The sequence below is a fragment of the Bacillus sp. AFS029533 genome (assembly GCF_002585125.1).
Classification (GTDB): Bacteria; Bacillota; Bacilli; order Bacillales; family Bacillaceae_G; genus Gottfriedia; species Gottfriedia luciferensis_B.
Map to the genome: position 1 here is coordinate 115,344 of NZ_NUQC01000015.1, position 57,671 is coordinate 173,014.

Consider the following 57,671-nt stretch of genomic DNA (forward strand, 5'->3'; position numbering starts at 1 on the left):
TGGTAGGCAGCAATCATTTGCACAATTGGACTAATTACGCCTACTGTATCGCAAGTCATATTTAAAGTTGGTATATGATTTAATAAACAGTTAAGGCATGGAGTTTTTCCTGGAATAATTGGAAACGACAGGCCATAGCTTCCAACACACGCACCAAAAATAAAAGGAATGCCATGCTTAATTGCTGCGTCATTCACTACCATTCTAGTTTCAAAATTATCTGTTGCATCTAGTATGATTGTTTGACCTTTAATCAGCTCTTCAATATTAAGACTAGTAATATCTTTTATTAAACTAGTTATCGCTACTTCACTATTAATTTGTTGAAGTCGATTTTTAGCTGCAATTACTTTAGGTAGTTTATTTTTAGCATCTTCTTCCGTATAAAGAGATTGCCTTTGTAAATTAGTCCATTCAACGTAATCACGGTCAACAATTGTTATCTTTCCAATTCCGGCTCTTACAAGCATTTCTGCTATTGATGAGCCTAGTGCACCAACACCAATTATAATAGCACTGGCTTTTTGTAAGTGTGATTGACGATCTCTTCCTAAAAATAATTCTTGCTTTGCATAACGGTTTGTCAAGAATTCACCAACCCTGTGATTGGGCTACTAGCTTCACCATATTTTTTTTCTTCAATTCTTCCTGCCTCATAACCAAGCCTTCCCGCTTCAATAGCAAGTTTCATCGCAACTGCCATTTTTACAGGATCTTTTGCGTTAGAAACCGCAGTATTTAAAAGGACTCCATCAGCACCTAGTTCCATTGCAAAAGCTGCATCTTTTGGAGATCCGATTCCGGCATCTACTATAACAGGTACATTGGATTGCTCGATGATAAATTTAAGATTTAATGGATTAATAATTCCTTTTCCGGAACCGATTGGAGATGCACCTGGCATAATCGCATGGACACCAAGTTCTTCTAGTCTTCTTGCAAGCACAACATCATCGGAAGTATAAGGTAATACAATAAATCCTTCGTTTAATAACATTTCTGATGCCTTCAATGTTTCGATTGGATCAGGTAATAATGATTTATCACACCCAATTACTTCTACCTTGATCATATCGCATAAGCCTGACGCTTTTGCCAATCTTGCAATTCTAACTGCCTCTTCAGCAGTTTTTGCACCAGCTGTATTTGGCAATAATTTATATTTCGTTAGATCTAATTGTTCAAGAAAATTTGGTTGAGATTCCTCAAAAATATTCATTCTTCTAACAGCAAAAGTTAGTATCTCGGCTTTCGATACTTCAACAGCTTCTTTCTGGACTTCAAATGAAGGGTATTTTCCTGTTCCTAATAATAATCTTGAATGAAACGTATGATTTCCTACTTTTAACATGATTAGCCACCACCTACAAAATGTATTAATTCTACAGAATCTCCGTTAGAGAGATGAGTTAATGAATACTGTTCCTTATAAATAATTTCTTTATTAACCTCGACAATAACAATTCGGTTTTCTAATTGATATTCATTAAGCAGATCCTGAATTGTATAGGTATTGCTCGAAATATCGATATTCTTTCCATTTAATCTTATTTCCAAATGCATACACCTCCAAAGAGTTAAAATTAACGATTGATTTTAAATGCTTCGATCCAATTACGATTGACTTTCCGCTTAAGAATCAAATCTCGAATTAACTTTCCAGTTGCAGGTGCAAGCAATATTCCATTTCGAAAATGGCCAGTAGCAAATAAGATTTGATCTTCTTCTGGATGAGTTCCAATAAAGGGATTATAATCGAGAGTTCGCGGACGTAATCCTGCCCAAAATGAATCAATTTTCATGTCTTGAATTTCAGGAAGCATTTTTTTAGCGCTTTGTATTAATGACTCAATCCCCCCTAAGCTAGGTTTCTCATTCCATTCGTTGTCGACCATCGTAGCTCCGATGACAAGGCGACCGTCATTCCTTGGAACAATATATTTTTGTTCATGGAAAAGAGTATGTTTTAATGCAACCTTTTCACTTCTAACCGAGATGCATTCACCTTTAACGGGAATAATTTCGTGATGTAATCCAAGCTGTCCAAACAATGGATTACTCCAAACTCCACTTGCAACTACAATGGTTTTTGCTTCAAGATTGCCATTTGTTGTTTTAATTAAATAATGTGAATCATTTTTTTGAATCTGAAATACATGTGTATATTCAAAAATAGATGCACCTAAAATTTGAGCACCTTTGCAAAATGCGTTACAGACAGAAACAGGCAATACATTCACATCGTCTTCAATATACGCTGCTCCAATTATGTTTGGATGAATGCCAGGTATTTGTTCTTTTAACTCTTCCTCGTTATACCAACGTGCCGAAGTTTGAGTGAGTAGGGGAGTTAATTGTTTTTTTTCTAAATCTGTATAAGCTAGTTTGAAAATACCACCTTTTTTAAGTTCAATATCAATTCCACATAATTCCTTTAATTCTTCTTGAAGGTGAAAATAAGTTAATTGACTGTTTCTAGCAAAAGTAAAAAATGACTCAGAGTGATCCCACTCGGAATGGGCACCAAGCATTCCAGCAGCTGCCTTAGTTGTTTTCTGCCCAACTTGCTGTCCTTCAAGAACTGCGACATTAATGTTTTCTTTGGCTAGATAATAAGCAATGGAACAACCTATTATTCCACCACCAATTACGACAACATCAAATTTCTTGTTCATAAGTAAATTTACACCTTTCAAAATATTGCAAAGCAGCTTCTAGGGGATTTCGGGCAGAAAATATACCAGACATTACAGCAATACCGTCAATGTCGTTCCTTTTTAGAACTTGTATATGTTCAGGTAATATTCCTCCGACCGCATAGATTGGTATAGTTAACGTTTTTTTCATTTCTGGAATTAGTTCAATTCCATTAGGGGTTAATCCATTTTTACACTCTGTTTCAAAACAATGACCGTACATAATATAGTCAGCTTGATCATTTTCTGCCTGTATTGCTTCAGTAAGTGTGTGAACTGATTTTCCTACTCGTAAATTAGGAAAATATTCTTTTACATCAACAAGTGGAAGACCATGTCCTGGCAAGTGAATATTTGTTAGGTTAGAGAAAATAGCTATATCTAATCGATCATTTAAAACAATTTTTTTCATATCTACTTTGTTCATTTTTAGTAGATTTAAGAGTGATATTAGCTCGATTGCCTTTTTCGATTTTTCGCGAATATGTACATAATCAACTGCATCGATTATTTGAATTATTTTTGTAGCAAGTACTTCCACTGTGTGCTGATCATCTGTAATTGCAATAAGTTCCATGTCCCAGCCACTTTCATTATCAAAATTTTTTCAACAAAAAAACCACTTCCCTAAAAAAAGAAAGTGGTTACATTGCACGCGAAAAAAGTATAAAATGCGCCACTTTCCTACGCAGGTACTAGCCTGTTCAGGTTTTGAGGGTTTAAAAGTAACTACTTTATTCTCAGCCCTTATCAAGGGATCCCCTAGTGATGAATATGTATGAAAATTAATCTTAGCATAGCATATAAAAAATAATATTCAATACTAAATTTATTTTTACTAGTCCAATTTATTACCAGAAATTGGGCTTGAAGTATAGTGAAATCAAGTGTTTTTAGTGGAATATAAAAACTAATAATTTTTTTAATTTGGAATTTCTGTAAAAATTTAGGGAAATAAAAACATTTACATTTTAAATTTGTGGGTTTATATTTAGGTGGAACAATTTAATCGATTGACTAGGGGTGTCCAATTAGTTGGGCTGAGAGAGAAACGCGATTTTAGTTTCTTAACCCTCAGGACCTGATCTGGTTCATACCAGCGTGGGGAAGTTAGAAATTTCTCATTAATGATTACATAATTGTTAATGTAGTTTTACTAACATTTTGCCGGGTCTTAAATATAAGATTCCGGCTTTTTTCATGCTTTAAATGGATTGGATTTCGTCCTTTTTAAACTAATTAAAAAGGGGAATGAAATCAAATGAACAATTCTGTAAATGAAATGAATTTTTCCATCATGTCTAGTTTTTCAGGGAGTAAGAAGGTGTATGTTGAAGGATCTAGACCTGACATTAAGGTGCCAATGCGTGAGATTCAATTAAGTCCTACAACTGGCACTTTTGGCGAAGAAGAAAATGCTCCAGTTAGAGTATACGACACTAGCGGACCTTACACAGATTCAGCTAGCTCAGTTGATATTCGAATGGGACTTAAGGCGATTAGACAAAACTGGGTAATCGAACGAAATGATGTTGAAGAGTATGAAGGGCGTGAAATTAAGCCTGAAGATAATGGATATAGAAAAGAGTCAGATCAACATAATGTTGAGGTATTTAAAGGGTTAAAAAGAAAACCATTACGTGCAAAAGATAATGGAAATATTACTCAAATGCATTATGCTCGTAAAGGGATTATTACACCTGAAATGGAATTTATTGCGATTCGAGAGAATGTTTCAGCTGAATTTGTTCGCGATGAAGTTGCAAAAGGAAGGGCTGTCATTCCATCGAATATTAATCACCCTGAAAGTGAACCAATGATCATCGGTCGTAATTTTCATGTAAAAATAAACGCCAATATAGGTAATTCAGCGGTTACGTCTTCAATCGAAGAAGAAGTAGAAAAAATGACATGGGCTACTCGCTGGGGTGCGGATACGATGATGGATCTTTCAACTGGTAAGAATATTCATACAACACGTGAATGGATTATCCGAAATTCTCCAGTACCAGTAGGGACAGTTCCGATTTATCAGGCGCTTGAAAAGGTTAATGGAATTGCGGAAGACTTAAGCTGGGAAGTGTTTCGAGATACTCTAATTGAGCAAGCGGAACAAGGGGTAGACTATTTTACAATTCACGCTGGTGTATTATTACGTTATATCCCATTAACGGCAAAACGAGTGACAGGAATTGTATCTCGTGGTGGCTCTATTTTGGCTCAGTGGTGTTTAGCTCATCATAAAGAGAATTTTTTATATACTCATTTTGAAGAAATTTGTGAAATTATGAAGCGTTATGACGTAACATTCTCTTTAGGAGATGGACTGAGACCAGGTTCAATCGCCGATGCAAATGACGAAGCACAGTTTGCTGAGTTAGAAACTCTAGGTGAGTTAACGAAAATTGCATGGAAACACGATGTTCAAGTTATGATTGAAGGACCGGGACATGTACCAATGCACTTAATTAAAGAGAATATGGATAAACAATTAGAAATTTGTCAGGAAGCGCCATTTTATACATTAGGACCGTTAACGACTGATATTGCGCCTGGATACGATCACATTACATCAGCGATCGGTGCAGCAATGATTGGTTGGTTTGGTACTGCAATGCTTTGTTATGTAACTCCGAAAGAGCATTTAGGTCTTCCGAATAAAGAAGATGTAAGAGTAGGTGTTATTACATACAAAATAGCAGCGCATGCAGCTGACTTAGCAAAAGGCCACCCTGGTGCACAAAAAAGAGATGATGCACTTTCAAAAGCAAGATTTGAATTTAGATGGCGTGATCAGTTTAATCTTTCACTTGATCCGGAAAGAGCAATTGAATATCACGACGAAACATTACCTGCTGAAGGAGCTAAAACAGCGCATTTTTGTTCAATGTGTGGTCCAAAATTCTGTAGTATGAGAATCTCTCAAGATATTCGAGATATAGTAAAACAAGAAGAACTTCAGAATGATTCAATCATTGAAGAAGGAATGCAAGAAAAAGCACTTGAATTTAGAAAACAAGGCGGAGAAATCTATCAATAAGGGTGTGAGCCTTATATGAATAGGGTAGAAGAAATCATAAAAGAAATAAAGAATTTGGAAAGAAATATGAATCAGTTGAAAATTGAACTGAGCACAATTCAAAAAAACTGTGTACACGATTTCCAGAAGAAAGATACGATACAAGAATGCCTTAAATGCAATTTAATTGAAAGTTTAAGCTGGTAATAGGAATTAACAATGAAAAAACAAACCTCAAAACAAAGAGGTTTGTTTTTTTACTCGAGAATTAATGTTCCGACAAACTATTGATTGAAACTTCTTCCTCCCGATCTGGTTGACCAAGCGGATAGATTCTAGCAGTTTCATTTGTTTCATCAACATGTTGAATGTAAATTGGTACTCCATTATACGTCACATTTGCCATTTCAGGTGAAGAAGCAATCTCTTGAGCGCGTTGTTTATTCATAGTGAACCTCCTCTTAATTAAAAATAGAAACCTAACATATTATTAACCGTGGGGTGATTTGGTATTCATTTAAAATTTTTCTTAAAAAGCATGCCGCATTATAAAGACTTACGCTCTTAAATTTGAGAGAAGGTCTTTTTTTTATTGTTTTTTAAGAGAAATGCTGAAGGTAAAGAAATGAAGTAAAAGGGAATAGGAAGAATCAAGCAAAGAGGCCTTATATACAAATATTACCATTGAAAATGATTATCATTACTGCTACGATTGTAAACGGTAATTGATAATGATAACTATTTTCAATAAAATGCAAAGGAGGTGGAATTTATCGAGGATAATCAATTTTGAGAATTAAATATCAATTTTAAAAAAACACATGATATTAGTGAGAATTTAGAATTTCTTACTATAAAGAATTGGAGAACTTATTTAAATGGAATTATTCATTCAGCAACTAAAAAATAATGCTTTTCAATGTTTATTTACTTTAATGCGAATTCTATTTGGAATTGGTTGGTTATTTGCTGGGGTTACGAAAATTACTGAGAAGCGTTGGTATAGTGAACCTGGGACTTTTATTAAAACCTATTTTATTTTGGCCATTGAAAAGCCAAATGTCCCTGAGTTTTATAAATATTTCATTCAACATTTTGCAATGAAGCATTACTTATTTTTTAATTACACGATTCCTGTAGTTCAAATTTTAATTGGCATTCTATTAATAATGGGTTTATTCATTCTTCCTTCTGTATTATTTTGTCTATTTATGCATATTAATTTCATTCTTTCAGGTAATATGAACTTAATAAGTTTAACCTTATATACAAGCGCTTTTGGAATTTTACTTTCTTTAAATCGAGTTTACGTGTTAAGTTTAGATCGTTACCTTGGAATAGAAAAACTGTTCGTCTTAAAAAGTTCAGTACATATCAATACAATTCATTCAAAGCAAGCTCAGGCTTCTTAATATATAATAAAAAAACTCCTGTTAAAATTTAACAGGAGTTTTATAGTTTTTAAAGATTACCAGTGATGTCCATATCCATATCCGTCATATCCAGACCAGCAAGCTGCTCCAACAATGATTAATAAAATAAATAGAACAACGATTAAAGCAAAACCGTTAAGATGGTGACCGTGATGTCCAGTACTCATACATGTGACCTCCTTCATACGATATTTAAGGGAAACTCCCTTAGGGTCATGTAACTAATTGAAAATTACAATTAGGAGAGGTGGATAATGTATCGTATGTTTTTTTGCCAACTATGAAACTAGTCTATAATGTAATTAGGCTTATACCTAGACGTAAGTTTTAATAAATGAATTATTTTTCCTTAGGAAGTGAAATTGCAGTTTCAACTACATAACCATTTTGAAACTTCACAGCAATTGTACCTAAATAAGTGTCAGTAGGCTGAAGTGTTTCGGTACAAGTAAAATAACGAATATGTACAACTTCTTTCGTATCTTTACTAATCTTTTGACAAGCAAGTAAATTACTTAGTCGTTTTAATGCAATCTCTCTTTTCACTCCAATAAGATCTTTTTTAATAAATGATTCATAATAATTTTTTAATGGGAACATTTTAACAGCTCCTGTTCTTCGAAAATAAAATTTCCTAAGTCGTATCATATCATAAAGTAAATCTGTTTTTGTAAAGTTTGTTGTTGTGGATATTTATCATTATTCTAGATTGTTGTGGAAAATATGTAACTAACAAAAAAATCCCACTATAGGTTACTATAGTGGGATTTGCTTACTTATGCAGTTCGATTTGAATCCTTATCAAACTTATTTTTACCGTTTAGTTTAGAATTTTTATATCCGTATGTGCTATAAATTACTAAACCGATTACTAACCAAACTACGAAACCTTTCCAAGTAAATGATGAAAGTTGTAGCATTAAATATACACAGAATACAACAGCTAATACTGGTACTACAGGTACCCAAGGAGTTTTGAATCCACGCTTTAAGTCTGGACGAGTTTTTCTTAATACTAGAACACCAAGAGAAACAGCAGAGAAAGCGAATAGCGTACCAATATTTGTTAATTCAGCTAATTTGTTTAATGGAATTAAGCCAGCGAATAAAGCAACTAGTCCGCCAGTTACCCAAGTGCTTGTTACAGGAACTGCAGTTTTCTTGTTAACTTTTGATAATTTACCTGGTAATAAACCGTCTTTACTGATTGCATAGAATAGACGAGTTTGTCCAAACATCATTACGATTAATACAGTTGTAATACCGATGATTGCGCCAAGTGAAATGAAACCAGCAGCCCAATCTTGGTGAATAAATGCTAGTGCAAAAGCAACAGGGTCTTTAACACCTAATTGATCAAACGGAACGATACCAGTAAGAATTAATGAAACGACAATATATAAGATTGTACAAATTGTTAAAGCTGAGATAATACCGATTGGTAAGTTACGTTGAGGGTTTTTAACTTCCTCAGCTGCAGTTGATACTGCATCAAATCCAAAGTAAGCAAATACTACTACTGCAGCACCAGCTGTTACCCCATGGAATCCCATTGGCATAAATGGAGTCCAGTTATGCGGTTGAACGTACCAAACACCAACAACGATGAAAAGTGCTACTACTGCTAATTTTACAATTACCATGATCGTGTTAAGTTTTGCAGATTCTCTAACACCTCTAGTAAGAATGAACGTTACAAGTAAAACAATAATTACTGCTGGTAAATCAATAAAAGTATGTTTAGATGGATCAAATGCACTTGTTAAAGCTGTTGGAAGGTTTACTCCAAAACCATGTAATAAACTTTGGAAATATCCAGACCATCCACTTGCTACTGCTGAAGATGCAAGTCCATACTCTAGTACCATATCCCAACCTAATATCCAAGCAATAACTTCACCAAAAGCAACATAACTATAAGTGTAAGCACTACCAGCCTCTGGAATCATAGAAGCAAATTCAGAGTAACAAAGTGCGGCGAATGTACAAGCTAAACCTGCGATAATAAATGAAAGAACAAGTGCTGGACCTGCATAATCAGCTGCTGCTACACCAGTTAAAACGAATATACCTGTACCGATGATGGCACCGATACCTAACATTGTAAGATCAAACGCCCCTAGAACTTGTTTAAGTGAACTAGGTGAACTACCTGAAACGGATTTTTTTCGAAATAAATTCATATGAGCCTCCTCTAATCCTATTTTATTAGTTTTTTAATCTTCTATTTAGAAAGTTTATTATTTTCTAATTTTACCTTAAAAAATAGAAAATTCTGACAATTAGCTGCGAAGTAATTTAATATATTGTCTTGTTTAAGTGATTTTTATAATATCATACTTATAAAAATATTCAAAGAATTTTTCGACTTTTTTTTCAGTTTTTTTTAAAATGTGTAGTAAATTCGACATATTACTGAGTACCTATTTATTCAGTTAAAATGAACTAAATGGCGCTTGTACCATAAGTAACAACGATTCTCTAGAAACTTCATATTTCTTATGGTTGAAATTGTAATCAAACTAAATAATTAAATTTTTATGTTTTTTCTTCAAAAATAAAATAAACCTCCTTAATAGAGGTTTATTTTTGGGTCTTTTTTATCATTTAATGTTCTTTTAAGTGACTTAATGATACTTCTTTATCATTTTGTGGCTGATCAAGAGGATAAATTCTTGCTGTACCCTCATTTTTATTAACATGCTGAATATAAACTGGTACTCCATCGCAAGTTACATTTATCATACCAGGTGCAGCTACGATTTCTAATGCTCTTTCAGTGTCCATCATAATACCTCCTTAATTTATTAACCTATTTTATTATTTACATAGTAAAGTTACAGTATTCATGGAAAATAAGAGCTTTTTTAAAGGATTATGTAACATAGGACAGGGAGGAAAATTGTTTTTAGTTTTGCCTGCATTACTTAACTCGTTTCTTTTCTTGTTGTATGATGGCAATGAAAGCGAAAAATAAAATTGAACTACACATAAATAGTAAACAAAGTAAACCAAAAAGTATTTGCATATTCGTACCTCCTTTTTATTATGAGAAAAGCGTAAAGTATGGAACTAGTTTCAGAGCAAGAAAAAGTTTAGAAAAGGTGAGAAAATGTCTAATATTAAAGAAATTGCGAGGATTGCCGGCGTTTCAGTTACAACAGTCTCACGAGTTTTAAATGATGAACCATATGTTAGTGAGGAAAAAAGAAAAGCAGTCTTAAATGCAATTGAGCTAACCAATTATCAACGAAATCAAAATGCAGTCAATTTAAGTAAAGGAAAAACGAATCTAATTGGAGTCGTCATTCCGTTCTCGCAACATCCGTACTTTGGATTGCTAATTGATGGAATTGCTAACGAAGCGATAAAAAATAATTATAAGTTAGTACTATTTCAATCAAATTATGAGGAGAAGAGAGAAATTGAGGCTTTAAAGATGCTGCAGCATAAACAAATAGATTCGCTCATTATTTGTTCTAGAATTTGTTCGATTGAAATGATCGAGCATTATAAGCAATTTGGACAAATAGTATTATTTGAAGATACGAGAAATACGGGGGTTTCCTCAACATTTATCGATCAATACAATTGCTTCATGATTGCATTAGAATATTTATATCAAAAAGGACATCGGAAAATCGGTTATAGTATTGGCCGTAGAACAGGCAAGAATAGTAAACAAAGAGAATCTGCCTATATTGATTTTCATAATAAATATAATGAATCTCTAAATAACGATTTCGTATTCGATAATTGTTACTATTTTGAAGATGGTGAAAGAATCGTCCAATCTTTATTAAATTTAAAAGAGAGACCAACAGCCTTGTTAGTAACAAGTGACCAAGTGGCAGCGGGTGTGCAGACTTGCTGTAATGATCGTGGAATAGCTATTCCTCATGATCTAGCGATAATTGGGTTCGATAATCAACCAATTGCAAAAGTAATGAAGTTAACAACAGTCGAAATTCCATTACGAGAAATAGGGAAGAAACTTTTTATACAAGCGATTGATTCTGTAATTAATCAAGAGGAGATAGCGATTAAATTAATTGAGCGGCAGACGGTATAATAAAAAAGCTAGTCAGGGGCTAGCTTTTTTTCGTGACGTTGTATGGGGAAGTGCAAAAAAAGCTGAAACTGCAAATAAATCTGGGGAAGTGCAAATAAAAAATTGGTATCTGCAATAAAAATCAGCATAACTGCAAATAAAGTCTTGAAACATGATTGTATAGAGTAAATGCATTAAAAAAATAGAAGAAATAACATTAAAAATGGACTGAGAAACAGCTAAAATTAAATAAAATCCAGTAAAACCAATATTATTACACAATAAATTTTCAAGGATTATGCCGAATTATTTCAATAAAATTTAATCAATAAAGTTAAACTATAAGTCCGGACTATAACTCCAAAGTAAAAACTAATATAAAACTAGCTTTTGATAGACTGATCCCATAAAGGTGACTGTTCTCTAACAACTTCCATAAATTTTCTAGCAGCACGGGATTGCCATCTGTTTTTATGCCAAGACATGATCGTAGATACACTTCCTAAATTTGTATCCCATTTTATGACTTTTAGTTTTTGTTGCTGCATTTCATTTTGAACTGCTACGAGTGGGAGTATGGATATACCAAGTCCACACATAACACATTGTTTAATTGCCTCAACACTCCAAAATTCCATTCCAGTCTCAGTTGCGATTCCTTTACTTCTTAAAAATGCTTCAAAATAATCACGATAACTACCTTGTTCTGTGAGAATTATATTTTCATTCGCATTTAGTGTAAACGATGAAAGTGTTCTAGTATCAGAAGATGGAGGTAGCAAAATGACAAGTGGTTCTTCAATTAGTGTTTCCGTATATAAATCAGAATCCGGTAATGGAGCCTGCAGGAAGAAGCCAATATCTAGATCGCCTCGACGTAATTCATCTTGTAATTCCCAACATGAACCAGATTTCATCATAATATTTACTTTCGGGTTTTGTGATCGAAATGCTTGGATAATTTGTGGAAGACGATAGATTGTTAAAGATTCTGGAGCGCCAATTTTTAATGTAGATACCTCTTCATTTTCCATTTGGAATACATCTTTTGCTTTTGTATAGAGCTGAATCATTTCGATTGCGTGAACTAAAAAGTTCTCACCGACCTCAGTCAGATGTACCTTTTTACCTAATCGGTCAAATAAAGGTACTCCTAGCTCTTGCTCAAGTGCTTGTATATGTGCAGTAACTGTAGATTGTGCATATCCGAGATGGATCGCAGCTCTAGAGAACCCGCCCATATCCACAATTGACTTAAATGTAATTAAATGTCGGATTTCCATAATTGCCTCCTAACTATCGGATTTTCCGATAGTTTATATCATAACTATTCATTTTACCGATGTTAGATTGGTTCATATAATTAAATTATACGAAATTACAATTTGTTTCAATAACTATTGGAGGGATATGAATGAGGAATCGAAAAATTGGTTTTCTTTTGCTCAGCGGGTTAATGATTGGACCTATTTTAGGTTCAGGAATTATTATTTTACCACCTGCAGTGTATGTAACTACTGGAAATTATGCTATTTTTGCTTGGGTTCTTATGCTTGGTTTAAGTTTAATATTTGCACTAATGTTCGGTAAGCTAAGTTTGTTGATTCCAGGAGATTCTGGAGTGCCATTGGCAGTTGAGCGTGCTTTTGGTACACAAATAAAAAACCTTTCAGCTATTTTCTTTTTACTTGCAGTTTGTTTTGGACCAATTGCAGTTACAGGAACGGCAGGGCATTACTTACAACTACTGACGAATCAAAGCTTCTTCAATGAAAAGTGGCTAGCTTTAGGAATACTATGTTTTGTTTATATCATTTTAACTAGAAGCATTGCCGATGTTGGAAAATTTGCCTTTTTCATGTCTAGTTTCATTGTAGTGACACTTATAGTTGGCAGTATTCATACATTATTTACAGTTGATGGGAGCTTTACTTTATCGAAGCCAATTACTGTTTCTGATTTTGGAGAAAGTTTACTTTTATTATTTTGGGCATTAATCGGGTGGGAGGTCATCGGTAGCTATTCTTTAGAAGTAAAAACTCCAGAACGAACAATTCCTAAAGCAGTAGTCTTAAGTTTCTCGATTATAGCAATAGTAAGTTTAACAGTTGCATTTGCTTTCCAGTGGATTCATTCTAAAAATGGAAGTATGATGGATCAATCATTAGCACCGTTACTTCAGAGTTTATTTGGAAGTTGGTCAACTCCAATTATTTCAACAATTACAATTGCTCTTTGTATTAGTACGGTTCTGCTAGTAATAGGAGCAGTATCAAGGCTAATTGCCGATCAAGCCAAAAACGGTTTATTACCTTCATGGCTTTCTTTTAAAAATAAAAATAATGTTGCAACTCGATCATTATTTAGTTTGTTTGGCATTCACATAATTGTATTTATTCTCTATTTTAATGACTTCCTAAACATTCAAACACTTGTAGCGATTGCAAATGCATTCTTCCTATGCAACGCCTTACTAGGAGTATTGGCATGTTTGCGATTATTTGATTCCATATTTTTTAAAATGGGTTCATGTATTCTAGCAATTTGCTTTTTAGGAATACTTTTATTCTCTTCACCAGTCATATTAATATTGATCATATTAGTTTCAGTGTACTTTATTTGGCTACAAAAAAGAGATTTAAAACAACATGAAAAAATTTTACAAGTTGGAAATGAATAATGGATAAGAGAGGGAACTTCTATTAAAAGAAGTTTCTTTTTTTGAAATGTAAATTTTTATAATAATAATAATTCTACTTATTGTATATTTATTATTATTTTTATATGGATATTTACTCAAGTTTTACACGTTTTTTTCAGATTGGTATACGATGAAGCTATTACTTTTTTAGTGCAGATGAAAGGCCTTTTGTTATTTTAGAATTAAATCTTTTTTTGTAGTTATCAGGTTTACATCTTTCTATTTCTGATATAAAGAGAAACGCTTAATAAAATGTTTTCCTAATGATTCTAGGAGCATTGTTAAGTGGAGTTTATTACTTCTTGCTATAAATAAACATAATGAAAAATCTGATTTTATCCAAATGAAAAAACTATTCAATTGTATTATTAATTAATCTAAATTAATGTAATTCTGGAATTTGTAAGTCTTAATGTCTACATTAATTGCATGAATTAATATTTTCTGAAGTTACTTTAATATTAATATTTATACACTTTTGTATTGGTTGCAAAAAAATATATATAGCAAGGTGATTAAATTTGGTAGAAAAAAATAATAAATTTTTTAACTAAATAGAGTGTGGAATTTTCCATATTTTATAAGGTTTTTTCGCTTAAATTATCTTTTCTATTAGATCGTTTTAAAAGAAATAGAATCTTAAAATCTTTACAATCAAATAATTGCTAGTTATAATGAAACCAAATTTGATAATTAGTGTCCTTCGGGGTCGGGTGAAATTCCCAACCGGCGGTGTTGTATATTTTTATACTAAGCCCGTGAGCTTCATATAGATTTTTTATATGTTGCTGATCTAGTTAGAATCTAGAGCCGACAGTATAGTCTGGATGGGAGAAGGATGGAGTGCATATATGGTATGGTTATTTTTTTCAAAAATACTATCTGTATGGGCTTAATTCGTTGTGCATATTTTGTATCCACAACAATAGACGCGCTATAGTACTGTCTTTTAATAGACTCAAATTGTACATGCGTTTATTTAAGTATGCTTCCTTTCTTAAACATCTATTGCCCCTTAGGAGTTTCCTAAGGGGCTTTTCACTTTTTCAAATTAATTTGAATTAGAGGGTGTGATAAGGTGGATCAACTATTTATGAAATTAGAGATGGATATTACAAAGTCATTTATCGGGCTTGGGTGTAATATGCTTTTTCGAAATGAGGTGAAAAAAACTTGTTTACTGGAATCGTTGAGGAAATAGGAACAGTAAAAAATATCATAAAAAAAGGTAAAACTTTATTGCTAACAATTGAGGCACCAGTCATTTTAGAGGATGTTCATTTAGGAGATAGTATCTCTGTAAATGGAGTGTGTTTAACCGTTACAGATTTTACTAAAAATGAATTTTCTGTTGATGTCATGCCTGAAACGTTTCAAGCGTCGAATCTAAGTACTTTGGTTTCAAACCAAAAAGTAAATTTAGAGCGGGCAATGGCTGCAAATGGAAGGTTTGGTGGACATATTGTATCGGGTCATATTGATGGCACAGGTAAAATACTATCTGTTAAAACAATGGAAAACGCAGTAATGTATAAAATTAATATTCCAAGTCAGTTTGCTAGGTATTGCCTACAAAAAGGCAGTATAACGATTGATGGTACAAGTTTAACAATATTTGAAGTTGAAAATGATATTGTAACAATCTCTTTAATTCCTCATACCCGCTCACATACGATCTTAGGCAGTAAAAAAACGGGAGACGTTGTTAATATTGAGTTTGATTTATTAGGTAAGTATGTTGAAAAAATGCTTGGTATGAATGAGACGAAAAAGAGTTCTGCAATAACAACTTCATTTTTATCTCAAAATGGCTATATATAAAGGAGTAAGATCATGTTCTCTAAAATAGAAGAAGCAATTGAAGACTTAAAAAATGGAAAAATTATTATTGTTTGTGATGATGAAGATAGAGAAAATGAAGGAGATTTTGTTGTTATCGGTGAATTTGCAACTCCTGAAAATATAAATTTTATGGCAACACATGGCCGCGGTTTAATTTGTGCACCTGTTTCTGAAGAGATAGCTAAAAAACTAGATTTATATGACATGGTAACAAACAATACAGATTCACATGGAACTGCCTTTACTGTAAGTATTGATCATATCGATTCTACTACTGGTATCTCAGCATTTGAGCGTTCACATACTGTTTTACAAATGTTAAATGATAAATCAACTGGAGCAGATTTTAGAAGACCTGGTCATATGTTTCCTTTAGTCGCTAAAAACGGAGGCGTTATTGAGAGACCGGGACATACTGAAGCTGCAGTAGATTTAGCTCGAATGGCTGGATCGAAAGAAGTTGGTGTCATTTGTGAAATTATGAATGACGATGGAACAATGGCAAGAGTACCAGATTTAATTCAAATCGCAAACAAGTTTAATTTAAAAATGATAACAATTAAAGATTTAATTCATTATAGAAGTAAAACTGAACAACTTGTTCAAAGAGAAGTTGAAATCAAATTACCAACTGATTTTGGTGATTTTAAGATGATTGGTTATACAAATGAGATCGACGGTAAAGAGCATATTGCGATTGTAAAAGGTAAAGTTGACGATGGTGAACCAGTGCTTGTACGTATTCATTCGGAATGTTTAACAGGTGATGTATTTGGCTCATGTCGTTGTGATTGTGGACCTCAGTTACAATCAACATTATCGATGATTGAAGAAGCAGGCAAAGGCGTAATTGTTTATATGCGACAAGAAGGCAGAGGGATTGGCTTACTTAATAAGTTAAGAGCATATAAGTTACAGGAAGAAGGCTTTGATACTGTTGAAGCAAATTTAAATTTAGGATTTGATTCAGATTTAAGAGATTATGCGATAAGTGCTCAAATTATAAAAGATTTAGGCATTGAGAGTATAGATTTAATAACTAATAATCCAGTTAAAATTGATGCGTTAAAATCTCACGGAATACAGATTAATAATCGAGTGCCAATTCAAACCGAAATGAAAACAGAAAACGAAAAATATTTAATTACTAAAATCGAAAAAATGGGACATTTATTACACTATTAATAGGGAGAGATAATTATGAAATTCGAAGGAAATTTAGTAGGATCAGGACTTAAAGTTGCAGTAATCGTAGGACGTTTTAATGAATTTATTACATCAAAACTACTTGGTGGTGCAGAAGATGCTCTATATCGTCATGGTGTAGAAGAATCAGACGTTGATGTTATTTGGGTACCAGGAGCATTTGAAATTCCATTAGTTGCAAAAAAACTAGCAGATTCAAAAAAATACGATGCGGTCATTACGCTAGGAACAGTTATTCGTGGGTCAACTACTCATTATGATTACGTATGTAACGAGGTAGCAAAAGGTGTCGCTGCTATTACTCTACAAACTGGGATTCCTGTTATTTTTGGTGTATTAACAACAGAAAATATTGAACAAGCGATTGAAAGAGCGGGCACAAAAGCTGGTAATAAAGGCTGGGATGCTGGTATTTCGGCAATTGAAATGGCTAATTTATTAAGAACTTTAAACTAAGTGTATATATAATAGAAGAAACTGGTTAAGGAGAGGTGAATTTTACCTCTCTTTTTTTTATTTTTTTATCAAGTGAAAGTTATTTTTTATGTAGAAAAGCAATCTGAAGATTTGTTTAATCTCATAAAATTGTGGTAGTGTAAAATTTAGTAAAGCTTTATTTGGAGGTAGAAATTAAATGTTATTTTTACTAATTTTAGTATTGTTAGTTATCTTTATCATAACTTTTTTAAATACATATCCTCATTTTGGGAAGAAATATTCAAAGGATCAAATGGAGTCATTTTATGCTTTGGATCATTATAAAAATGGTAAGTTTATAAACCAAGTTCCTACGAGTATGAGTATGGATTTCAAAACAAATATTTCTATGATTAGAGACTTTGTTAAGAAAAATCCGAACCGTACGCCTAAAGATGGGATCCCAATGGAGAAAATCGATGTTTCATTATTGCATTCGAAAAATAACGACACAAAAATTACTTGGTTTGGACATTCAGCTTTATTAATTCAAATCGATGGAAAAAATATTTTAATTGATCCAATGTTTGGGAACGCACCCACCCCGTTTCCGCAATTTGGTGGTAAAAGATATAGTGGAGGTTTACCAATTGAGATCAATGAATTACCAAAAATAGATGCTGTCGTATTATCACATGATCATTATGACCATTTAGATTACGGTACTATAAAAAAAATAAAACAAAAGGTTAATCGATTTATTGTTCCTCTTGGTGTAGGGAGTCACTTGGTGAGCTGGGGAGTACCGAAAGAGAGTATTTCTGAACATAACTGGTGGGATGAATTTAAATTTGATCAATTAACATTAGCTTGTACACCAGCAAGACATTTTTCAGGGAGAAGCTTAACTGATCGTAACAGTACATTATGGTGTTCATGGGTCATCATTGGTGAGACAAAGAAAATTTATTTTAGTGGAGATAGCGGTTATGCACCTCATTTTAAGGAAATAGGGGAAAAATATGGACCGTTTGATCTTGCGCTAATGGAATGTGGTCAATTTGATAAACGATGGTCTGCAATCCATATGCTGCCAGAAGAAACAGTTCAGGCTTTTGTTGATGTAAAAGGTGAAGTTCTTGTTCCAATTCATTTTGGTGCTTTTACATTAGCATTTCATGACTGGAATGACCCAATTGAACGAGCTGTTAAGGCTGCTAAAGAAAATGGGGTAAAGTATGCCACACCCAAAATTGGAGAAACAATTAATATAAGTACAGGTGAATATCCTAATTCAATTTGGTGGGAATAGTTTTTTTATTTTAAAAACAGCAGGATTGTACCTTTTAATATTGAATAAATAAAAAATCAATTTTTTAGGGAAGTGATGTAAATGGAAGCATTAAAAGAAAGTGCAAAAATAGTACAAGATTTAATTTTTGAGTTAGGTTATTCAAATAAAGTGATTGAATTACCAAATAGTGCAAGAACTGCTAAGGAAGCGGCGGATGAATTAAATTGTGAAGTGGCTCAAATAGCAAAGTCGATTATATTTAAATTAGAAAGTTCAAATAGCGCTGTACTAGTAGTAGCAAGTGGAATAAACCGAGTAGATGAGAAAAAAATCGAGAAAATACTAAATGATAAATTAGGAAAAGCAGATGCTGATTTTGTACGTGAACAAACAGGGTTCGTAATTGGAGGAGTTTCACCAATCGGGCATAAAAACCAAGTAATTACATTTATTGATGAGGATCTATTACAGTATAAAGAAGTATGGGCTGCTGCGGGTCATCCAAAAGCAATTTTTCAGTTAACATCAAATGAATTGATTGAAATGACAAAAGGTAAAGTAGTAAAAATTAAATAATAGAACTTAAATCATTTAGGCACATTCAAGTGTAATAAATCAGTTTTTGATTTACTATACTTAAATGTGCCTATTTGTATTGGGAAATTTTACCTCATAATTCATTTGAAATACGTCAGATTAAATTAGAGGGAAAGTGAGATGAATAAGTAAATGTTTAAATTTATTTGTACGACTTGTGGCGTTCAGTATAACAAGTCGATTGATCCTCCTAAGTACTGCATAATTTGTTCTGAAGAAAGACAATACATCAATCCAAGTGGTCAAAGTTGGACAACATTACAATCAATGAAAGAACAAAACTATCAAAATATTATTCGCTTTGAAGAAGAAAATTTATATAGTATTGTAACGAGCCCTAAGTTTGGGATTGGTCAAACTGCATATCTCATTAAGAATAAAGGATTTAATTTATTATGGGATTGTGTCACTTATCTAGATGAGAAAACGATTGAAGAAATTATGAGGTTAGGAGGAATCAATGCGATTGCTTTATCACATCCACACTATTACTCTAGTCAAATTGAATGGGCTGAAAAATTTGATGTACCTCTATACATACATGAAGATGATCAAGAATGGGTTACGAGAAAAAGCGATAGGATTATTTTTTGGTCTGGTGAATCGTTAGAGCTTAACAAAGGAATTCAAATTCATCGATTAGGCGGGCACTTTAAAGGTGGGGCAGTATTAGAATGGAAAGCTGGAAATGAGCAAAAAGGAATACTGTTAACGGGAGATATAATTCAAGTTGTTGCAGATCCAAATTGGGTAAGTTTTATGTATAGCTATCCTAATTTAATTCCATTACCAGCCAAAAAAGTAAAAGAGATATCGTTAGCAGTAGAGAAGTTAACATTTGATCGGATTTATAATGCATTTCATGGGATTGTAAAAGAAAATGCAAAGCTCGTTGTCCATAATTCGGCTAAAAGATATATTGAAGCATTGGATGGGACTTTATTTGATACTTGAATGACAGTTAATAGTAGAAAAAGGGACCAAATTTAATTGGTTCTTTTTTGTGTTTTAGAAACGTTACTTGGGAACATTCTAGCGTTTAAATTAACTTAGAGTTTATTTCTATATTTTAATTAAAAATTTTTAATAAGTTAATTAAACGATCAATCGAATCCCTAAAATTGTTAAAAATCATGTTAATTTTATTGAAAGAAATGTAGAATTTTGTCGTATTTTTTAAATAATGGTATAAACACTGAAAAATCAAGGCCTTTAATAACCCATTTGATTAAAAACAGAATATTCACGATAATTTAGTTAAGGTAAATGAACGAAAATTGTTCATTTTTAACGATTAATTACAATGAACTTTGTCAGAAAAAGATAATTTTTGTAATTAATTGTATTAGGTAAATTGTTGAAAACGAACTGGAGGAAGAAAAATGGGGGAAAACAGAGAGAAGGGTAAAGTTCTGAAAGGTTTTACAGTATTAGCTTTAACATCTAGTTTTATTTTAGGTTCTCTTGGACAAGTATCAAATGTATCAAATGCAGCAAGTCCAAGTACAGCGGAAGATATCTTGGCAAGTTTATCTTCAGAGCAAAGAGCGGCTCTGAAGCAGCTTTCGACGAATGAAGAATCAGGGCTTCAAATTTCATCTGATATTAATTTGGATTCTACAGAGCAAACTAGTGTCATTGTAGAGTTTGTGAGTCAACCTGTTAAAGTCGCTCAAATCGAGGCGAGTGTAGAAGGGAAAACCTTAACTAAATCGGATGCTGAAGCACAAATTGATCAAGACCACGATACGTTTACTAAAGATGTTGCGCAAGTATTGAATAGTGAAAAAAGTAAAAAAGTAGATTATAAAATTAATCGTTCATATAAAAATGCATTTAATGGTGTTGCCATGTCGTTACCAGCAAATCAAATTAAGAATCTACTAAAATCAAAAGCTGTAAAAAAAGTTTGGAGTAACCAAACATTTACCATTGATCCACCAAAAGAAAGTGATCAGTTAAAAGCAGATGAAGCGAATATTGGAAACTATACGCCATATGATGCGTTAGATCGTTTACATGCGGAAGGATTTACAGGTAAAGGTATTAAAGTAGGGATTTTAGATACAGGTATGGATTATAACCATCCAGACTTAAAGGATGCTTATAAAGGTGGATATGATTTCGTTGATAATGATAATGATCCAATGGAAACGACTTATGCCGATTGGAAAAAGTCGGGTAAACCTGAAATTAGTAATTCAGAAGCATATTACACTGAACATGGTACACATGTTGCAGGAATCATTGGTGGCCGCGGTAAAGCAAATAGTGATTATAAAACGTTAGGGGCAGCACCAGAATCAGATCTATACGCTTACCGAGTACTTGGACCATATGGTAGTGGAACAACTGATTCGATTCTTGCAGGTATTGATCGTGCTGTTCAAGACGGAATGGACGTTATTAATATGTCGCTTGGAGCAACAATAAATGATCCAATGTATGCAACGTCAATTGCAGTAAACAACGCAGTATTAAGTGGTGTTACAACCGTAGTAGCAGCAGGAAATACTGGCGATCAAATGTATACCCTCGGTTCACCTGGAGCTGCGGCATTAGCATTAACAGTAGGTGCGTCTTCTATTGCATTAGATGTTTATCAATACGCAGGAGTGAATAATGGTAAGAATTATTCAGTAAGGCAATTAGCACAAAATTATTCAGATGATATGAAATCTTTAAAAGGAAAAACATATCAGTTAGTTGATGTTGGTTTAGGAAATCCTGCCGATTTTACTGGAAAAGAAGTAAAGGGGAAAATTGCGTTTATTAAGCGTGGAACGATTGGCTTAATTGATAAGATTAAAAACGCAAAAGCAAACGGTGCTGTAGGCGTATTGATGTACAATGATGAAACGAATAAAGCTGAAGGTGCAATCCAAGCATTTCTTGGTGAATCAGTTGACGCAATTCCGGCGTTCTCTGTTTCAAATGAAGACGGATTAGCAATTTCCGCTGCGATTAAAGCTGGTGCATCAGATTTCACATTTGGAGACTATACAAAAATACAAACAAAATCAGATGAATTAGCAACATTTAGTTCAAGAGGCCCATCTCGTACGAACTATGATATTAAACCAGAAGTGACTGCACCCGGTGTATCCATTCTATCCACTGTACCATTTTATATAAATAATAAAACAGGGGATGGATCAAACCCTGAAGATTATAAATATGCATATTCACGCTTATCAGGAACGTCTATGGCAACACCTTATGTTGCAGGCGTATCAGCATTATTACTACAATCAAATAAAGATTTACAAACAGAGGATATTAAATCAATCTTAATGAATACAGCTGATCCTTTATCAAAAGCTTATAGCGTCTTTGAAGTAGGTAGTGGACGAGTTGATGCTTATGAAGCAATCCACTCAAATGTAGAATTAGAAGTAGTGGATCAAACCTCTACAATTATTGGTGGAAAAGAAGAATCAATAAAAGAGCTAACAGGTGGTATTAGCTTCGGTTCATATGGATCAGATGATGAAGACATTCAGGATTCTCGTAAAATTACATTAAAGAACCGCAGTGAAAAAGCAAAAACATTCAAGGTTGATGTGAAATTCCAAACTGGAACAAGAGGATCTAAAGACGCGGCAGCGAACAATGTAACCTTAACTGGACCTACATCTGTCAAATTAGACGGAATTAGCCAAAAGAATATCAAGTTTAACTTAAACATTCCAAAAACAGCTGAAAAAGGTACATACGAAGGCTATATTACATTCACAAATACAGCAGATTCAACTGAAGCATATCAAATTCCATTTGGTGGACGTTTTGTCGATGAAGGTATCGATACATTAAAAATTAACAATCCAATGTTTGGCACAAATACAGATTGGCCAGAAAATGCATATCCGTTTGTAAGTTTTAGTTACTCGTTAAAATCATATATGAAAACGTTAGATGTAGTGTTACAAGATGCAGAGACTGGCGAGGATTTAGGCTTAGTTGGCTCATTTGTACCAATTGTATTGAATGAAAACGTAACTTATACAAATTCAAGAGGATTTAATTCCGTCTACTATCCATTTACCGGAGATGAGAAAAATCCAATTAGTAGCGAACCAATTAATGCAACAGCGGGGAAATATAGATTAAAGATGATTGGAACAAATGAAAAAGGTAAAGTATTCACAAAAATAGCTGATTTCATTTATGAAGCTGGTGCACCAACTATGACAACTACCTTTGATAATTTAGATCAAAAAGTAATTGAATACAAAGACAGCCAATTTGATTCGAATGGACAATTTTTATATGACTTTAATATTAATTTAAATGATCCAGAAACTGCAGAAGCAAATCGCTTAGGTTTTCCGGTTGATCAATCAAGCAATGCAGTTGTTTCATTTTACAATAGCCCGTTCCCTGCAAAGCCAAAGTATACAGATAAAAACGGTAACTATACTGACAAGATTTTAGTTAAGAAGAGCGCTAAACCACTTGAGGTTGCGTTTTATGGATTTGATGCAGCTAGAAACTTTACTGGAAACGCAACGAATATGTTAGAAGTAACATTTGTAAGTGAAAATTTACCATATTACTATTTAAAAGCAAATAAACAAACCGTTACAACAGGTGATACTGTCAATTATAGTGTACGTTCAAATAACGTGAAAAATTTAAAAACAACGAAAATCAATTTGAAAGTTGATCCAAATCTTGCAACAATTCAAAATGTGGTTGTAAATGATGCAGTAAAACAATATGGGGATGCGGATGTTTCTGTCTCTTCAGTACCTGCTGCAAGTGGTGCACTTCTTTATACATTTACGTTTACTTATAAAGGAACGAATGCTTTACCAGAGGATTTACAACTAATTAATTTTGACTTGAAAACAGCAGAAAAGTGGACTAAGGGTATGCCTTTTGATAGTAGTACAGTGACAGCATCAACAATTGATCAATCAAATGTAGAAACAAGTAATATCTACACCTATATGGAATCTTATAAGCTTAAGTATGCTTATTCTAGATTAGATGCTTTCCTACAATTAGAAGGAACAATTGATCCAACTACTAATCAATTGAATTATGCATTAGATCAAACGGTAATTGGCGCAAAAGTAACCGTGACCTCATATGACGGAAAAACGACTATAGATGCACCAATTAAAAACAAAAGTGGCCAATACATTGCTGAAGGTATAAAAGCTGATTCAAAACCTTTTACTGTAAAAGTTGATGTGCCAGGCCATTTTACAATGACTAGAAAAATGAATCTAGCAGATGATGTACGTGGTGAAATAGTAGGAAAGAGAATGAATTGGAATTTAACTAGGGCAGCGGCTGGAGATGTCAATAAAGATAATGTAATCGACATATTAGATGCCATAGCTGTACAAACATATTGGGGTACAAATAATGCTACTACAGACTTTAACTTTGATAAAGTAGTAGATAAGAAAGATATGTCCTATATTGTGAAAAACTTTGGATTACAAAATCCTACAGTTGATAATGCGCCAAAACCAAAAACTACTAATAAAGAAAAAACTTTGGATAGCATTTTAAAAGATTTAGGATTAGAACAGTAATAAGGAAAGGGAAACCAAATGAATTGGTTTCCCTTTTTTGTGGTTTGATTTATTTCATTGTTAAAGTTTGATTTAGTTCTTCTTTTTTCGGCTTAAAAGCAGATAAAGATAAAACGAGTAAAGAGATTACACCAATCCAAATAATAATACTCATTGGATGACTCAGTGATAATCCTTTATCAAAATAGAAGATTTCTCTTAATCCATCTGCACCAAATCGCATTGGAACCCATGAGTAAATCCAGTCTTTTGAAAAAGTTGGTAAAAGTTCTTTTGGCATTCCGATTAAAGAACCTGAGAAGAAAAAGATTAGGGCAAAGATTCCTACACCACCAAAGCCGATCCAAGACATGACAGCAGAAATTAGGATATGGAAACAGAAATAAGCAATCGTTAAATATAGTGCAACGTCCAAGAAGTTTGGAAGTGTGAAGCCAATCCATTTTGCCATTAAAGTTATGCCGAAACCGATTAGGAAGGATAGGACTACTCCTAATAGTAATTGTTCAAAAATAACCTTTAATTTACTAATAGAGTTTGATGTTTCTGTTTTCTTTTTCGCTAAAAAGACGATTACGGCACCTATTAAACTAGACATCCAAAGTGGTGTGATTAAACTTACTGGTGCATTTCCATTTGCTGTATGTGTTCCAATTGCATTTACATTTTCAACCTTCGTTATGATTGGATTTGATAATACTTCAGCTTGATTTACTGAAATTTGGCTCACGTTTTTCTTTAATTCATTAAAAATTTCAGTATGAATTGTTAAGTTAAGATTTTCTACTAAATGAGTCAGCATTTGACTAGCCATCGTTGATCCATTTGCATTTTTACCTTGATTAACTAAAATTTTTATCGTAATTGGTGAAGGATTTGCTGTTTTTAATGAAGCCTGATTTTTACTTAAATCTTTTGGGAGAATAAGGGCAGCATAGTATTTTTGGTCATTTAGACCTTTACGTACTTTTTCTTCACTTGATACTTGAATCCACTTAATCGCTGGTTTTTCACCATTTTTCGTTTTAGATAGTGCATTTATTTTTGCAACCATCATATTACCTGCATTAACATTACCTTTTGAAGGTACTTGAATTCCTTGATCTTCGTTTACGATCGCGATTGGAAGATTTTTAGGTGTAGGATTTACGGATGATGCTAACGTTAGACTGAATATGATCGCAACAACTAATACTAGTATAGGAGCTAATATAGCTTGTTTTTGTTTAAATAAGTTCATTTTAATAACCTCCTAATTCTTTTAATTAAATAAATGAACAACGTGTTGACTATTGTTATGTGAAGATATTACAATGAGTTTTAATAAATCACAATAAGCAAATCAAACAAATGTGTTCATTGCTAAACACATTTATCAAATTTGTTTAGTAAGAACTTATATTCCAGAAGGATGATCTAAAATGAGTCAATCATTGAGAGAAATAAAAGTTGAAAAAACTAAGAAGTTAATAAAAGAGACGTTGTTAGATTTAATAGAAGAAAAAGGATTTGAAGCTATTTCAGTTAGAGATATTACTTTAAAAGCAGGATTAAATCGCGGTACATTTTATCTACATTACAGAGATAAATATGATTTAATGGAAAAAAGTCAAAATGAGGTATTGGAAGGATTACAGGATCGACTTATATTTATAAGGCCTAAAGAAATGAATGAGTTTTATTCAAATGATACGGTCTATCCACCTATTCTTAATGTATATCACTACTTAACAGAAAATCAAAGGTTTATAAAAATTTTAATCAGTACAAAAGGTGACCCAGCTTTTCCAAAGAAAATGAAGGAACATATTAAAGAGACGATTTATGAAAAACTAGTGGATTTATTAGAAGAAGAATTCATGATTGAAATTCCACATGAATACACAACTGCATTTATTTCATCGGCATTCTTTGGACTTATGGAGCAATGGCTAGAAAAAGAAGAACCAATTATCCCTGAAGAAATGGCAATCATGCATATGAAGCTTTTGAAGTTTATGAAGAAATTTGTTAGTCAAATCGCTAAATAATATATGCAAGAAAAAAGATGTCTCAAGACTTTTAATTGAGACATCTTTTTTCCTAATAATATTAAGATCTTGTTTCTGATATTGCAGTTCTTACCTTTTCAAATGATGTTTTAGCTTTGTGAGAGTTCAAGATCATTAAGTTTACGTACAATGCATCAATAATACTTAATTGTGCAATTCTTGAAGCAAGTGCCTCTGGCCGATATTCTGTTTCCTCAGAAGATGTGTAAAGTGAGACATCAACATTTTGACTTAGAGGAGATTTTGGAAAACCTGTTATACCAATCGTTTTGGTACCGTTTTCATTTAGTACTTGCAAAATACGAAGGATGTCTTTATTTGAGCCTGAGTGTGAGATAACGATTGCCACATCTTCCTTTGTCAATTGAGAAGCTGACATCAATTGAAAGTGAGAATCTGTATACGAGTTCGCTTTTATTCCTGTACGAATAAATTTATGGAAGGCATCCATGGCAATAACAGACGAGCCACCTACACCGTATAATTCAACTTTATTTGCTTTTAATATAAGATTTACTGCTTTTTTAATCGAAGCACCATCTAGAATTTGGGCAGTATTTTCTAGTGTTCGAATATTAGATTGAAATATTTTATTTGCTATTGTTATTTCATCGTCTTTTTCGTTAATTTCCTCGTGGATTTGCTGAATCGGCGTCATAATTTCAGTTGCTAATGCAATTTTAAGTGCTTGGTATCCTTTAAATCCAATCCTTTTACAAAATCTAAAAACAGTTGCATCAGCAACGTTTAAGTCTTCAGCTACTTCTGTAATCGTACTGTGAATAATATGCTTTGGGTTTTGTAATATATAATCAGCGATTTTTTTTTCTTTATCACTTAATCGCGCATAATAAGAACGAATTTTACCTAAGCTGTTCGTTTGTTCCATATTCTTTACACCTTTCCTCAGGAAATTGATTTTTAGAATAAATAAATTTTTAATATAGTATTAAATTGAAATTATTTGTATTTTAAAGATTTAGGAAAGCATTATTATTTGCTTAATAATTATTATATAGGAAAAAAGAGTTTTTTTTAATAATAATATGAAAACCCTTTCATGAGAAAATTATTTCGCACTTTATCATTTTTGTCAAAAAAATTTTTTTCACACATATTTAGTATAGCAAATTTTCAAAATAAATGGGTTAAGTGATAAAGAGAAAAAGGGAATATTATTTGCTTTAAATGAAGAAAGATGAAAATAAACATAGTTTACTGAATAGGTCTTTAAGAATAAGTAAAAATTAATACATTAGTCTTTAAGATAGGATTTTATTTTCAAATTCCATCTTTTTTTTAGTTATATTGTATTGAATTTGAAAGAAAATTTCCTAGTACTAGGTATAAATCATTAATTGTTTTTTCCTTAAAAGGATATTAAAATTTAGTAAAGAATAGTTAGATAAATATGGTTATAGAGATAGAGGAGGGTGCATATGATTGAGGGGGAAATCATAAAGTTTTATCGTGAAAAAATGGGGTTAACTCAAGCTATGCTTGGAGAAGGTATATGTACAACTACTCATGTAAGTAAAATTGAAAGAGGTAAGACGGCTTATTCACCTGATATTATTGCTTTATTTTCAGATCGTTTAGGAATTAATATTAATCAAGAAGTCCAATCTTTTTATAATTTAGAGAAAAAATTATATCTATGGCATGATGCTTTAATCATGAAAAAAGAAGCTCAAATAGAAGAATATAAAGCAGAACTTGAACAAATGCCCTTTATTGACTATTCACAATATGCAGCCCACTATAATTTACTAAGAGCAAGATATTATTTTCATAATCAAAATTTAGATATGGTTAAACAAATACTTACTTATGTAAAAAAAGAATTTAGTAATTTATCTCCTTTCGAGAAAAATTTATTCTATCATCTTCAAGGTATGTACTATATATCGAACTATACTAGCCTAAGTAGTGAAGATCATCAAAAGGCAATTAAAGTATTAAAGATGATTAATATTGATGAGTATCGAAATGAAGAATATTATCACCATCTAGCAATTGCCTATCATTTTGGAAGTTCAAAAATCTTAGCGTATAAATATGCCGAAATGGCACTTAAGTTTTTTCAGAAGACAAACAACTACTTATTTGCAATTAGTTCCGAAACCCTTATGTTATTGCAGTACGGTAGTGAACTAGAGATGAATTTTAGTGAAGTTGTTGAACGCTATAAAGATTTGATTCATAACTGTGAAGTATTAGGTGATCGCGAACGCAAGGCCATTTTATTAAATAATCTCGGAGTGAAGTACTTTAAGAGAGAAGAATATGAAACTGCACTGTATTATTTTGAGGAAAGTATTAATGAAACTGAAAATAAAAAATCAATCAATTATTTAAGACGTTTGTGCAATTATTTAGAGACATGTACGGAAGGCACACTATTAGAAAAAGAGATACTTCTTAGTGTGATGAAAAGAGCATTAGCATTAGCAAAAATGTTAAAAAGCCCAGTACATATTACATTAATTAAACTATTTAAGCTTAAGGCTGAGGGAGCCCGTGAAAAATTTTATCAATATCTATCGGATGAGGCACTCCCATTCTTTTATTCTACTAATAATAAATTTTATATCGAACAGTTCGGTAAGAAATTATATAAATACTATATAGAGATCAAAGAGTATCAAAAAGCTGCCGAGTTATATGAGTCAATTGAACATACATTTGTTAGCATGTAACAAAAGAAAATACATAGACAACGTAAGTAACGTGTCTATGTATTTTTTTGTCTTTTTTAGGGTAGAAAAAGTGCATTTATTATTTTAGTGAATTAAATTACGTAAAATTGGTTTAATCTGAAGGTGAAATATGTTGTAATTTGTCGATTTTATATAGGGTTATTGAGTAAACGTTGAAAAATCAGGGTTTGTTATAACCCAATTGATTAAAAATAGAAAATTCTCAATAATATAATTAATAGAAAAAACGACAATTGTCATTCTATTTTGTTGATTACTTGAAGAAGTTGTCAAAAAAACTTATATCTAGTAATTAACGTAAAAGGCAAACTAAGAAGAAAAATGAACTGGAGGAAGAAAAATGGGGGAAAAGAGAGAAAAAAGTAAAGTTTTAAAAAGTTTTACTGTTTTAGCTTTAACATCTAGTTTTATTTTAGGTTCTCTTGGACAAGTGTCAAATGTATCAAATGCAGCAAGTCCAAGTAAGGCAGAAGATATTTTGGCAAGTTTAAGTTCAGAGCAAAGAGCAGCTCTTAAGCAGCTTTCTACTAGTGAAGATTCTGGGCTGCAAGTTTCCTCAGATATTAATTTGGACTCTACTGAACAAACAAGTGTCATTGTAGAGTTTGCTAATAAACCAGTGAAGGTCGCTCAAATTGAAGCGAGTGTTGAGGGGAAAACTTTAACGAAATCAGATGCTGAAGATCTGATTGACCAAGACCATGAAACTTTTACAAAAGATGTTAGCAAAGTGTTAACAACTAGTAAAAGTAAAAAAGTAGATTATAAAATTAATCATTCATATAAACACGCATTCAATGGTGTTTCTATGACATTACCAGCAAATCAAATTAAGAATCTATTAAAATCTAAAGCTGTAAAAAAAGTATGGAGCAACCAAACATTTTCAATTGATCCACCGAAAGAGAATGATCAACTGAAAGCTGATGAATCAAATGTTGCAAACTATACTCCATATGATGCGTTAGATCGCTTACACGCAGAAGGGTTTACGGGTAAAGGAATTAAAGTAGGGATTCTAGATACAGGTATGGATTATCATCACCCAGACTTGAAGGATGCTTATAAAGGTGGATATGATTTCGTTGATAACGATAACGATCCAATGGAAACAACTTATGCAGATTGGAAAAAATCAGGAAAACCTGAAATCAGTGGAACATCAACTTATTATACTGAGCATGGTACACATGTAGCTGGTATTATTGGTGGACGCGGTGTAGCAAACAGTGAATATAAAACAATTGGTGCGGCACCAGAAGCTGACCTTTATTCTTATCGAGTGTTAGGAGCTTATGGTTCAGGTACTGAGGAAGACATTATTGCAGGTATCGATCGAGCTGTTCAAGACGGTATGGATGTTATTAATATGTCATTAGGTGCAAGCTTAAATGATCCGCTTTATGCAACATCGATTGCTGTAAATAACTCTGTGTTAAGCGGAGTAACGACAGTTGTTGCAGCAGGAAATAGTGGCGATCAAATGTATACGCTTGGTTCACCTGGTGCAGCAGCTTTAGCATTAACAGTTGGTGCATCGTCAATCGCATTAGATGTTTATCAATATGCTGGAGTAAATAATGGTAAAAACTATTCAGTTAGACAATTAGCTCGAAACTACTCTGATGACTTAACATCATTAAAAGGAAAAACATATCAGTTAGTTGATGTTGGCTTAGGTAATCCTGCAGACTTCAATGGTAAAGATGTAAATGGGAAAATTGCTTTCATTAAACGTGGAACGATTGCATTAATCGATAAAATTAAAAATGCAAAAGCAAAAGGTGCAGTTGGCGTTTTAATGTATAACGACGAAACAAATCAAGCTGAAGGTGCAATCCAATCTTTCCTTGGTGAATCAGTTGATGCAATCCCAGCATTCTCTGTTTCAAATAAAGAGGGAATTGAAATTGCAGCTGCAATCAAGGCTGGTGCATCAGAATTCACTTTTGGTGACTTTAAAAAGGTGCAAACTGCATCAGATGAATTAGCAGGATTTAGTTCAAGAGGTCCATCTCGTGTAAACTATGATATTAAACCGGAAGTAACAGCTCCTGGTGTGGCGATCCTTTCAACTGTACCATTTTATGTAAATAATAAAACAGGTGATGGGTCAAAACCTGAAGATTACAAATATGCATATGAGCGCTTATCAGGAACATCGATGGCGACACCTTATGTAGCAGGTGTATCAGCATTATTACTTCAATCAAATAAAGACTTACAACCAGAAGATATCAAATCGATTCTAATGAATACTGCTGATCCATTATCTAAAGCTTATAGCGTATTTGAAGCAGGTAGTGGACGTGTTGACGCATACGAAGCAATTCACTCGAACGTAGAATTAGAAGTTGTAGATCAAACACCAACATATATTAATGGCAAACAAAAATCAATTAAAGAATTAACAGGTGGCATTAGCTTCGGATCTTATGGTTTCGATGATCAAGATATTGCAGATTCTCGCAATATTACATTAAAAAATCGTAGCGAAAAAGCAAAAACATTCAATGTTAACGTGAAATTCCAAACTGGATTAAGAGGATCAAAAGATGCAGCACAGAACAATGTAACTTTAACTGGTCCTACTTCTGTAAAATTAAATGGAATTAGTCAAAAGAATGTTAAGTTTAACTTAAATATTCCAAAAACAGCAGAAAAAGGAACATATGAAGGTTTTATTACATTTACAAATACCGGGGATCCATCAGAAACATATCAAATTCCATTTGGTGGTCGTGTAGTCGATGAAGGAATTGATTATTTTAAAATCGACAGCCCTATGTTTGGTACGGATACAAGCTGGCCGGCTAATGCATTTCCATTTTTATCATTCGATCTTTCATTAAAGTCACACATGAAAACATTAGATGTATTACTACAAGATGCTACAACAGGTGAAGATCTTGGTTTAGTTGGTTCTTTTACACCAATCGGATTGAATGAAAATCAAGATTACTTTATTGGAAGAGGATTTAGTTCAATTTACTATCCATTTACTGGTGATGCAAAAAATCCAATTAGTTATGATCCAGTAGTAGCAAAAGCAGGAAACTATAAATTGAAATTAGTTGGTACGAATGAAAAAGGTAAAACATTCGTAAAAACCGCTGACTTTGTTTATGATGTTGCAGCACCTAAAATGACTTCGAGCTTTGATTCATTAGATCAAAAAGTAATTGAATACAAAGATAGTCAATTTGATTCAAAAGGCGAATTCTTATACGACTTTAACATTAATCTAAATGACCCTGAAACTGCTGAAGCAAGCAAATTAGGTTTACCAGTAGATCAATCATCTAATGCAGTAGTTTCATTTCACGATAGCCCGTTCCCGGCTAATCCAATTAAAACAGATAAGAACGGAAACTATACAGACCAAATTTTAGTTAAGAAGCGTTCAACACCATTACAAGTTTCATTCTATGGTATGGATGCAGCAAGAAACTTTACTGGAAATGCTACAAATATGTTAAGACTAGTATTCGTAGATCAAAATTTCCCATACTACTACTTAAAAGCAAATAAACAAACAGTTTCAACGGGTGATACTGTAAATTACAGCGTTCGTTCAAATAATATTAAAAACTTAAAAACTACTAAAATTAATTTCAGTGTTGATCCAAATCTAGCAACAATTCAAAATGTCGTTGTAAATGATGCAGTAAAACAGTATGGCGATGCACAAGTTTCAGTAACTTCAAAACCTTCTGGATTAAGTCAACTTTATACATTTACATTTACTTATAATGGAACAAAAGCTTTACCAGAAGACTTACAATTATTTAATTTCGATATGAAAACAGCAGAGAAATATACAAATTTTATTCCAAATGATTGGTATTCAATGACTGCCTCAACAATTGATCAATCTAATGTTGAGACAAAAGATGTGTATGCGTACATGGAATCTTATAAAGTTAAAAATACTTATTCTAAAATTGATGGAGCATTAAATTTTGAAGGAGCATATGATCCAGTAACAGGAAACCAAAATTACGCGCTTGATCAAAGTGTAATTGGTGCAAAAGTTACAGTTACATCTTATGATGGAAAAACAACTGTTCAACCTTCAATTAACAAAAGCGGACAATACAGCGCTGAAGGCTTAAAAGCAGATACAAAACCTTATACTTATAAAGTTGATGTACCTGGACATTTTACAATGAACAGACAAGTGCTTTTATCAAATGAAGTACGTGGAGAAACGTTAGGAAAGAGATATAATATAGGTTTATTAACAGCTGCAGCTGGGGACGTTAATAAAGATGATGTAATCGATGTATTAGATGCACTGGCTGTACAAACGTATTGGGGTACAAATAAAGCTACAGCAGACTTTAACTTTGATAAAGTAGTAGATAAAAAGGATATGGACTTTGTTGTTCGAAACTATGGATTACAAAATCCTACTGTTGATAACGCACCAAAACCAAAAACTACTTATAAAGGTGCAACTTTAGATAGTATTTTAAAAGATTTAGGTTTAGATCAATAATAATTTAGAAGAGGGAAGCTAGCTAGATTGGCTTCTCTTTTTTATGGTATCGGAATATACGTGGAATGATGTAGTAGTGAAGTGCAATTAAAATAGTGAAAACTGCAATTAAAAAGTATGGAACTACAATTAAAAAAGCGAAATCTGCAAATAAATTGGGGAGCGTGCAAATAAATATTCGAAAACTGCAAAAAAAATTATCATATCTACAATTAAAAAAGTCCTATCTGCAAATAAAATCGGTGGAACGGCATATAAAACTATAAATTTTAATTAAATTGAATGGAAAATCATAGATAAGTAAAAGGATAAATTGAAAATGACCAAAAACAGAAGTAACGTCCAATGAAACAGTCGAAAAGCACAAATTGAGAAGTCAAAAAGCATTCTTTTAGATTGCCACAAACATTCGTTTTCTTCGTTACTCTTTACCTTTTAAAGATAACCCCGCCTTTTCCCTTTCTCGTTACTTTCCACAAAAAATGTGTTAATTTATGACCATTTTAAATGAAAAACAGCCCTAATAAATGATGAAATAAAATATTGTAAAATAGTTTTATCTTTTTCAATTAGTAAGAAAAAGCGATCATCCCGAGGTTTATTTAAAACCATTAAAATTCATTTAAAAAGTAAGCGTTTTCAAATAACTAACTATTTCTTTTAAAATGATAGAAAAATTGGGTTATTTCGATTGTTTTTCACCGGAGAATTTAGAAGAATCCTGTCGAATGTAGAGAGCGATATTTCGAACTATTGGTAAATTAGGGGAGGGATAACCCAATTGACCGAAAATTGGAAAAAATTGATAATAAATGTAGAAAGTAAATTTGATGTAAAAAGGTAATATGAATTTCATTGAATATTACTTTAGATAAGAAAAAGCCAGGAGGAAGAAGAATGGGGAAAAGAGTAAAGAAAAGTAAGTTTGTATCAGGCTTTACCGTATTAGCTCTATCATCTAGTGTTGTTGTTGCACCGATTGCACATGTAACAAATGTTTCAAAGGCAGCAGGGAAAACGAAGACAGAAACAATACTTGCAAATTTAACTTCCCAGCAACGAACTGCATTAAAACAAATTTCAACGAATGAATCGACAGGGCTTCAAATCTCCTCAGACATAGATCAAACGACTACCAAACAAACCTCAGTTATTGTAGAGTTTGCAAATAAGCCTGCGAAAGTGGCAAAAATTGAGGCGCAAGTAGAAGGTAAATCATTAACTGAGACACAAGCAGGGAAATTAGTTGATCAAGATCATGCTACTTTTACTGCAGAAGTGGGACAAGTTCTTAAAGATGAGAATAATAAAAAGGTAGATTTTAAAATTAAACATTCATATAAAAATGCCTTTAACGGCGTTTCAATGAATCTACCAGCAAATCAAATTAAGAATCTATTAAAATCAAAAGCAGTTAAGACTGTTTGGAGTAACGAGAAGTTCTCTATTGACCCCCCAAAGGAATCAGATAAGAATAGCGAGCTAAAAGCAGACGAATCGAAAGTAGCAAACTATACGCCATATGATGGCTTGGATAAGCTACATGCTGAGGGCTATACAGGAAAGGGCATTAAAGTTGGTATTCTTGATACAGGTATTGATTACAACCATCCAGATTTAAAAGGCGCATTCAAAGGTGGATATGATTTTGTAGATAATGATAATGATCCAATGGAGACTACCTATGCTGATTGGGTAAAAGCTGGTAAACCAGGTTCTGCAAATGGAGCTGATTATTATACTGAGCATGGTACTCATGTAGCAGGTATCATTGGTGGACGTGGCGCGTCAGATAGTGAATACAAACAGGTTGGTGCAGCACCAGAATCTGATATCTATTCATATCGTGTACTTGGACCTGGTGGGGTTGGAACAAGTGAAGCTATTATCGCAGGTATTGATAAAGCAGTAAAAGATGGCATGGATGTGATTAATATGTCATTAGGTGCATCGTTAAATGACCCGCTTTATGCAACTTCTATCGCGGTTAACAATGCTGTATTAAGTGGCGTAACGACTGTCGTAGCTGCAGGAAATGATGGAGACAAAATGGACACGTTAGGTTCACCAGGAGCGGCTGCATTAGCATTAACTGTTGGAGCTTCATCCGTTGCCATTGATCTTTATCAATTTAATGGAACACAGGATGGAAACAAATACAACTTTAGACAATTAGCTCAAAATTATTCTGACAATTTAACGACATTAAAAGGAAAAACCTATCAACTCGTTGACGTAGGGTTAGCAAATCCAACTGATTTTACAGGAAAAGACTTAAAAGGCAAGATTGCTTACATACAACGTGGAACGATTGCTTTGATTGATAAAATTAAAAATGCAAAAGCAGCTGGCGCAGTTGGTGTATTAATGGCTAATAATATTGATAACCAAAGTGAAGGAGCAATCCAAGCATTCTTAGGTGAATCAGTAGATGCTATTCCTTCATTCTCCGTATCATATGAAGAGGGATTAAAAATCACAGCAGCGGTTAAAACAGGTAGAAATGAAGTTTCTTTTGGTGATTATACTAAGCTACAAACAGCTTCAGATGAATTAGCGACATTTAGTTCAAGAGGACCTTCACGTGTAAACTATGATATCAAGCCAGAAGTGACTGCTCCGGGTGTTTCGATTCTTTCAAGTGTACCATTTTATGTAAATAATAAAACAGGTGATGGATCAAAGCCTGAAGATTATAAGTATGCATATGAGCGTATGTCTGGAACATCAATGGCAACACCATATGTAGCAGGTGTATCTGCACTATTACTTCAATCAAATAAAGACTTACAACCAGAAGATATCAAATCAATCCTAATGAATACTGCTGATCCCCTATCAAAAGCTTATAGTGTATTTGAAGTAGGTAGTGGACGTGTAGATGCGTATGAAGCAATTCATTCAAATGTAGAATTAGAAGTTGTTGATAAAACACCAACGATCGTAAATGGCAAAGAAAAACTAATTAATGAGTTAACCGGTGGGATGAGCTTTGGTTCATATGGATTTGATAATAATGATATTGCAGATTCTCGCAGTGTTACTTTAAAAAATCGTAGTGAAAAAGCAAAAACATTTAGTGTTGACGTGAAATATCAAACTGGATTAAGAGGATCTAAGGATGCAGCTTCTAATAATGTTACACTTTCAGGACCTACATCAGTTAAGTTAAATGGAATTAGCTCGAAATCAATTAAGTTTAATTTAAACATTCCAAAAACTGCTGAAAAAGGAACATATGAAGGTTATGTTACATTCACGAATACAGTGGATCCAACTGAACAATATCAAATTCCGTTTGGTGTTCGTGTAGTTGAAGAGGGGATCCAATCATTTAATTTATTCAACCCACTTTATTCAAATAAAATTACGAATCCAACTTATGCGTATCCATTTATTGATGGAAGTGTTTCTCTAAAAACACATATGAAATCATTAGATGTTATCGTTCAAGATCCAACAACTGGTCAAGACTTAGGGATTATTGGTTCATTTAATACAGCCGTAATGAAAGAAGATGTAGTGTACAATATTGGACGACTTGTTGGTGCATATTATTTCCCTTTCACTGGAGATGCGACAAACCCAATTAGCAGTAAATATGAATTATTTAAACCAGGTCACTACAAATTAAGACTAGTTGGTGTGAGTGAAAGTGGAAAAACATTTGCTGAAGCTAGAGACTTTATGCTGGAATATGCTGTTCCGAATATGACTTCAAGCTTTGACAAGTTAGATCAAAAGGTTATTGAGTATAGTGATAGTCAACTAGATAAAAATGGACAAATGTTATACGACTTCAACATTAATGTAAATGATCCAGAAATTGATGAAGCGAAAAAATACGGTATTAAAGCTGAGCAATCAGATAACACAATTGTTTATACTTATAATTCTTTCTTCCCATCATTACCGATTAACGTAGATAAAAATGGGGATTATACTGATCAAATTTTAGTTGATAGTAAATATTCAATATTACCTTTAACATTCTATGGAATGGATGCAGCATTAAATCCAACTGCTCAAATTAGAATTGCTTTTGTAAAAAATACAACTCCGTATTACTACTTAAAAGCGAATAAGCAAAACATTGTACCTGGTGATACTGTAAACTACTCTGTAAAAGCAAATAATATTAGTAACTTAAAAACTACTAAATTAACGCTTCAATTGAATAATAAACAGGGGATCATTGACAATATTCTAGTAAATGATGAAGTTAAAAAATATGGAGACGCACAAGTTACGGTAAAAACATCTCCTACTACTTGGGATTATATTACGCAATATGACTTTACTTTTACTTACTCAGGTTCAGCTAAGTTACCAGAGGATACTCAATTATTTAATTTCGATATAAAAACAATCGATCAATCATTTACAACAGGATCAGCGATTAACTTCTCAGGTAACGGTACATCTACAATTGATACATCAAATGTAGAAACGAAAAATGTTTACACTTATATTGAAGGATACAATGTAAAACCATCAGTTTCAAAACTTACAGGTACACTTCAAGTAGAAGGAGCAAAAAACCCTCTAACAGGTGAAACAAACTATGCGATTGATCAAAGTAAATTAGGTGCAAAAATTACATTAACATCGTATGATGGAAAAACTGTTTTACAAGCACCAATCACATCAAAACAAGGTGACTATGCATTTGATGGTGTTAAACTAGACAATAAACCTTATACATTATCTGTAGATGTACCAGGTCACTTTACAATGAATAAAACAATGGATAATTTATTTGATAATATCCGCGGTGATTTAATCGGTAAGCAGTTACGATATTTATTAGATATTGCACCTGCTGGTGATGCAAATAAAGACGATGTAATCGACGTATTAGATGCATTAGCTGTACAAACTTACTGGGGCACAAACAAAGCATCTGCTGACTTTAACTTTGATAAAGTAGTTGATGCAAAAGATATGGATTATGTAGTGAAGAATTTTGGATTACAGAATTCAACAGTTCCAAATCCTCCAAAAGCAAAAAAATCATATAAAGGTGCTACATTAGATAGTATTTTTACAGAGTTAGGATTGAACAAGTAATAAGATTTTATAAGCTTATTAAGCAGCCTTCTCCCGATTATTTTTTGGGAGAAGGCTTTTTTACTTACTTTTAAGACAATTATTTTTTTATAAATAAATTGGGAAAAATATACATAATGGATATGTCGTTGGGTTAATTTAAATGAATAAGGAGTTATAGGGAGATTGTTTATGAATAAAAAGTTAATTCATTCAGTTCATATCTATGTATTACTCATCATGTCAACAGGATTTATGCTACATGTATTTATCATTCCAAGTATATTGACATCTTCACATCGAGATTCATGGGTAACAACAGTTACTAGCGTAATCCCATTTATGATTTGGATTGCTTTAGTTTTCTATTTATATAAAAAGTTTAAAAATGAAGACATTTTATCTGTCATGTTTAAAGTATTTTATAAACCAATTTCTTACTTATTATCGATCATTTTCGTCATTTACTTTTTAATGACTGCTTTTATAACTTTTCGCTTTACTCTTATTTGGGCTTATACAAACTATACTCAAGACATTCCCTTGTTCGTTGTCGTGTTTTTAATTTCTGTTATATGTTTCTACGCCGCATATACTGGTATTCGTTCGATTTGTACAATCGCTTTTATCATATTACCAATCGTTAGCTTGTTTGGATTTACTGTCGGAATGGGGAATGTAAAGAATAAAAATTACGCTTTATTATTTCCTATATTTGAACATGGATATCATGATTTTTTTCATGGTTTTATTTATTCGTGCTCAGGTTTTTTTGAAATCATTTTTATTTTATTTTTAAACTCATATTTGAAAGACAAAGTTAAATCAAAATGGTTATTCCTGGTTGGCCTAATCTTATTAATGTTAATTTTAGGTCCACTTACAGGAGCTATAATGGAATTTGGACCGCATGAAGCAGAAAAAATGAGAAATCCAGTTTATGAACAATGGAAGCTACTAACTTTAGGAGAAAATATTACTAGACTAGATTTTTTATCGATTTTTCAGTGGCTGTCTGGAGCTTTTATTCGAATTAGTTTAAATCTATTTCTTGCAAACCATATTATTAATTATACTGGGCGAAAAAAATGGAGTTTACCAGTCCTTTCACTTATTTTACTAGTTGGGGCAATGATTCCTTGGAATGCAACTTCCTTTACTAATTTTTTACAAAATTATTTTTTCAAATTTAATTTATGTTTTTTACTTTGTATGATGTTCATTTTATTAATCATGTCAAAATTAAAAGGTGATTCAGCATGAAAAAAGAATCAACTAGAACGGATCAACATGATTTATTAGTGTTTCTTGAATCTTTTAATCATTCATCAGATATAGCTTTTAGAACAAAAAAATTCAAAGATGGCGAAAAATTGCATGTTGTAGTTATAATGTTTTGTCCAAATTTGATTGATATTCAATATAGTAACAAAATTATTACCGACATTTTTGATATGATACATAAGGAAGATCAATTCAACTTTGAGTTACTAAGTAATATTGTAGAAGCTAAAAAGTTAAGATCCGAAGTTAATATAAAGTCAGAAGTGGAAGAAAATCTATTTTCAGGTAATCTAGTCATTTTTAATTCTTACTACAATGAGATTTTCTTTATTCCTGTGGCGAATCCACCTAAAAGAGCTCCAGAAGAATCAAATTTGGAAAATTCGATTCGTGGACCAAGAGACGGTTTTGTTGAAAACGTTTCTGATAATATGGCATTAATTCGTCAAAGACTGAAGACTTCGACTTTAAAGAGTATAGAGTTTAATATCGGTGTACGGAGTAGGACGAAGGTATTGCTAGTTTATATTGAAGATATTATAAATCCAGCAATTCTATCGGAAGTAAAAAAACGGCTAAGTTCAATAGAAAAAGATGTGGTTGTTAGTAGTTATGAAATAGAAGAGGCATTATATGACCAGCCATTCTCTATTTTTCCACTTCTTGATAATATTGGTAGACCTGATTTCGTTGTTCAATCCTTAAATCAGGGTAGGTTTGCGGTACTTGTTGACGGTAATCCAACATGTTTAATCGGTCCCACCAATTTAAACCAACTTGTTTATTCGCCCGAAGATATACATACGAGTTTTTATTTTGTCAATGTGGTTCGCTATCTTAGAATAATTGCGATGTTAACGACAATATTTTTACCAGGATTCTATATTGCATTGGTGACCTATCATATGGATCAATTACCATATCCTTTTCTCGCTACGGTCGCGATGTCTAGAAATGGATTACCGTTTTCAACACCACTTGAAGCTTATTTAATGCTAACATTTTTTGAATTATTTAAAGAAGCAGGTATACGTTTACCCAAGGCAGTGGGACAAACAGTAGCGGTATTAGGTGGATTATTTATAGGTGATGCTGCAATTCGTGCAGGACTAACTTCTCCAGCTATGCTTGTAATTGTGGCACTTACTGTTATTTCTGGTTATACATTAATCAATCAAAATATTGCAGGTAATATAGTATTCCTTCGCTTTTTTATTTTATTTTTATCATCAACATTAGGATTAATTGGCTATTTTACAGGCTTTTTTCTACTTATTACAATGATGGTTTCATTAGAAAGTATAGGGCAACCATATATCACACTATTTTCGGTACCAAGTATTTCAGACTTTTTTAGTGTATTGATTAAAATTCCACAAGAATATAAGAAAAAGCGAAATCAATCACTCCATCCAGTAGATATAGACCGTCAGAAGGAGTGACGAATAGAATGAAAAAATTACTAATCTTTCTATTGATGTTCTCTCAATTATTCATATTAACAGGTTGCTGGGGTGACCGGACGATAATCGATCAAACATTGATTACAGGTTTTGGAATTGATTTTAAAGATAATCAGTATATTGTAACGGTACAAGCACTTAACTTTTCAAATATTGCAAAACAAGAAGGAGGAGCAGTACAAGTCCCAGCACCTCCATTAATAGGGCAAGCAAAAGGAAAAACGATTCAGTCAGCATTCAATATTATAGAGGAACGGTCACCCATCCCGTTATACTATGGTCATGTCAGTAGTATTATTTTAAGTAAATCAGTAATTGAAAATAAGATGAATGAAGTCAATTCGTTTATTAGTGGACGTCCTCTATTAAGATATACAGTGTGGATTTATGGAACAGAAAGAAATATAAAAGATATTTTCGCAAGCCAAAGTTTTTTCAATTTACCATTTTTATATACTGTCGTAGATAATCCAGATGAAAGAAGTAGAGGTAGTTTGATTTTACTTAGCCTAAAGTTTCATCAATTTATCTCAAGATATACTCAACCAGTCGGAACAATTTTAATCCCATTATTAGATATTGATGAACAGGTTTTTAAAGAAAAAAAAGAAGAAAATGATAAAGTGGCTTTTATAAATGGTGCCTTTGCCATATCCCAGAAAAAATTTAAAGGTCAATTAACGTTAAAAGATTTAAATTCACTTAATTATATGAAGCAAGAAAATTACAGTACGACTCTTTTGCTTAAGAAAGACAAAGTTAATTTAGAAGTCAGAAACTCTAAAGGGTCAGTTAAAGTTATCAAGGGTGGTAAAAAGCCAAAATATATTATCAAAGTAAAGACAGAAGTAGCAATTTCTCAAAATGAGAATCTTTTAAGTAACAAAGAAATTAGTTCTAAAGCGAATAAAAAGATAAAAAATGAAATATTAAAAACGATTAAGAAGGGGGAAGAGCTCCAAGCAGATCTTCTTAATATTTCAGAAAAGCCGTACCGTTTTAATCGACATGATTGGACTATTAAAGCTATGAACGATGTAAATATGGATTCAATCAAAGATATTAAAGTACATGTACGTATATTAGGAAGTAAGGCCTATAAACGATGAAAGAGTATAAAAAAGAAGGTTGATTTTTATCGTTAAACCTCCTTTTTTATACTCATTTTTATTCAAAAATGAATTATGATAGAAAGGAACTGAATAAAAGGAGAAGGGCTATGAATGAAAGAGTAAAAGATATTTGGTTTCCAGGTCGTTGGTTAGGTGGGTTCTCTCTAATAGTAGGCCCGATTTTTATGCTTATAGGTGTTATTTTAAGAAGTAAGTTTCATTTCTTCTTCCCTGACCAGCTAGAAGCATATAAAGCTCATCCAACTTTATTATTTTTTTCTTATAGTTTCTTTATTGCTGGGAACGTTTTATTGTGGCCAGCAGTAATTTCACTTTGTAAATTAATCAGTATTAAGAAGCCAAATTGGGCAGTATGGGGAGGAAGTTTTGCGATATTTGGACTTTTTGCTCGTACTTTTCATGCTGGGGTTGACCATCTAGCTTTTCAAATGGTTCGAATTTTAGGTGTGGACACGACAACAAAAGTTATGGAGCAAACTTATGGAGCGTTTCATATATTCCATAGTTTTTCTCCTCTGATCATGTTTGGCTGGATTATTTTAGCAATTGGCTCATATCGCGCTAAAGTGTTAGGGTTAATTCGTTCCGTAATGTTAGGACTTATGAGTTCATTACCATTAGGCGTACTAAAAGGTACAACTCCATTCTCGATTTTAGCTACATTGGCACTTTGTATTGCACTTGTACCACTAGGCATAAGAGTTTTAAAAGATGGTCCGAGACCTAGTTTTAAGAAAATAATTAGGTCAGTTATATTAATGCTCATTTTATTAGTTGGTTTATTTGTAATTGGAGAGTTAGGTTAAATAGACCTAGATATTAAGATCTCAAAAAAGGAGTGAAGAGAGTGATTCTTGTAATTGGTGGAGCTCGTAGTGGAAAGAGTTCCTATGCAGAAAGACGAGTAAAAGAGTTACCAACAAACGCAAATGACGTAGTTTATATTGCGACTGCCATACCATTTGACGGAGATATGAATGAAAGAATTAAAAGACATCAAGATGATCGTCCGATTGAATGGCATACTGTTGAACGATATAAACAATTTAATCAGTTAAAAATGAATGAAGCATTTTTACAATCTAAGTATGTTATTTTAGATTGCATGACAGTTATGATTACAAATTTAATGTTTGATCATTATACTGATATTGATTATGAAACAATTAATAATGAGCAAATAAATAAACTAGAAATAGATATAGAAAATGAAGTGCACCAGTTGGTAAACGTTTGTGATCAGCAAGGTAAGACATTGATAGTTGTATCCAATGAGGTAGGTTATGGACTTGTTCCATCTTATCGATTAGGAAGGATTTTTAGAGATATTGCTGGGCGTATCAATCAAAAAATTGCGTCAAGAGCAGAAGAAGTTATACTCGTTACAGCTGGTATACCATTAAGAATAAAGTAGGAGTACCAATATGAATCGGTTTAAAATGATCCTCAGTTTTTTTTCAACGATCCCTGTTAAAAATTATGTATTTATCGAAACCGAACTAGGAAAAGGAATTAGATTGTTCCCATTAGTAGGTGTGTTATTTGGTTTAATACTTGTTAGTTTGAATAGTGGAATTTCACTGATATTGGACAAAGAAGCCAATGCATTTCTTATTCTATTAGTTTATTTATTCTTAACGGGAGGATTACATTTTGATGGAGTAGCTGACACTTCAGATGGAATTTTTAGTTATAGTCCAAAAGAAAGAATACTAGAAATTATGAAAGATAGTCGCATTGGCGCATTTGGGGTAATTTCCTTAATTGTTTTATTTTTAGGAGATTGGTTATTTTTATCAAAAAGTACTACATTTGTTATTTTTTTATTTCCGATTATTGGAAGATGCATTGCTTTATTTACATGCAGAATCAGTACATATGCTAGAAATGAAGGATTTGGAAGCCAATTTATAATCGAAGCCAAAAAATCTAATTCATTATTTGTTCTAATTGTCTATCTATTACTTATTTGTGTAGGCAGTATTTTAATCAATGAAATAGCCATTATTTTTGCTGTATGTGTCACGTTTATTTTTATTACTTTTGTAACGAAAAGAATCAATCAGAAACTAGATGGCATTACAGGGGATGTAATTGGATTTACAATTGAAGTTTCTCAATTATGCTTTTTAATTTTTGCGGTTATAGGTGAGAGATTAATATGAGAATATTTTTAATTAGACATACAGAAAGCATTGGAAATAGAAAAAAGGTTTATGCAGGTTTGACTGATTTTGATTTAACAGAAAAAGGTTTAAGTCAAATAGATAGTGTGATAACCCAGTTTATGAAAATGATTGAGCCTACTTCACGCTATACTTTGTATTCTAGTCCACTTCGTAGATGCACTTTATTAAGTGATGCGATTGAAGGTTTAATAGGAGAATCGAAAATAGTTGATTATCGGTTACAAGAGACAAATTTTGGGCAATTTGAAGGGAAAACATATTCTGATCTTTTAAATGAAGTGCCTGAAGTTTTAGAAAAGTGGAATGAAGATTTGATTCATTTTCAAATTCCGAACGGGGAAAGCTTAAAGCAGTGTGCAGAAAGAGTTAATAAATTTAGTCATGACATTAGATCAAAAAACGAAGATGTAATAGTTGTATCACATGGAGGAATTATGAAGCTACTACTCTTAAATTTACTTCATTTAGATTTAAGTCATTTCTGGAAATTTTATACGAGTAATGGATGTATTATTGAAATTGAGTATAATGATGGTTTTGGATTTTTAAAAAATATCATTCAACTAAATTAAGAGGATGGAGAAACTTGAACACAAAAAGAATTGTTTTACTTTCATTATTTATCGCATTAAGTGCAGTACTATCTAATATAAAAATAGTCTATTCTATTGCATTTGATTCATTGCCGGCTTTTCTAGCTGCTATGATGATTTCACCAATTGCAGGCGGGATTGTAGGGGCACTAGGTCATCTTCTAACAGCAATTACGTCAGGATTTCCATTTACAGTACCAGTGCATCTATTTATCGCAATACAAATGCTTGTGATTGTTTGGATTTTTGGCGTATTATTTAAAAAAATGAATCAATACATCGCAATGGTCGTAGCAATTATTTTAAATGGTGCGGTGGCAACTTTATTAAGTGGTCTATTAATTGCTTATTTGAATCACTCGTTTACGGCAAAGACTATTAGTAGTTTTTTTATCTTAATGGTTGTGCCATTGACTTTAGCTTCAGCGGCAAATATTGTTTTAGCATTTATACTTCAAAAGGTGATGAAACGTGCAAATTTCAAAATATAGAGATTTAACTTTAATGCATATAGATGGGAATCGTTATTTTACCATTGCTTGTGATAGCTGCGGTGGAATAGGGATGAGTGAGCTTGATTTCATAAAAGTTGATGAAGAAATTGTAGGGTATTTAACGGCAAAATTATGTTTAGTTGAAACATTAGCATTTCGAGCTAAGCCTACTGTTTTAATTAATACTTTATGTGTAGAAATGAACGGAAGAGGTAAGAGAATAATAAACGGGATTGAAAAAGCGATTAAAGAATACAATGAAGCTAATTTTTATGATGACTACTTAGAAATAAATATTACTGGAAGTACAGAAGAAAATATCCCAACTAAACAAACAGGTTTAGGAATTACTTTAATGGGAGAAATATATAATCCGTTTAATAGAAAAGAAGTAATTTTAGGGGATATTGTCATTTTAATTGGTTATCCAAAAGTAGGAAATGAAGTTTTAGAGGATTTAAATGAAAATAAAAACGAAATCATTAATTTTAATTCATTAAAGCAATTAACAAATTGCGAAGATGTATCAGATCTATTACCTATCGGTTCAAAAGGCGTTCAATATGAATTGAATCAGTTGATGGAAACACATAATATCAATATAAAATTAGTGAATCAATCTAGTATCCCACTACATAAATCGGCAGGTCCCGCGACATGTGCTCTAGCAATTATTAAAAAAGATGTGTTTGAGGGATTAAAAAGGCAAATCTCACAGCCAATCACTTTATTAGGTGAGATAGATTAATGTATCGATTGAAATAAAAATATGGAGAATTAATATGGCAGACGCATTAAAAGATCTATATAACTACGAGTTAATTTCAAAAATTGCAAATGAGATCAGTAATGTTTATACAGATTTTAATCGTGAAACATTTGTGGATAAGGTTTTCGATGAAAGTTGGACAGAAAAAACATTAAAGGAAAGAATGAGACATATTACGATTTGTTTGGGGGAGACACTTCCAAACAAATTTGAAAAATCAATAGAGATTTTAAGTAGTATATTAGATAAATTTCCAAGGGGCCAATTAAGTAGTATTATTTTTCCTGATTATGTTGAAGTGTACGGGTTAGATCATTGGGAAAAATCAATAGAAGCCCTAGAAATATTTACACAGCACTCAACAGCAGAATTTGCTGTTAGACCGTTCATTGTACAAGACCAAGAACGAATGATGACGCAAATGATAAAATGGTCTACTCATCCAAACGAACATGTAAGAAGACTTGCAAGTGAAGGATGTCGTCCAAAGTTACCATGGGGGATGGTTCTAAAAAGTCTAAAAAAAGACCCAACTCCAATTCTTCCTATACTAGAAAATTTAAAAGAAGACGAGTCATTATATGTACGCAAAAGTGTAGCGAATAATTTAAACGATATTTCAAAAGATCACCCAACTTTAGTATTAAAGATTGCGAAAGAATGGTACGGTAAAAATCCACATACTAATTGGATTATAAAGCACGCATGTAGAACCCTATTAAAAAAGGGTAATATAGAAGCTTTGACAATTTTTGGATTCCAAACGACTAAAGCAATCCATATAGACCAATTCCAATTACAATCAGACAAGATCGAAATTGGTGGAGACTTGAACTTTTCATTTACGATTCATAGTAACGAACCGACCACTACAAAACTTAGAATCGAATTCGCAATTGATTATGTAAAGTCAAAAGGTAACCGTACAAGAAAAATCTTTAAAATATCCGAAAACACAATAGAAAATGACAAAACATTATCATATAACAAAACACACTCATTCAAAAACTTATCAACAAGAAAGCACTACCCAGGCCAACATAGCATCACAATACTGATCAATGGAGTGGAAAGTGGAACTTATGACTTTACAGTAAGCTAAAAAAGAGATTCCAATCTTTTTGGAATCTCTTTTTTTAAATGAATCTTTTCTGCCATTTAACCCTGTCTCTTGTGCATCATCACATCTTCAGTTAATGGAGTAAAGCCAAGTTTTTCTTGTAATACACTTTTAGGAATTTGTGATTTAGTAATCGTAACTGCTTTAACTTTTCGATTGTTGTTTTCATTATGGATGATCGACATTATATCATAAAAATAAGGTATAGCAGCATCAGTATAAGCTACAGCTAATATTTCTGAATAACCAGTATCTGGTCGTATTGTCATACCGAAATAAGCAATGACTTGATTTTCAAGCTTACATTCAACTGCATAGTCGAATTCAATTGAGCTATAATACTCATTCATCATGGCAACTTGTTCATTTGTAAGAATTTGTTGCTTCATTTTTAAATCTTTCCAAACATTAAATTGAAATTGATCTTTTATCTCATACGAAAATCCAGGAATACTGTGAATTGTTTTTATAAGAAGTGGATAATGAGCACCAACTATTTGTGTACGATTGGTAATGTTGAAGCCTTTTGATAAGAAATAATCTATTTGTTTTGACCACTGTACTCTAAATCGCTGTGCAAATAATTTTCCACCGTATTCTTCACTAACAGCAAATTGATAAACTCTTTCAAACAATTCATCCCGCACAGTATCCTCATACTCAGGTAATACCCATGGATAGCCTAATGAAACAAACTCTCCTTTACCAGAGAAACTCATATAACCGACAAGCTGATCCCCGTCAAAAGCAAAGCATCTAGATTTTTCATTAAACTCAGATTGTTGTTCAAATAATTTTGGAGATAAAGTTGGTTTCCAAGCATATGGTAGAGATTCGGTCATCTTATTCCAAAAATCATACTGCAAATCAAGATCTGTTGGACTCTCATAAAAACGATAATCTATAGTCATATCAATATCCTTTCCTAAATCGTACTAATTTTATAGTATCAAATTAATTTGGATTTGAATCTTTAAGAATAGCCAATTTTACTAAAAAATAACAGTAACTTCTAATAGTGTTAATTTAATAAATATCACATTAATTAAAGTATGATTTTATAGTCATTCTGTTGCCTATAAAAAGAGCATTGATTAAAATGAATAATTTTAATAAAACGATATTTGTAAGTAATGTACAGTTTTGAAGGCTTGATTAAAAGGTGTAATTAATTTTTTGAAAAGTGCAAATAAATCATGCTTATCATATTTTTAATAATAAAGAAGATAATTGAAATAAAGTGGTTTTAAAGCCATAAATAAAGGAGTTCAATATTTTGAACTCCTTTAGATTTATTCTAGAGAGATATTTTATTTTGCTTATAATCTAATTGTTTTGGATGTGCCATTTTATAGGCCATCACGCCAAATAATACTCCCGCCAATCCTCTGAAAATCGTTGAAATAATCATAGCAATATTCATACTGAATGATTCAAGTAAAAAAACACCAAATTGTGGAGCGACGAAGGCAACGATTGAAAGTAGGAAATTATAATTAGCAATATAAGAAGTTCGATGTTCTTCTTCAGTAGCTTCTAATAAGCTATTAAATAATATTAATACGGTACCAGATACAAAAAATCCTGATGTAAAGTTTACGATAAATAAGTATACATAATTTGTTGAAAAAATATTTAAAATAGGTGCAGATGCCATTCCGATTGAAATCCAAATTAATAATTGAGTATTACTATAACGATTTGCCATCTTTGCCCACCAACGAAAGCTAACGATTTGTGAAAGTTGGTTGCTTACAGTAAATAAACTAATCCAAAAAGCAGTTGCATGAGCAAATCTTATTTGATAAATCGAAAATAAAGACCATGCCATTTGCCACGCGAAGTTAAAAAATAGAGCACAAATTAAAAATGTTATATAGGGTTTATACTGAAAGAGATGTTTTGAAAAAGGAGAATAATGATTCGAAATTTCAATTTTTTGCTTCTCCTCTTTATGTTTCAATATATAAAAGAACTCAATCATTCCGAATATAAATGCAAATAAAAAAAGTAATTGATATGGAAGGGCACTTTTTGGGCTAATGGACTTCATACATATTCCTGCTACAAGCGTTACAATCATACCCGTAAAGGTTAGTATTCTATTTCGATTGCCAAAAAATGTGTTCCGACGATCAGCTGGAATTAAATCACCAATAAATGCTTGCCAGCTTAAATTTAGAAATGTGCCAGGGAAATTCATTAATGCAATTAAAATAACAAAAAACCATGCGATATGCTCTGATTTAATAAATGGAAGAAAAACCATTATTAATAGAAAAAAACGTGTAAAGAAAATAGAGTAGGCAGTGAACTTTCTTTTTTCTTCTAACTTATTAACCATAAAAGCAGCTGGGAGCATTGCGGCCATTCCGACAATTGAAGGTAAGGAAGAAATTAAACCAACTTGATAATTGGTAGCACCTAAAATTGCAATAGCAAACAATATAAAATAGTTATTTGATAAACTAATTGCGATTGTAGATGCAGCTCCATTTTTAATGCTTTGGGTTTCATTGTGTAGCACATCTTGTTTACTGTAAATCAACTGACGTTCCTTCTTCCTTTTTTAATTTCATAATTTAGATAAAAAATTCTATTTTAAATTTTTAAATAATTCATTAGAACAATAGCATATTTATTCATTAAATTCTATGTTTTAGAACTAAGTTTAAATGTAAAATAATGGCTTTATTTTGAATGGGAATTTCCATAAATTAGCTATTTATTTCAGAGTTTAAAAATTGCAATTTATAATTATTTTTAATAAACTAGAATAATCTGTCTGATGTAATAAGAATCATATTTTAAACATATTAAATATTGGAAAGAACATTTTTTAATAGTTAAGCCATACTAATATTAGAATTGACGTAAAAATAATTTAATTATTTCATCGTCAATTTTTTATTGCACTTTATGAAATATAATCTGGCGTAGTAGGCAATTCACTACGTCTCTAGACTTCGCCTAAAAAGGCTGGTCAATCGAAGTTTTCTTTATTTTACATAATTATGAATATACGGCAAGGAGAAGAGACATATGTTTTCACCAGTTTACAAAGTAAATGATGATGGAGAAATTTACTTAAGTACAAAAGGTTTTTCAGTAACCTACGACCAATTTAAAGAGGATGAACAAGGGAACGCGTATGTAATCGTAAAAAGCGATGAAGAACCTCTAATTAGAGTAAAACTACTTCTACATAATATTGGTAATGCAAAAACACCAGAATTAGAAGTAAAAAACAAATCTGGATTAGGTCAGGTGGAAATAAGATTACTTCAAGTAAAAATTAAAAAATTCAAAAATGGATGGGGAGCAAAAATTCCTTTATCAAATGGAGAAGTGACGATTAAAGGTGATATACCTAAACACGTCAAGATCCAAGTAGTACGAAAAGTTAAATTATCGTAATTTTTTATTTAATAATAACTAATGATTTAGAGTTCCACTATTATTTTTGTACTTATTTTGTTTATACGTTTATTATTTTAAAAAACTGATTTATCGACTAGTAGCGGGTTATTTAAATTAAAGTATAATCTTCGTTCTATCAGTCCAAAATTGAAATTATATTAATAAAACAATGATTCTATGCTAAAAGCCTGAGTTCTATATAAGAACTTGGGTTTTCTTTTAATCATCTTAAATAGTTTTATATAATTTTGTAAAATAAACTTTCATTTTAGAAAAATGTATAATCAACTATTTAGAATGTAGTAAATAAAAAAGGATTTTATGAAGCTTCAAAGAATATTTAAAGATTAAAATATAAAAATAATATTTTCTAATAGACTTCCTTAATGATAATTTTTTAAAAAAATAAGTAGTAAGATTAAATCCCAAATTGAATAAAGATGAATAGTTAATGTATATAACTAAACTGTTATTTAAGGATGTGAAAGAAATTAATATTGAAAATATAGAAGCGTTCATCCATGTAATTCACTATGGTAGCTTTAACAAAGCTGCAGAATCACTTTTTCTATCACAACCAACTGTTACAGCTAGAATTCAATCTTTAGAAAGAGAATTAAATTGCCAGCTTTTTCACCGTTCCGGTAAACAAGTTAATATAACAGAAGAGGGGAAGCGCTTCTTACCGTATGCTCAACAATTAGTTCATATTTACGAAAAAGGGAAGATGCACGTTAATCAAAAAAAATCACACAATAATGAATTGAAAATTGGCTGCACTGTTTCGGTTTCAAACTATGTTATTTCAGAAGTTTTGCCAAAACTTTCGGTAAGAAATGAAGATTTACATTATAAAGTTATTACGGGTAAGAGTGATGAATTAATTAGTAAAGTGTTAAATAATGAAATTGATATAGGTTTTGTTCGGAAAACTAGTCACCCTAGCTTACAATCAATTAAATTATTTGAAGATCCAATTACGCTTTATGTTTATAAAGACCATCCGTTTATTTCAAAAAAATCGATCACAATTCAAGATATCGCTCAGGAAAATCTTATTTTCTTTGAATGCGGTTCATTAGATTGGCTTAGAATTCATCGTTTATTTGAAAATCTAGAGGCTCCTCCAAATATTAGGATTCATACTGATAGTTCGGAGATGGCAAAAAAACTTATTATAGAACAATTTGGAATTGCTTTCTTGCCTAGTATCAGTGTGAAAAAAGAAGCTAAAGAAGGAATACTATTTCCAATACATATTGAAGAAACAAAGGGAATTTTTCTGCAAACAAATATTTTCTGTAATCGTGGAGAGTATACAGATTTAATGAATGAAATAGTTGAATTAAGCAAAGAGTTGGTGAAATAGCCAACTCTTTTTTCTTTTTTAACAAGCTAAAAATATAACCAAATATAAGAATTTGGGGGTATCCTCAATTGACAATCAACTAGATTGTGCTTAAGGGATCAATAAAATTAATGAGCTAATTCAAATATTTAATAAAACGATAGAAAAGTTCTATTGGAAATTACGTTGACTAAATATTCTGTCAGTGATAAAGTTTATAACAATTAATTCCTAGTTAACCTATAAGGAATGTTGGTTTTTTAAAAAGGGGGGAACACGTTGAAGGATATTGTCATTATCTCTGCTAGCTCATCACCAAACTCAAGATTGAATGGCATACTCCAATTTGTAAAAGAAAAGTGGACTAATGAAGGTATTAAAGTATGCCAAGTAAATATTGGGGATTTGCCAACAGAAGCTTTAATTAAGAGCGATTTTAGTAATGAAGAAATTAAAGAAGCCCTTAATAAAATTGAGAATTCGATCGGGGTTGTTATTGCAGGACCAGTCTATAAGGCCTCCTATTCAGGTTTATTAAAAATATTTTTAGACTTAATTCCTCAGAATGGCTTGAAAAATAAAGTTGTCCTTCCTGTCTTCATCGGTGGTACAATTGCCCATTTACTCAGTTTAGATTATGCATTAAAACCAGTTCTCTCTGTTCTTGGGGGAAATCATTTTGTTACTGGTGTTTATGCAATTGATGATTGGGTAATAAGAGATTATCAAAATTATTTTTCATTATCTAATGAATTAACAGAGAGATTAAATAAAGCAGCTGAAGAATTATCAGAAGAGTTAATTTGGCTAGCAGTAAGACCCTAAAAAAATTATTCAGAAATGAGGAAATGGGAATGAAAAAGTTTGTGATTACACTTGTATCCTTGGCAGTCGTAGTTTTAATCATTACATTTGCTTTAAAAAATAAAGATAAAGAGGCAGCAACAGCTACTGATTCAAAAGTTCAAAGAATTGTTGTAGGTACTGGTACACAATTTCCAAATGTGTGCTTTATCGATAAAGATGGAAATTTAACTGGTTTTGATGTTGAACTTGTAAAAGAAATTGATAAAAGATTGCCAGAATACAAGTTTGATTTAAAAACATATGAATTTTCGAGCTTATTGTTAAGTCTAGAAACTAAGAAAATAGATTTTGTTGCTCATGAAATTGAAAAAAATCCAGAGAGGGAAGAGAAGTATTTATTTAACAAAGAAGCTTATGCGCATTGGAAAAATAAAATCGTTGTTGCAAAAGGGAATAATTCAATTCAATCAATTGATGACTTAAAAGGCAAAAAGGTATTAACATCCGCTACAAGTGCAGAAGCACAAATTCTTGAAAACTATAATAAAGAGCATAATAACGCTATTAAAATTGTTTATCAGAATGGTGGAGCAAATGATACTGTACAGCAAATTACTTCAGGACGTGTAGATGCTACAGTTGCTGCAGATTTTACCTTATCTTTGATTGATCCAAAAGGTGAATTGAAAACAGTAGGGTCAGCTTTGACTGAGGCTGATGTATTATTTGCCTTTAGAAAAAATGATACAAAAGATCAAAAATTAGCAGATGCTATTGACGAAGCACTATTAAAAATAAAAGCAGATGGAACACTTGCTAACTTAAGCAAAAAGTGGTTAGGTGCTGATTTTACAGAAAATTAAAGCTAAAACCAAAGGGTGAGAAGGAATGGGTGCTGATTTTAAAGCTGGATTGATCTTTGAATATTTTATTAAATTACTACCTTTTATAAAGATTTCGTTAATCATTGTAGGGAGTTCTATTTTAGTAGGGTTAGGTTTTGGCTTACTTGTAGCCTTACCTAGAATGTATAAGGTACCAATTTTTCAAAGAATCTCGCAAATATATGTTTCATTTTTTAGGGGAACTCCAATTTTAATTCAATTATTTTTAATTTATTATGGCGTACCTGAGCTATTAAAACTAGTAGAAGTAGATGTTAGTAGAATTGATGTTTTATATTTTGTCATTTTAACATACGGATTACACAGTGCGGCTTTTATTTCAGAAGGTATTCGTGCATCAGTTAGTGCTGTAGATAGAGGGCAAATTGAAGCAGCTTATTCTGTTGGAATGGACGGATATCAGGCTTTTAAGAGAATCATAGCACCACAAGCATTCGCTATATGGATCCCTATTTTAGGAAACTTATTAATAGGAACACTAAAAGATACATCATTAGCATTTACTCTCGGGGTAATAGAGTTAACAGGGCAATCACAAACATTAGGTTTACTAAATCGTCATTTTATTGAATCCTATCTTGCACTTGCTCTCGTTTATTTTATTTTAAGTGCCTTTCTTGAAAAAGGATTTATCTTATTAGAAAACCGGTTTGGAAAATATGAAAGAACAAGTGTTGAAAAGAAAGAAAAAACTTTTAAAATCCGTAACTTATTTGGAAAAATGAATCGGGATGTCGTTGCTGTGAAAGAAGGTACGAGATTATGAAACTAGATTTCTCATTTATTTGGGAGGCATTTATACAAATACTACCTGCAATTCCAACTACACTGTTCATAACTTTTTTGTCAGTCCTTATTGGGTTTGTAATAGGAACTTATACGGCTATTGTTCGTATTTATAAGGTTCCAATATTAAGTCAGGCAGCATCTAGTTACGTTACGATTATTCGAGGAACACCGATGATTACACACTTGTTAATTATTTATTATTCAATCTCAATGCTTTTAGATTCACTTTCTAAACATTATCATTTTGCTTTTAATTCATCATCAATTCCTATGACAGCTTTTGCAATTATTTCCTTTTCTATTACAGCAGGTGCGTATTTATCTGAAGTGGTTAGAGCTGGAATTACAAATATCGATCGAGGACAAATTGAAGCTGCTTATTCGGTTGGTATGACAACAACACAAGCACTAAGAAGAATTGTATTTCCACAAGCCTTCGCTGTAAGTTTACCAAATTTATCAAATACATTTATTGGAATGCTGCATGGATCAACTTTGGCATTTATTGTTTCTGTTGTAGATATAAACGCAAAGGCACAAATTGTAGCTTCTACAAATTGGAAGTTTTTTGAGGCATATATTGCAGCAGCACTAATATTCTGGGGAATTACATTAGTCATTGAAAGAATGACGAGTTTATTAGAGAAGAGATTTAGCGTCTTTAGTCGAGGGGGAGTGAAATGATTACTTTAACGAATGTAACAAAGTCCTTTGGAAAAAATCATGTCTTAAAAGGTATAGATTTAACTGTTAATAAAGGCGAAGTCGTCGCAATTCTAGGTCCTAGTGGATCAGGAAAAACAACTTTACTTCGTTGTATAAATTATTTAGAAAAACCAAATAAAGGAAAAATTACAATAGACGATTTTAAAGTAGATTTTAGTCAAGCTTCAAAAACCGAAATTCTTTCATTGCGCCAGAAAACAGCTATGGTATTCCAACAATTTAACTTATTTAAAAATAAAACAGTAGTTGAAAATGTAATGGAAGGATTAGTAGTAGCTAAAAAATGGTCCAAGGAAGCAGCATACAAAAAAAGCGCTGAATTACTTGAGAAAGTAGGCTTAGGAAACAAGTTAGATTCTTACCCTCTACAGTTATCCGGCGGACAGCAACAAAGAGTTGGAATTGCTCGGGCGCTTGCTTTAAATCCAGAGGTCATTTTATTCGACGAACCAACCTCTGCTTTAGATCCTGAATTAGTAGGTGAAGTACTAGCGATTATACGAAAAATAGCAAAAGAAGGAATTACAATGATTATCGTCACACATGAAATGGCATTTGCTAGGGATGTTGCTAATCATGTTGTGTTTATGGACGGCGGCATAATTGTTGAAGAAGGGAATCCAAAGACTATCTTTCAATCACCTAAAGAAGAAAGAACAATTCAGTTTTTAAAACGATTTTCAGAGGAAGACATGTACTATATTTAAAAAAATGGAGGAAAGAATATGGGACTTAAATATGGATTCTTAGATCAAAGTATTATTTTTCCTGGTCAAACTGCAAATGAAGTACTTATAAACACTATAAATCTAGCAAAAGAAGCTGAAAGATTAGGATTTAATCGATTTTGGGTATCAGAGCACCACAATTCACAAGGAATTGCTGGATCATCTCCAGAAGTGCTTGTTTCACATATTCTTGCTAAAACTGAACGAATTTCTGTTGGTTCAGGTGGGGTAATGTTACAGCATTATAGTCCGTATAAAGTAGCAGAAAACTTTAATGTATTAGCTAATTTGTCACCAAGTAGAGTAGAACTTGGCATAGGAAGAGCACCGGGCGGATTTCCAAAATCTAGCCAAGAACTCCAAAAAAGCTTGAAAGAACCTCAATCTCTTGAAGAGAAAATTGATGAACTAGAAAATTTTTTATATCAGGATGCATCAGAAGTAAGTTCGTTTGATTCTTTACATGCTTCTCCATTACCACAGATTAGAGTTCCGCTATTTTTATTAGGAACAAGTGTATCAAGTGCTAAATTTGCGGCTAAAAAGGGCTATCCATATGCATTTGCATTATTCATAAATAATGACCCAGTGGCAGCAAAGGAAGCAATCAAGGCTTATAATAATTCCTTTAATCATCAAAGTGGTAGAAAACCAAAGTTTATTATAGCCTTGTCTACGATTGTAACTGAAACGAAAGAGGAAGCACTAAAATTATCAGATCAATTACAAACTGTGCGAGTTACATTAGGGAATGGGCAAATTGTAAATGTCGGCACG

At 32.3% G+C, this 57,671-nt stretch carries 48 protein-coding genes and 3 riboswitches (2 of these 51 cut by a window edge); of the genes, 33 read left to right on the forward strand and 15 right to left on the reverse strand.

The features are described from left to right. The 5 genes in view from COE53_RS08245 to COE53_RS08265 are tightly spaced (at most 26 nt apart) and all read right to left on the reverse strand, a layout consistent with a single transcriptional unit that may run on beyond the window. Positions 1 to 587: the 5' portion of a ThiF family adenylyltransferase gene (locus COE53_RS08245; RefSeq protein WP_069033234.1), read on the reverse strand. 421 nt of this gene lie to the left of the window's left edge; 587 of the gene's 1,008 nt are visible here — the first part of the coding sequence; it begins with the start codon at positions 585 to 587; its stop codon lies beyond the left edge, outside the window. Further along, positions 584 to 1,351: a thiazole synthase gene (locus COE53_RS08250; protein WP_069033235.1), complete on the reverse strand. Its 768-nt coding sequence runs from the start codon at positions 1,349 to 1,351 to the stop codon at positions 584 to 586. Before COE53_RS08250 ends, COE53_RS08245 begins: the two co-directional genes overlap by 4 nt. A gap of 2 nt (positions 1,352 to 1,353) precedes the next feature. Then, on the reverse strand, positions 1,354 to 1,557 hold the full coding sequence (gene thiS, locus COE53_RS08255) for a sulfur carrier protein ThiS (protein WP_069033236.1): 204 nt from the start codon (positions 1,555 to 1,557) through the stop codon (positions 1,354 to 1,356). A gap of 26 nt (positions 1,558 to 1,583) precedes the next feature. Next, positions 1,584 to 2,675, reverse strand: a complete 1,092-nt coding sequence (gene thiO / locus COE53_RS08260) for a glycine oxidase ThiO (protein WP_069033237.1) — start codon at positions 2,673 to 2,675, stop codon at positions 1,584 to 1,586. Next, entirely contained in the window at positions 2,659 to 3,273 is a 615-nt protein-coding gene (locus tag COE53_RS08265; protein WP_069033238.1) for a thiamine phosphate synthase, read from the reverse strand. Before COE53_RS08265 ends, thiO begins: the two co-directional genes overlap by 17 nt. Positions 3,274 to 3,360: 87 nt before the next feature. Then, positions 3,361 to 3,470: riboswitch (TPP riboswitch) on the reverse strand. Between the two features lie 235 nt (positions 3,471 to 3,705). After that, positions 3,706 to 3,821: riboswitch (TPP riboswitch) on the forward strand. A gap of 136 nt (positions 3,822 to 3,957) precedes the next feature. Here COE53_RS08265 and thiC point away from each other — a divergent pair. Further along, on the forward strand, positions 3,958 to 5,736 hold the full coding sequence (gene thiC / locus COE53_RS08270) for a phosphomethylpyrimidine synthase ThiC (protein WP_091023866.1): 1,779 nt from the start codon (positions 3,958 to 3,960) through the stop codon (positions 5,734 to 5,736). 247 nt (positions 5,737 to 5,983) lie between these two features. On the opposite strand, the gene COE53_RS08275 is transcribed toward thiC, so the two are convergent. Continuing rightward, positions 5,984 to 6,163 carry a small acid-soluble spore protein H gene (locus tag COE53_RS08275; RefSeq protein WP_056467551.1) on the reverse strand — a complete coding sequence of 60 codons (180 nt, stop codon included), beginning with the start codon at positions 6,161 to 6,163 and terminating at the stop codon, positions 5,984 to 5,986. Between the two features lie 430 nt (positions 6,164 to 6,593). On the opposite strand from COE53_RS08275, the gene COE53_RS08280 reads away from it, so the two are divergent. Then, positions 6,594 to 7,127: a DoxX family membrane protein gene (locus COE53_RS08280; protein WP_069033240.1), complete on the forward strand. Its 534-nt coding sequence runs from the start codon at positions 6,594 to 6,596 to the stop codon at positions 7,125 to 7,127. Positions 7,128 to 7,183: 56 nt separating this feature from the next. Here COE53_RS08280 and COE53_RS08285 read toward each other — a convergent pair whose 3' ends face one another. The 4 genes from COE53_RS08285 to COE53_RS08300 form a co-directional block, all read right to left on the reverse strand. Then, positions 7,184 to 7,315 carry a YjcZ family sporulation protein gene (locus COE53_RS08285; RefSeq protein ID WP_088014171.1) on the reverse strand — a complete coding sequence of 44 codons (132 nt, stop codon included), beginning with the start codon at positions 7,313 to 7,315 and terminating at the stop codon, positions 7,184 to 7,186. A 172-nt stretch (positions 7,316 to 7,487) separates the two neighbouring features. Then, complete coding sequence (locus COE53_RS08290) at positions 7,488 to 7,748, reverse strand: hypothetical protein (protein ID WP_056467548.1); 261 nt, start codon at positions 7,746 to 7,748, stop codon at positions 7,488 to 7,490. A 176-nt stretch (positions 7,749 to 7,924) separates the two neighbouring features. After that, positions 7,925 to 9,331, reverse strand: a complete 1,407-nt coding sequence (bcaP, locus tag COE53_RS08295; RefSeq protein WP_069033241.1) for a branched-chain amino acid transporter BcaP — start codon at positions 9,329 to 9,331, stop codon at positions 7,925 to 7,927. Between the two features lie 424 nt (positions 9,332 to 9,755). After that, entirely contained in the window at positions 9,756 to 9,935 is a 180-nt protein-coding gene (locus COE53_RS08300; protein ID WP_056471502.1) for an H-type small acid-soluble spore protein, read from the reverse strand. A 325-nt stretch (positions 9,936 to 10,260) separates the two neighbouring features. Between COE53_RS08300 and COE53_RS08305 the strand changes: the two genes are divergently transcribed. Next, positions 10,261 to 11,220, forward strand: coding sequence for a LacI family DNA-binding transcriptional regulator (locus COE53_RS08305; protein ID WP_098947744.1), 960 nt, complete (start codon positions 10,261 to 10,263; stop codon positions 11,218 to 11,220). A gap of 362 nt (positions 11,221 to 11,582) precedes the next feature. On the opposite strand, the gene COE53_RS08310 is transcribed toward COE53_RS08305, so the two are convergent. After that, positions 11,583 to 12,482 (reverse strand): LysR family transcriptional regulator, encoded by a 900-nt coding sequence (locus COE53_RS08310; protein WP_098947746.1) that lies wholly within the window; start codon positions 12,480 to 12,482, stop codon positions 11,583 to 11,585. A 131-nt stretch (positions 12,483 to 12,613) separates the two neighbouring features. Between COE53_RS08310 and COE53_RS08315 the strand changes: the two genes are divergently transcribed. The 8 genes from COE53_RS08315 to COE53_RS08350 all read left to right on the forward strand — a co-directional run bounded on the left by COE53_RS08315 (position 12,614) and on the right by COE53_RS08350 (position 24,805). Then, positions 12,614 to 13,879 (forward strand): APC family permease, encoded by a 1,266-nt coding sequence (locus COE53_RS08315; protein ID WP_091023858.1) that lies wholly within the window; start codon positions 12,614 to 12,616, stop codon positions 13,877 to 13,879. Between the two features lie 716 nt (positions 13,880 to 14,595). Further along, positions 14,596 to 14,743, forward strand: a riboswitch (FMN riboswitch). A gap of 330 nt (positions 14,744 to 15,073) precedes the next feature. Further along, positions 15,074 to 15,721, forward strand: a complete 648-nt coding sequence (gene ribE, locus COE53_RS08320) for a riboflavin synthase (protein ID WP_098947748.1) — start codon at positions 15,074 to 15,076, stop codon at positions 15,719 to 15,721. 12 nt (positions 15,722 to 15,733) lie between these two features. Next, positions 15,734 to 16,927: a bifunctional 3,4-dihydroxy-2-butanone-4-phosphate synthase/GTP cyclohydrolase II gene (locus tag COE53_RS08325; RefSeq protein WP_098947750.1), complete on the forward strand. Its 1,194-nt coding sequence runs from the start codon at positions 15,734 to 15,736 to the stop codon at positions 16,925 to 16,927. Positions 16,928 to 16,942: 15 nt separating this feature from the next. Continuing rightward, the gene (ribH, locus tag COE53_RS08330) at positions 16,943 to 17,404 is read left to right on the forward strand and encodes a 6,7-dimethyl-8-ribityllumazine synthase (protein WP_069032800.1); all 462 of its coding nucleotides are present in this window, start codon (positions 16,943 to 16,945) and stop codon (positions 17,402 to 17,404) included. Between the two features lie 274 nt (positions 17,405 to 17,678). Then, on the forward strand, positions 17,679 to 18,677 hold the full coding sequence (locus COE53_RS08335) for an MBL fold metallo-hydrolase (RefSeq protein WP_483295427.1): 999 nt from the start codon (positions 17,679 to 17,681) through the stop codon (positions 18,675 to 18,677). An 81-nt stretch (positions 18,678 to 18,758) separates the two neighbouring features. Further along, entirely contained in the window at positions 18,759 to 19,235 is a 477-nt protein-coding gene (locus COE53_RS08340; protein WP_098947754.1) for a YbaK/EbsC family protein, read from the forward strand. A gap of 153 nt (positions 19,236 to 19,388) precedes the next feature. Then, complete coding sequence (locus COE53_RS08345; RefSeq protein WP_098947756.1) at positions 19,389 to 20,210, forward strand: hypothetical protein; 822 nt, start codon at positions 19,389 to 19,391, stop codon at positions 20,208 to 20,210. A 428-nt stretch (positions 20,211 to 20,638) separates the two neighbouring features. Further along, on the forward strand, positions 20,639 to 24,805 hold the full coding sequence (locus tag COE53_RS08350) for a S8 family serine peptidase (RefSeq protein ID WP_098947759.1): 4,167 nt from the start codon (positions 20,639 to 20,641) through the stop codon (positions 24,803 to 24,805). A gap of 49 nt (positions 24,806 to 24,854) precedes the next feature. On the opposite strand, the gene COE53_RS08355 is transcribed toward COE53_RS08350, so the two are convergent. Next, a complete protein-coding gene (locus COE53_RS08355; protein ID WP_098947761.1) occupies positions 24,855 to 26,045 on the reverse strand; it encodes a YhgE/Pip domain-containing protein in 1,191 nt (396 codons plus the stop codon). A gap of 181 nt (positions 26,046 to 26,226) precedes the next feature. Here COE53_RS08355 and COE53_RS08360 point away from each other — a divergent pair, with 181 nt between their 5' ends. Next, positions 26,227 to 26,835, forward strand: coding sequence for a TetR/AcrR family transcriptional regulator (locus tag COE53_RS08360; RefSeq protein ID WP_098947764.1), 609 nt, complete (start codon positions 26,227 to 26,229; stop codon positions 26,833 to 26,835). A 61-nt stretch (positions 26,836 to 26,896) separates the two neighbouring features. Here COE53_RS08360 and COE53_RS08365 read toward each other — a convergent pair whose 3' ends face one another. Continuing rightward, positions 26,897 to 27,745 (reverse strand): MurR/RpiR family transcriptional regulator, encoded by an 849-nt coding sequence (locus tag COE53_RS08365; RefSeq protein WP_025672344.1) that lies wholly within the window; start codon positions 27,743 to 27,745, stop codon positions 26,897 to 26,899. Between the two features lie 550 nt (positions 27,746 to 28,295). Here COE53_RS08365 and COE53_RS08370 point away from each other — a divergent pair. From COE53_RS08370 to COE53_RS08430, 13 genes are all read left to right on the forward strand, one after another. Then, positions 28,296 to 29,555, forward strand: a complete 1,260-nt coding sequence (locus tag COE53_RS08370; protein WP_098947766.1) for a helix-turn-helix domain-containing protein — start codon at positions 28,296 to 28,298, stop codon at positions 29,553 to 29,555. A gap of 361 nt (positions 29,556 to 29,916) precedes the next feature. Beyond that, positions 29,917 to 34,077 carry a S8 family serine peptidase gene (locus COE53_RS08375; protein WP_098947768.1) on the forward strand — a complete coding sequence of 1,387 codons (4,161 nt, stop codon included), beginning with the start codon at positions 29,917 to 29,919 and terminating at the stop codon, positions 34,075 to 34,077. A gap of 897 nt (positions 34,078 to 34,974) precedes the next feature. Continuing rightward, positions 34,975 to 39,147 carry a S8 family serine peptidase gene (locus COE53_RS08380; protein ID WP_098947770.1) on the forward strand — a complete coding sequence of 1,391 codons (4,173 nt, stop codon included), beginning with the start codon at positions 34,975 to 34,977 and terminating at the stop codon, positions 39,145 to 39,147. Positions 39,148 to 39,318: 171 nt separating this feature from the next. Continuing rightward, positions 39,319 to 40,389, forward strand: coding sequence for a GerAB/ArcD/ProY family transporter (locus COE53_RS08385; RefSeq protein ID WP_091023843.1), 1,071 nt, complete (start codon positions 39,319 to 39,321; stop codon positions 40,387 to 40,389). Beyond that, positions 40,386 to 41,852, forward strand: coding sequence for a spore germination protein (locus tag COE53_RS08390; RefSeq protein WP_091023840.1), 1,467 nt, complete (start codon positions 40,386 to 40,388; stop codon positions 41,850 to 41,852). Before COE53_RS08385 ends, COE53_RS08390 begins: the two co-directional genes overlap by 4 nt. An 8-nt stretch (positions 41,853 to 41,860) precedes the next feature. Beyond that, the gene (locus tag COE53_RS08395) at positions 41,861 to 42,982 is read left to right on the forward strand and encodes a Ger(x)C family spore germination protein (protein WP_091023837.1); all 1,122 of its coding nucleotides are present in this window, start codon (positions 41,861 to 41,863) and stop codon (positions 42,980 to 42,982) included. Between the two features lie 110 nt (positions 42,983 to 43,092). After that, the gene (locus COE53_RS08400; RefSeq protein ID WP_286143814.1) at positions 43,093 to 43,812 is read left to right on the forward strand and encodes a hypothetical protein; all 720 of its coding nucleotides are present in this window, start codon (positions 43,093 to 43,095) and stop codon (positions 43,810 to 43,812) included. Positions 43,813 to 43,853: 41 nt separating this feature from the next. Further along, entirely contained in the window at positions 43,854 to 44,420 is a 567-nt protein-coding gene (gene cobU, locus COE53_RS08405; RefSeq protein ID WP_218962881.1) for a bifunctional adenosylcobinamide kinase/adenosylcobinamide-phosphate guanylyltransferase, read from the forward strand. Between the two features lie 10 nt (positions 44,421 to 44,430). Next, complete coding sequence (gene cobS / locus COE53_RS08410) at positions 44,431 to 45,171, forward strand: adenosylcobinamide-GDP ribazoletransferase (RefSeq protein WP_098947775.1); 741 nt, start codon at positions 44,431 to 44,433, stop codon at positions 45,169 to 45,171. Next, the gene (locus tag COE53_RS08415; protein ID WP_069032810.1) at positions 45,168 to 45,767 is read left to right on the forward strand and encodes a histidine phosphatase family protein; all 600 of its coding nucleotides are present in this window, start codon (positions 45,168 to 45,170) and stop codon (positions 45,765 to 45,767) included. The genes cobS and COE53_RS08415 overlap by 4 nt, the downstream gene beginning before the upstream one ends. A gap of 14 nt (positions 45,768 to 45,781) precedes the next feature. After that, a complete protein-coding gene (locus COE53_RS08420) occupies positions 45,782 to 46,279 on the forward strand; it encodes an ECF transporter S component (RefSeq protein WP_180242402.1) in 498 nt (165 codons plus the stop codon). After that, complete coding sequence (locus COE53_RS08425; protein ID WP_098947779.1) at positions 46,260 to 47,030, forward strand: hypothetical protein; 771 nt, start codon at positions 46,260 to 46,262, stop codon at positions 47,028 to 47,030. Before COE53_RS08420 ends, COE53_RS08425 begins: the two co-directional genes overlap by 20 nt. A gap of 34 nt (positions 47,031 to 47,064) precedes the next feature. Continuing rightward, positions 47,065 to 48,153: a DNA alkylation repair protein gene (locus COE53_RS08430; protein WP_098947781.1), complete on the forward strand. Its 1,089-nt coding sequence runs from the start codon at positions 47,065 to 47,067 to the stop codon at positions 48,151 to 48,153. A 56-nt stretch (positions 48,154 to 48,209) separates the two neighbouring features. On the opposite strand, the gene COE53_RS08435 is transcribed toward COE53_RS08430, so the two are convergent. Further along, positions 48,210 to 49,082 (reverse strand): hypothetical protein, encoded by an 873-nt coding sequence (locus COE53_RS08435; RefSeq protein ID WP_091023826.1) that lies wholly within the window; start codon positions 49,080 to 49,082, stop codon positions 48,210 to 48,212. Between the two features lie 386 nt (positions 49,083 to 49,468). Beyond that, on the reverse strand, positions 49,469 to 50,719 hold the full coding sequence (locus COE53_RS08440; protein ID WP_098947783.1) for an MFS transporter: 1,251 nt from the start codon (positions 50,717 to 50,719) through the stop codon (positions 49,469 to 49,471). A gap of 494 nt (positions 50,720 to 51,213) precedes the next feature. On the opposite strand from COE53_RS08440, the gene COE53_RS08445 reads away from it, so the two are divergent. The 8 genes from COE53_RS08445 to COE53_RS08480 form a co-directional block, all read left to right on the forward strand. Continuing rightward, positions 51,214 to 51,588 carry a hypothetical protein gene (locus COE53_RS08445; protein WP_091023823.1) on the forward strand — a complete coding sequence of 125 codons (375 nt, stop codon included), beginning with the start codon at positions 51,214 to 51,216 and terminating at the stop codon, positions 51,586 to 51,588. A gap of 493 nt (positions 51,589 to 52,081) precedes the next feature. Further along, positions 52,082 to 52,960 carry a LysR family transcriptional regulator gene (locus tag COE53_RS08450; RefSeq protein WP_091023995.1) on the forward strand — a complete coding sequence of 293 codons (879 nt, stop codon included), beginning with the start codon at positions 52,082 to 52,084 and terminating at the stop codon, positions 52,958 to 52,960. Between the two features lie 258 nt (positions 52,961 to 53,218). Further along, positions 53,219 to 53,764, forward strand: coding sequence for an NADPH-dependent FMN reductase (gene ssuE, locus COE53_RS08455; RefSeq protein ID WP_091023822.1), 546 nt, complete (start codon positions 53,219 to 53,221; stop codon positions 53,762 to 53,764). Positions 53,765 to 53,793: 29 nt separating this feature from the next. Then, positions 53,794 to 54,609: a transporter substrate-binding domain-containing protein gene (locus tag COE53_RS08460; protein WP_069032819.1), complete on the forward strand. Its 816-nt coding sequence runs from the start codon at positions 53,794 to 53,796 to the stop codon at positions 54,607 to 54,609. A 25-nt stretch (positions 54,610 to 54,634) separates the two neighbouring features. Continuing rightward, positions 54,635 to 55,417, forward strand: coding sequence for an amino acid ABC transporter permease (locus COE53_RS08465; protein ID WP_069032820.1), 783 nt, complete (start codon positions 54,635 to 54,637; stop codon positions 55,415 to 55,417). Then, positions 55,414 to 56,124: an amino acid ABC transporter permease gene (locus tag COE53_RS08470; RefSeq protein WP_025569198.1), complete on the forward strand. Its 711-nt coding sequence runs from the start codon at positions 55,414 to 55,416 to the stop codon at positions 56,122 to 56,124. Before COE53_RS08465 ends, COE53_RS08470 begins: the two co-directional genes overlap by 4 nt. After that, positions 56,121 to 56,873 (forward strand): amino acid ABC transporter ATP-binding protein, encoded by a 753-nt coding sequence (locus tag COE53_RS08475; protein ID WP_025569200.1) that lies wholly within the window; start codon positions 56,121 to 56,123, stop codon positions 56,871 to 56,873. Before COE53_RS08470 ends, COE53_RS08475 begins: the two co-directional genes overlap by 4 nt. Positions 56,874 to 56,891: 18 nt before the next feature. Then, positions 56,892 to 57,671, forward strand: the 5' portion of a protein-coding gene (locus tag COE53_RS08480; protein ID WP_091023818.1) for an LLM class flavin-dependent oxidoreductase. Its footprint extends 231 nt past the window's final position; the window shows 780 of its 1,011 coding nt (coding positions 1-780); the start codon lies at positions 56,892 to 56,894; its stop codon lies off the right edge, out of view.

What these genes read in the sequence shown, in the direction of transcription:
- COE53_RS08250 (WP_069033235.1), bottom strand. Translation starts at nt 1,351, where the DNA reads ATGTTAAAAGTAGGAAATCATACGTTTCATTCAAGATTATTATTAGGA.
- thiO (WP_069033237.1), bottom strand. Translation starts at nt 2,675, where the DNA reads ATGAACAAGAAATTTGATGTTGTCGTAATTGGTGGTGGAATAATAGGT.
- COE53_RS08265 (WP_069033238.1), bottom strand. Translation starts at nt 3,273, where the DNA reads ATGGAACTTATTGCAATTACAGATGATCAGCACACAGTGGAAGTACTT.
- thiC (WP_091023866.1), top strand. Translation starts at nt 3,958, where the DNA reads ATGAACAATTCTGTAAATGAAATGAATTTTTCCATCATGTCTAGTTTT.
- COE53_RS08275 (WP_056467551.1), bottom strand. Translation starts at nt 6,163, where the DNA reads ATGAATAAACAACGCGCTCAAGAGATTGCTTCTTCACCTGAAATGGCA.
- COE53_RS08280 (WP_069033240.1), top strand. Translation starts at nt 6,594, where the DNA reads ATGGAATTATTCATTCAGCAACTAAAAAATAATGCTTTTCAATGTTTA.
- COE53_RS08285 (WP_088014171.1), bottom strand. Translation starts at nt 7,315, where the DNA reads ATGAGTACTGGACATCACGGTCACCATCTTAACGGTTTTGCTTTAATC.
- COE53_RS08290 (WP_056467548.1), bottom strand. Translation starts at nt 7,748, where the DNA reads ATGTTCCCATTAAAAAATTATTATGAATCATTTATTAAAAAAGATCTT.
- bcaP (WP_069033241.1), bottom strand. Translation starts at nt 9,331, where the DNA reads ATGAATTTATTTCGAAAAAAATCCGTTTCAGGTAGTTCACCTAGTTCA.
- COE53_RS08300 (WP_056471502.1), bottom strand. Translation starts at nt 9,935, where the DNA reads ATGGACACTGAAAGAGCATTAGAAATCGTAGCTGCACCTGGTATGATA.
- COE53_RS08305 (WP_098947744.1), top strand. Translation starts at nt 10,261, where the DNA reads ATGTCTAATATTAAAGAAATTGCGAGGATTGCCGGCGTTTCAGTTACA.
- COE53_RS08310 (WP_098947746.1), bottom strand. Translation starts at nt 12,482, where the DNA reads ATGGAAATCCGACATTTAATTACATTTAAGTCAATTGTGGATATGGGC.
- COE53_RS08315 (WP_091023858.1), top strand. Translation starts at nt 12,614, where the DNA reads ATGAGGAATCGAAAAATTGGTTTTCTTTTGCTCAGCGGGTTAATGATT.
- COE53_RS08325 (WP_098947750.1), top strand. Translation starts at nt 15,734, where the DNA reads ATGTTCTCTAAAATAGAAGAAGCAATTGAAGACTTAAAAAATGGAAAA.
- ribH (WP_069032800.1), top strand. Translation starts at nt 16,943, where the DNA reads ATGAAATTCGAAGGAAATTTAGTAGGATCAGGACTTAAAGTTGCAGTA.
- COE53_RS08335 (WP_483295427.1), top strand. Translation starts at nt 17,679, where the DNA reads ATGGAGTCATTTTATGCTTTGGATCATTATAAAAATGGTAAGTTTATA.
- COE53_RS08340 (WP_098947754.1), top strand. Translation starts at nt 18,759, where the DNA reads ATGGAAGCATTAAAAGAAAGTGCAAAAATAGTACAAGATTTAATTTTT.
- COE53_RS08345 (WP_098947756.1), top strand. Translation starts at nt 19,389, where the DNA reads ATGTTTAAATTTATTTGTACGACTTGTGGCGTTCAGTATAACAAGTCG.
- COE53_RS08350 (WP_098947759.1), top strand. Translation starts at nt 20,639, where the DNA reads ATGGGGGAAAACAGAGAGAAGGGTAAAGTTCTGAAAGGTTTTACAGTA.
- COE53_RS08355 (WP_098947761.1), bottom strand. Translation starts at nt 26,045, where the DNA reads ATGAACTTATTTAAACAAAAACAAGCTATATTAGCTCCTATACTAGTA.
- COE53_RS08360 (WP_098947764.1), top strand. Translation starts at nt 26,227, where the DNA reads ATGAGTCAATCATTGAGAGAAATAAAAGTTGAAAAAACTAAGAAGTTA.
- COE53_RS08365 (WP_025672344.1), bottom strand. Translation starts at nt 27,745, where the DNA reads ATGGAACAAACGAACAGCTTAGGTAAAATTCGTTCTTATTATGCGCGA.
- COE53_RS08370 (WP_098947766.1), top strand. Translation starts at nt 28,296, where the DNA reads ATGATTGAGGGGGAAATCATAAAGTTTTATCGTGAAAAAATGGGGTTA.
- COE53_RS08375 (WP_098947768.1), top strand. Translation starts at nt 29,917, where the DNA reads ATGGGGGAAAAGAGAGAAAAAAGTAAAGTTTTAAAAAGTTTTACTGTT.
- COE53_RS08380 (WP_098947770.1), top strand. Translation starts at nt 34,975, where the DNA reads ATGGGGAAAAGAGTAAAGAAAAGTAAGTTTGTATCAGGCTTTACCGTA.
- COE53_RS08385 (WP_091023843.1), top strand. Translation starts at nt 39,319, where the DNA reads ATGAATAAAAAGTTAATTCATTCAGTTCATATCTATGTATTACTCATC.
- COE53_RS08390 (WP_091023840.1), top strand. Translation starts at nt 40,386, where the DNA reads ATGAAAAAAGAATCAACTAGAACGGATCAACATGATTTATTAGTGTTT.
- COE53_RS08395 (WP_091023837.1), top strand. Translation starts at nt 41,861, where the DNA reads ATGAAAAAATTACTAATCTTTCTATTGATGTTCTCTCAATTATTCATA.
- COE53_RS08400 (WP_286143814.1), top strand. Translation starts at nt 43,093, where the DNA reads ATGAATGAAAGAGTAAAAGATATTTGGTTTCCAGGTCGTTGGTTAGGT.
- cobS (WP_098947775.1), top strand. Translation starts at nt 44,431, where the DNA reads ATGAATCGGTTTAAAATGATCCTCAGTTTTTTTTCAACGATCCCTGTT.
- COE53_RS08415 (WP_069032810.1), top strand. Translation starts at nt 45,168, where the DNA reads ATGAGAATATTTTTAATTAGACATACAGAAAGCATTGGAAATAGAAAA.
- COE53_RS08430 (WP_098947781.1), top strand. Translation starts at nt 47,065, where the DNA reads ATGGCAGACGCATTAAAAGATCTATATAACTACGAGTTAATTTCAAAA.
- COE53_RS08435 (WP_091023826.1), bottom strand. Translation starts at nt 49,082, where the DNA reads ATGACTATAGATTATCGTTTTTATGAGAGTCCAACAGATCTTGATTTG.
- COE53_RS08445 (WP_091023823.1), top strand. Translation starts at nt 51,214, where the DNA reads ATGTTTTCACCAGTTTACAAAGTAAATGATGATGGAGAAATTTACTTA.
- COE53_RS08460 (WP_069032819.1), top strand. Translation starts at nt 53,794, where the DNA reads ATGAAAAAGTTTGTGATTACACTTGTATCCTTGGCAGTCGTAGTTTTA.
- COE53_RS08465 (WP_069032820.1), top strand. Translation starts at nt 54,635, where the DNA reads ATGGGTGCTGATTTTAAAGCTGGATTGATCTTTGAATATTTTATTAAA.
- COE53_RS08470 (WP_025569198.1), top strand. Translation starts at nt 55,414, where the DNA reads ATGAAACTAGATTTCTCATTTATTTGGGAGGCATTTATACAAATACTA.
- COE53_RS08475 (WP_025569200.1), top strand. Translation starts at nt 56,121, where the DNA reads ATGATTACTTTAACGAATGTAACAAAGTCCTTTGGAAAAAATCATGTC.